The sequence below is a fragment of the Frankia canadensis genome (assembly GCF_900197875.1).
Lineage (GTDB): Bacteria > Actinomycetota > Actinomycetes > Frankiales > Frankiaceae > Frankia > Frankia canadensis.
Map to the genome: position 1 here is coordinate 1 of NZ_FZMO01000525.1, position 57,534 is coordinate 57,534.

The 57,534-nt window shown below is 71.4% G+C and carries 47 protein-coding genes and 3 pseudogenes; 27 read left to right on the top strand and 23 right to left on the bottom strand.

Annotated features, from left to right (window positions below):
- The 3 genes from C1A33_RS27655 to C1A33_RS27665 all read left to right on the top strand — a co-directional run.
- Positions 1–938: AIM24 family protein (locus tag C1A33_RS27655; protein WP_207770539.1), on the top strand; the 938-nt coding region annotated here is incomplete at its 5' end.
- A 10-nt stretch (positions 939–948) separates the two neighbouring features.
- Positions 949–1,626, top strand: a complete 678-nt coding sequence (locus C1A33_RS27660; protein WP_101834674.1) for an AIM24 family protein — start codon at positions 949–951, stop codon at positions 1,624–1,626.
- A gap of 48 nt (positions 1,627–1,674) precedes the next feature.
- The gene (locus C1A33_RS27665) at positions 1,675–2,805 is read left to right on the top strand and encodes an AIM24 family protein (protein WP_101834676.1); all 1,131 of its coding nucleotides are present in this window, start codon (positions 1,675–1,677) and stop codon (positions 2,803–2,805) included.
- 152 nt (positions 2,806–2,957) lie between these two features.
- On the opposite strand, the gene C1A33_RS27670 is transcribed toward C1A33_RS27665, so the two are convergent.
- The gene (locus C1A33_RS27670) at positions 2,958–3,989 is read right to left on the bottom strand and encodes a DMT family transporter (RefSeq protein ID WP_165818615.1); all 1,032 of its coding nucleotides are present in this window, start codon (positions 3,987–3,989) and stop codon (positions 2,958–2,960) included.
- A gap of 412 nt (positions 3,990–4,401) precedes the next feature.
- Here C1A33_RS27670 and C1A33_RS36010 point away from each other — a divergent pair, with 412 nt between their 5' ends.
- Together C1A33_RS36010 and C1A33_RS35365 are read left to right on the top strand one after the other, a co-directional pair.
- On the top strand, positions 4,402–5,343 hold the full coding sequence (locus tag C1A33_RS36010; RefSeq protein WP_207770540.1) for a hypothetical protein: 942 nt from the start codon (positions 4,402–4,404) through the stop codon (positions 5,341–5,343).
- A 14-nt stretch (positions 5,344–5,357) separates the two neighbouring features.
- Positions 5,358–5,510, top strand: a complete 153-nt coding sequence (locus tag C1A33_RS35365; protein WP_165818617.1) for a hypothetical protein — start codon at positions 5,358–5,360, stop codon at positions 5,508–5,510.
- Here the strand turns inward: C1A33_RS35365 and C1A33_RS27685 are convergent.
- Entirely contained in the window at positions 5,460–8,207 is a 2,748-nt protein-coding gene (locus tag C1A33_RS27685) for a DEAD/DEAH box helicase (protein WP_101834765.1), read from the bottom strand. The two genes, C1A33_RS35365 and C1A33_RS27685, sit on opposite strands and share 51 nt — an antisense overlap.
- Before the next feature lie 112 nt (positions 8,208–8,319).
- On the opposite strand from C1A33_RS27685, the gene C1A33_RS27690 reads away from it, so the two are divergent.
- A complete protein-coding gene (locus tag C1A33_RS27690; RefSeq protein WP_243408008.1) occupies positions 8,320–11,760 on the top strand; it encodes a helicase-related protein in 3,441 nt (1,146 codons plus the stop codon).
- Between the two features lie 92 nt (positions 11,761–11,852).
- Here the strand turns inward: C1A33_RS27690 and C1A33_RS27695 are convergent, their stop codons facing one another.
- Entirely contained in the window at positions 11,853–12,521 is a 669-nt protein-coding gene (locus C1A33_RS27695) for an NAD(P)-dependent oxidoreductase (protein WP_101834682.1), read from the bottom strand.
- 179 nt (positions 12,522–12,700) lie between these two features.
- Between C1A33_RS27695 and C1A33_RS27700 the strand changes: the two genes are divergently transcribed.
- A complete protein-coding gene (locus tag C1A33_RS27700) occupies positions 12,701–13,666 on the top strand; it encodes a sigma-70 family RNA polymerase sigma factor (RefSeq protein WP_101834684.1) in 966 nt (321 codons plus the stop codon).
- Between the two features lie 169 nt (positions 13,667–13,835).
- Here the strand turns inward: C1A33_RS27700 and C1A33_RS27705 are convergent, their stop codons facing one another.
- The 5 genes from C1A33_RS27705 to C1A33_RS27730 all read right to left on the bottom strand — a co-directional run bounded on the left by C1A33_RS27705 (position 13,836) and on the right by C1A33_RS27730 (position 18,642).
- Positions 13,836–14,219, bottom strand: coding sequence for a recombinase family protein (locus tag C1A33_RS27705; protein WP_115538026.1), 384 nt, complete (start codon positions 14,217–14,219; stop codon positions 13,836–13,838).
- Between the two features lie 129 nt (positions 14,220–14,348).
- Positions 14,349–14,987, bottom strand: a complete 639-nt coding sequence (gene tmk, locus C1A33_RS27710) for a dTMP kinase (RefSeq protein WP_101834686.1) — start codon at positions 14,985–14,987, stop codon at positions 14,349–14,351.
- Positions 14,965–15,555 carry a 3'-5' exonuclease gene (locus C1A33_RS27715; protein ID WP_101834769.1) on the bottom strand — a complete coding sequence of 197 codons (591 nt, stop codon included), beginning with the start codon at positions 15,553–15,555 and terminating at the stop codon, positions 14,965–14,967. The genes tmk and C1A33_RS27715 overlap by 23 nt, the downstream gene beginning before the upstream one ends.
- Positions 15,552–16,469: a radical SAM protein gene (locus C1A33_RS27720; protein ID WP_207770541.1), complete on the bottom strand. Its 918-nt coding sequence runs from the start codon at positions 16,467–16,469 to the stop codon at positions 15,552–15,554. The genes C1A33_RS27715 and C1A33_RS27720 overlap by 4 nt, the downstream gene beginning before the upstream one ends.
- A 196-nt stretch (positions 16,470–16,665) precedes the next feature.
- Complete coding sequence (locus tag C1A33_RS27730) at positions 16,666–18,642, bottom strand: serine/threonine-protein kinase (RefSeq protein ID WP_101834688.1); 1,977 nt, start codon at positions 18,640–18,642, stop codon at positions 16,666–16,668.
- Between the two features lie 401 nt (positions 18,643–19,043).
- On the opposite strand from C1A33_RS27730, the gene C1A33_RS27735 reads away from it, so the two are divergent.
- The 4 genes from C1A33_RS27735 to C1A33_RS27755 all read left to right on the top strand — a co-directional run bounded on the left by C1A33_RS27735 (position 19,044) and on the right by C1A33_RS27755 (position 24,194).
- Positions 19,044–20,189, top strand: a complete 1,146-nt coding sequence (locus C1A33_RS27735) for a Fic family protein (RefSeq protein WP_101834691.1) — start codon at positions 19,044–19,046, stop codon at positions 20,187–20,189.
- Positions 20,190–20,666: 477 nt separating this feature from the next.
- A complete protein-coding gene (locus C1A33_RS27745; RefSeq protein WP_101834693.1) occupies positions 20,667–21,806 on the top strand; it encodes an NAD(P)/FAD-dependent oxidoreductase in 1,140 nt (379 codons plus the stop codon).
- The gene (locus tag C1A33_RS27750; protein ID WP_101834695.1) at positions 21,803–23,155 is read left to right on the top strand and encodes an amidohydrolase family protein; all 1,353 of its coding nucleotides are present in this window, start codon (positions 21,803–21,805) and stop codon (positions 23,153–23,155) included. Before C1A33_RS27745 ends, C1A33_RS27750 begins: the two co-directional genes overlap by 4 nt.
- A gap of 31 nt (positions 23,156–23,186) precedes the next feature.
- Positions 23,187–24,194 carry a LacI family DNA-binding transcriptional regulator gene (locus tag C1A33_RS27755; protein ID WP_101834697.1) on the top strand — a complete coding sequence of 336 codons (1,008 nt, stop codon included), beginning with the start codon at positions 23,187–23,189 and terminating at the stop codon, positions 24,192–24,194.
- A 167-nt stretch (positions 24,195–24,361) separates the two neighbouring features.
- Here C1A33_RS27755 and C1A33_RS27760 read toward each other — a convergent pair whose 3' ends face one another.
- Positions 24,362–25,987, bottom strand: coding sequence for a chitinase (locus C1A33_RS27760; protein ID WP_101834699.1), 1,626 nt, complete (start codon positions 25,985–25,987; stop codon positions 24,362–24,364).
- A 468-nt stretch (positions 25,988–26,455) separates the two neighbouring features.
- Between C1A33_RS27760 and C1A33_RS27765 the strand changes: the two genes are divergently transcribed.
- Both C1A33_RS27765 and C1A33_RS27770 read left to right on the top strand, forming a co-directional pair.
- Positions 26,456–28,798: an acyltransferase family protein gene (locus C1A33_RS27765; protein WP_243408009.1), complete on the top strand. Its 2,343-nt coding sequence runs from the start codon at positions 26,456–26,458 to the stop codon at positions 28,796–28,798.
- Positions 28,799–28,877: 79 nt separating this feature from the next.
- Positions 28,878–29,873, top strand: a complete 996-nt coding sequence (locus C1A33_RS27770; RefSeq protein WP_101834703.1) for an aldo/keto reductase — start codon at positions 28,878–28,880, stop codon at positions 29,871–29,873.
- Positions 29,874–29,967: 94 nt separating this feature from the next.
- Here C1A33_RS27770 and C1A33_RS27775 read toward each other — a convergent pair whose 3' ends face one another.
- Together C1A33_RS27775 and C1A33_RS27780 are read right to left on the bottom strand one after the other, a co-directional pair.
- Positions 29,968–30,600, bottom strand: a complete 633-nt coding sequence (locus C1A33_RS27775) for a DUF4865 family protein (RefSeq protein WP_101834705.1) — start codon at positions 30,598–30,600, stop codon at positions 29,968–29,970.
- 52 nt (positions 30,601–30,652) lie between these two features.
- Complete coding sequence (locus C1A33_RS27780; RefSeq protein ID WP_101834707.1) at positions 30,653–31,231, bottom strand: TetR/AcrR family transcriptional regulator; 579 nt, start codon at positions 31,229–31,231, stop codon at positions 30,653–30,655.
- Positions 31,232–31,469: 238 nt separating this feature from the next.
- Between C1A33_RS27780 and C1A33_RS27785 the strand changes: the two genes are divergently transcribed.
- Entirely contained in the window at positions 31,470–31,922 is a 453-nt protein-coding gene (locus tag C1A33_RS27785; RefSeq protein ID WP_101834708.1) for a flavodoxin family protein, read from the top strand.
- Between the two features lie 584 nt (positions 31,923–32,506).
- Here C1A33_RS27785 and C1A33_RS27790 read toward each other — a convergent pair.
- Positions 32,507–33,646, bottom strand: a complete 1,140-nt coding sequence (locus tag C1A33_RS27790) for a transporter substrate-binding domain-containing protein (protein WP_101834710.1) — start codon at positions 33,644–33,646, stop codon at positions 32,507–32,509.
- A 668-nt stretch (positions 33,647–34,314) separates the two neighbouring features.
- Between C1A33_RS27790 and C1A33_RS27795 the strand changes: the two genes are divergently transcribed.
- Both C1A33_RS27795 and C1A33_RS37125 read left to right on the top strand, forming a co-directional pair.
- A complete protein-coding gene (locus C1A33_RS27795) occupies positions 34,315–35,502 on the top strand; it encodes an MFS transporter (protein WP_101834712.1) in 1,188 nt (395 codons plus the stop codon).
- Between the two features lie 143 nt (positions 35,503–35,645).
- A pseudogene (locus C1A33_RS37125) lies at positions 35,646–35,886 on the top strand (flavodoxin); the annotation flags it as partial.
- A 456-nt stretch (positions 35,887–36,342) separates the two neighbouring features.
- On the opposite strand, the gene C1A33_RS27805 reads toward C1A33_RS37125, so the two are convergent.
- From C1A33_RS27805 to C1A33_RS27815, 4 genes and pseudogenes are all read right to left on the bottom strand, one after another.
- Positions 36,343–36,696 (bottom strand): VOC family protein, encoded by a 354-nt coding sequence (locus C1A33_RS27805; protein WP_101834714.1) that lies wholly within the window; start codon positions 36,694–36,696, stop codon positions 36,343–36,345.
- A 244-nt stretch (positions 36,697–36,940) separates the two neighbouring features.
- Positions 36,941–39,298 (bottom strand): 2OG-Fe(II) oxygenase, encoded by a 2,358-nt coding sequence (locus C1A33_RS27810; RefSeq protein ID WP_101834771.1) that lies wholly within the window; start codon positions 39,296–39,298, stop codon positions 36,941–36,943.
- A 219-nt stretch (positions 39,299–39,517) separates the two neighbouring features.
- Positions 39,518–39,631, bottom strand: a pseudogene (locus tag C1A33_RS37765) (HepT-like ribonuclease domain-containing protein); the annotation flags it as partial.
- Positions 39,632–39,703: 72 nt separating this feature from the next.
- Positions 39,704–40,699, bottom strand: a complete 996-nt coding sequence (locus C1A33_RS27815; protein WP_101834716.1) for an aldo/keto reductase — start codon at positions 40,697–40,699, stop codon at positions 39,704–39,706.
- A 125-nt stretch (positions 40,700–40,824) separates the two neighbouring features.
- Here C1A33_RS27815 and C1A33_RS27820 point away from each other — a divergent pair, with 125 nt between their 5' ends.
- Positions 40,825–41,685, top strand: a complete 861-nt coding sequence (locus C1A33_RS27820) for a helix-turn-helix transcriptional regulator (protein WP_101834773.1) — start codon at positions 40,825–40,827, stop codon at positions 41,683–41,685.
- 623 nt (positions 41,686–42,308) lie between these two features.
- Here the strand turns inward: C1A33_RS27820 and C1A33_RS27830 are convergent.
- Together C1A33_RS27830 and C1A33_RS27835 are read right to left on the bottom strand one after the other, a co-directional pair.
- The gene (locus tag C1A33_RS27830; protein ID WP_101834717.1) at positions 42,309–42,698 is read right to left on the bottom strand and encodes a YybH family protein; all 390 of its coding nucleotides are present in this window, start codon (positions 42,696–42,698) and stop codon (positions 42,309–42,311) included.
- A 129-nt stretch (positions 42,699–42,827) separates the two neighbouring features.
- On the bottom strand, positions 42,828–43,529 hold the full coding sequence (locus tag C1A33_RS27835; RefSeq protein WP_243408010.1) for a TetR/AcrR family transcriptional regulator: 702 nt from the start codon (positions 43,527–43,529) through the stop codon (positions 42,828–42,830).
- A gap of 196 nt (positions 43,530–43,725) precedes the next feature.
- Between C1A33_RS27835 and C1A33_RS27840 the strand changes: the two genes are divergently transcribed.
- The 3 genes and pseudogenes from C1A33_RS27840 to C1A33_RS27850 all read left to right on the top strand — a co-directional run bounded on the left by C1A33_RS27840 (position 43,726) and on the right by C1A33_RS27850 (position 45,506).
- Positions 43,726–44,109 (top strand): cupin domain-containing protein, encoded by a 384-nt coding sequence (locus C1A33_RS27840; RefSeq protein ID WP_101834721.1) that lies wholly within the window; start codon positions 43,726–43,728, stop codon positions 44,107–44,109.
- Between the two features lie 258 nt (positions 44,110–44,367).
- Positions 44,368–44,574, top strand: a pseudogene (locus C1A33_RS27845) (flavodoxin).
- Positions 44,575–44,720: 146 nt separating this feature from the next.
- Complete coding sequence (locus tag C1A33_RS27850) at positions 44,721–45,506, top strand: class I SAM-dependent methyltransferase (protein WP_101834723.1); 786 nt, start codon at positions 44,721–44,723, stop codon at positions 45,504–45,506.
- On the opposite strand, the gene C1A33_RS37770 is transcribed toward C1A33_RS27850, so the two are convergent.
- Complete coding sequence (locus tag C1A33_RS37770) at positions 45,457–46,077, bottom strand: HepT-like ribonuclease domain-containing protein (RefSeq protein WP_341477271.1); 621 nt, start codon at positions 46,075–46,077, stop codon at positions 45,457–45,459. The two genes, C1A33_RS27850 and C1A33_RS37770, sit on opposite strands and share 50 nt — an antisense overlap.
- Here C1A33_RS37770 and C1A33_RS27865 point away from each other — a divergent pair.
- The gene (locus C1A33_RS27865; RefSeq protein WP_101834775.1) at positions 46,049–46,297 is read left to right on the top strand and encodes a hypothetical protein; all 249 of its coding nucleotides are present in this window, start codon (positions 46,049–46,051) and stop codon (positions 46,295–46,297) included. The genes C1A33_RS37770 and C1A33_RS27865 overlap by 29 nt on opposite strands.
- The gene (locus C1A33_RS27870) at positions 46,294–46,695 is read left to right on the top strand and encodes a type II toxin-antitoxin system VapC family toxin (RefSeq protein WP_101834725.1); all 402 of its coding nucleotides are present in this window, start codon (positions 46,294–46,296) and stop codon (positions 46,693–46,695) included. The genes C1A33_RS27865 and C1A33_RS27870 overlap by 4 nt, the downstream gene beginning before the upstream one ends.
- 302 nt (positions 46,696–46,997) lie before the next feature.
- On the opposite strand, the gene C1A33_RS27875 is transcribed toward C1A33_RS27870, so the two are convergent.
- Complete coding sequence (locus C1A33_RS27875; RefSeq protein WP_243408011.1) at positions 46,998–47,204, bottom strand: type II toxin-antitoxin system RelE family toxin; 207 nt, start codon at positions 47,202–47,204, stop codon at positions 46,998–47,000.
- A 74-nt stretch (positions 47,205–47,278) separates the two neighbouring features.
- Positions 47,279–47,563 (bottom strand): type II toxin-antitoxin system Phd/YefM family antitoxin, encoded by a 285-nt coding sequence (locus C1A33_RS27880; RefSeq protein ID WP_101834777.1) that lies wholly within the window; start codon positions 47,561–47,563, stop codon positions 47,279–47,281.
- A 672-nt stretch (positions 47,564–48,235) separates the two neighbouring features.
- Between C1A33_RS27880 and C1A33_RS27885 the strand changes: the two genes are divergently transcribed.
- From C1A33_RS27885 to C1A33_RS27895, 3 genes are all read left to right on the top strand, one after another.
- Entirely contained in the window at positions 48,236–49,981 is a 1,746-nt protein-coding gene (locus C1A33_RS27885; protein WP_101834729.1) for a methyltransferase, read from the top strand.
- A 51-nt stretch (positions 49,982–50,032) separates the two neighbouring features.
- Complete coding sequence (locus C1A33_RS27890) at positions 50,033–53,134, top strand: thioester reductase domain-containing protein (protein ID WP_101834730.1); 3,102 nt, start codon at positions 50,033–50,035, stop codon at positions 53,132–53,134.
- A 173-nt stretch (positions 53,135–53,307) separates the two neighbouring features.
- Positions 53,308–54,108, top strand: a complete 801-nt coding sequence (locus C1A33_RS27895; protein ID WP_101834779.1) for a methylenetetrahydrofolate reductase — start codon at positions 53,308–53,310, stop codon at positions 54,106–54,108.
- On the opposite strand, the gene C1A33_RS27900 is transcribed toward C1A33_RS27895, so the two are convergent.
- Complete coding sequence (locus C1A33_RS27900) at positions 54,019–55,080, bottom strand: alpha/beta fold hydrolase (protein ID WP_243408012.1); 1,062 nt, start codon at positions 55,078–55,080, stop codon at positions 54,019–54,021. The genes C1A33_RS27895 and C1A33_RS27900 overlap by 90 nt on opposite strands.
- A gap of 96 nt (positions 55,081–55,176) precedes the next feature.
- On the opposite strand from C1A33_RS27900, the gene C1A33_RS27905 reads away from it, so the two are divergent.
- Positions 55,177–55,917, top strand: a complete 741-nt coding sequence (locus C1A33_RS27905) for a helix-turn-helix transcriptional regulator (protein ID WP_101834732.1) — start codon at positions 55,177–55,179, stop codon at positions 55,915–55,917.
- Positions 55,918–56,041: 124 nt separating this feature from the next.
- Here the strand turns inward: C1A33_RS27905 and C1A33_RS27910 are convergent, their stop codons facing one another.
- Positions 56,042–56,473: a winged helix-turn-helix transcriptional regulator gene (locus C1A33_RS27910; protein WP_207770543.1), complete on the bottom strand. Its 432-nt coding sequence runs from the start codon at positions 56,471–56,473 to the stop codon at positions 56,042–56,044.
- A 121-nt stretch (positions 56,474–56,594) separates the two neighbouring features.
- Between C1A33_RS27910 and C1A33_RS27915 the strand changes: the two genes are divergently transcribed.
- Positions 56,595–57,413: an enoyl-CoA hydratase/isomerase family protein gene (locus C1A33_RS27915; protein ID WP_101834736.1), complete on the top strand. Its 819-nt coding sequence runs from the start codon at positions 56,595–56,597 to the stop codon at positions 57,411–57,413.
- Positions 57,414–57,534: the final 121 nt, after the last annotated feature.

Genomic DNA, 57,534 nt, shown 5'->3' on the forward strand with positions numbered 1-57,534 from the left:
CCGTAGCCGGGGGCGCCCCCGCCCCGGGCTACGGCGCCGGTCAGCCGGCCCCCGGCTACGGCGCGCCCGGCGCGGGTCAGCCGGCCCCGGGCTATGGAGCTCCCGCCGCGGGGCAACCGGCGCCCGGTTACGGCGGCCCGCCCGCGGGCCAGCCCGCCTACGCCGGGGCCCCGGGCATGGGTCCGGGCGGCGGTCATCCGGGACGGGGGGCTCCGCCCGGCGCGGGCATGCCGGCGGCGGCCTTCGGCGGCCCCGAACCGCTGCCGTCGCAGGTCCAGCCCACTGCGCCGGGGGCGATGAACAGCCTCGCCCCGTATCGCGAGGTGGCCACGGCCGGCCGCTGGACGCAGCAGAACGGCAAGCTGGTGAAGGTCACCCTCGGTGAGGACGCCCTGGCCCTGCGCGGGTCGATGGTCGCCTACCAGGGCAACGTCGAGTTCGACTACAAGGGCTCCGGGCTGCGCGGCCTCATCGAGGGCAAGCTGACCGGCCAGAGCGTCAAGCTCATGACCTGCAAGGGTTCCGGCGAGGTGTTCCTCGCCCACGACGCCTCGGACCTGCACATCGTGGAGCTCGGGAACTCGTCGATCTGCATCAACGCGAACAACCTGCTGGCGATGGACGCCACCGTGCGCACCGAGGTCCGGCGCATCGAGAGCCCCGGCATCCCCGGCGGCGGGCTGTTCCACTTCGAGGTGTCCGGGCCGGGCTCGGTGGTCGTGATGACCAAGGGCTCGCCGATGACGCTGCCCGTGCAGGGACCGACGTTCGCGGACATGAACGCGCTGGTCGCCTGGACGACGGGGATGCGGGTCAGCGTGTCCACCCAGGTGCGGATCTCCCGGCAGATCTACGCCGGCAGCAGCGGCGAGGCGCTGGCGCTGCAGTTCATGGGGTTCGCCGGCCACTTCGTCGTCGTCCAGCCCTACGAGGTCTGAGGAGGATCGCGTGCAGGGCAGCCTGATCCAGCACTACGGGCCGACGCCCGTCATGGAGCGGATGAGCAGGCACGGCTCCAAGATCGTCAAAGTGGTCATGAACCCCGGGCAGGACCTGTTCGCCCGGACCGGCTCCATGATCGCCTACGAGGGCCTGATCGACTTCAACCCGCAGCCGCCGCAGCTGGGTCGGATGGCCTCCTCCTGGGCCACCGGCGAGGGCGTGCCGCTCATGACCGCCACCGGCCAGGGCCTGCTCTACCTCGCCGACTACGGCAAGGAGGTCATCGTCGCGCAGCTCGCCGGCGAGGGCCTGTCCGTCAACGGCAAGAACATCCTGGCCTTCGACGCCCAGCTCGACTGGAAGATCGAGCGGGTGCGCGGAGTGACGATGCTGTCCGGGATGGGGATGTTCAACGTGGTGCTGCGCGGTCACGGCTGGGTGGCGCTCACGGCGAAGGGCAGTCCGATCGTGCTCGACACCCGCGAGGCGCCGACGTACGTCGACACCGACGCGCTCGTCGCCTACACCGACGGGCTGCGGGTCGAGCCGCGGCGCACGGCCCGCCTGGGCGGGCTGATCGGCCGTGGCTCCGGCGAGGCGTTCCAGCTCGGGTTCTCCGGGCAGGGTTTCGTCGTCGTCCAGCCGAGCGAGGACGAGCGCCCCAACCTGTCGCTGCGGGGCTGAGCCGACGATGACGAACGACGGTCCGGGGGAGTCGGGGAGGATGTGGCCATGACGCACGGCGGAGCGTACGGACATCCGGGTGGTCCCGGCGGCGGCTACCCCGGTGGTCCGGGCGGCCCCGGCTACCCGCCGCCCGGGCCCGGCTACCCGGGTGGTCCTGGCGGCGGCTACCCACCCGCGCCCGGTGGATATCCGGGCGGTGGATACCCGCCGGCTCCCGGCGGCGCGCCGGGCTACCCGGGCGCCGCGCCCGGCTATCCGCCGCCCCCGCCCGGCGGCGGCTATCCGGGTGGCCCGGGTGTGCCGCCGGGGGCTCCGGGCGCTCCCGGGGCCGGCGGGCCGGCCGGCGGGATCCGCAGCAGCCTGCTGGACAACCCCGAGCGCCCCTCCGAGGAGCCGTTCAGCCTGCAGAACGGCAAGATGCTGCGGGCGGCGCTCGGCCGCGGGATGCGCGAGTTCTACGCCCGCAAGGGCGCGATGGTCGCCTACCAGGGCGGCGTCAACTTCGACGGCCACTGGGAGGGCTGGGGCAGCCAGTTCCGCAGCTTCTTCAGCGGCGGCGAGGGCCTCAACCTCATGCAGGTCTCCGGTTCCGGCACGGTCTTCCTCGCCAACCAGGCGCAGGACATCCACCTGCTCGACCTCGACGGCTACGACGGGCTGACCGTCGACGGCAAGAACGTGCTGGCGTTCAACTCCGACCTGAACTGGGACCTGGTCCGCGTCGACAGCCAGGTCGGCATCGCCGGCGTCGGCTCCTACCAGGTCGAGCTGCGCGGCACCGGCCGCGTCGCGGTATGCACCTCCGGCGCGCCGCTGGTCATGCGGGTGACCCACCAGAACTACTACTTCGCCGACGCGGACGCGGTCGTCGGCTGGTCGTCGAGCCTGCAGGTGTCGATGCAGGCGGCGGTGACGTCGTCGTCGGTGTGGCGCCCGCGCGGCAACACCGGGGAGAGCTGGCAGATGCAGTTCTCCGGCGACGGCTACGTGATCGTGCAGCCCTGCGAGCTGCTACCGCCGTACAACGCGCTGGCCGGCGCCGGCCCGGCCGGCCATTTCGGCTTCGGCGACCAGGGTTTCGGCGGCAACCAGCTCGGCGGGCACGGCGGCCAGCAGCAGGGCGGCGGCTTCGGCAACCTCGGCGGCGGCCTCGGCGGCCTGTTCGGCAACCGCTGAACCGACGTCCGAGGCGGACTTCCCACGGGTGGGGAAGCGCGTGCGGGGGACAGCGGCGCCGTGTCGCGAGCTCGGCGTGGCGTGTCTGGTTCGTCCCCCTGGTCGCGACACATGCCTCCGTGGCGCGGCCAGAACGTTGCTCCAGCCCGCCGTCATCGCCTTTTCGGTAGCGCGTCGGCCGGGCGTGCGCGGTTGATGACGTTCCTGGCGACACCGAACGGGTTCGCGAACCTGCCGGCTGTCGGCCCGGAGCGGGTCGGTCGGCTGTCCGGAGAACGCGTCAGGTCGAGGTTCTGGCGGGTGTCCGCGCGGCGGGGGCGCGGGACGGCGCTGGCCCGGGAGAGCAGGATGACGCCGCCGACGACCAGCGTCGCCGCGACGGCGAGGCCGAGCGCCCCGCCCGGGTCGCTTGGCCAGGGCACGCCGAACACGAGGACACCCAGCAGGTAGGCGGCGGTCGGGTTGGTAATGGTCATCGCGGTGACGACAGCGGCGAGCGGACCCACCGCGTAGGCCATCTGGCCCAGGCACAGGCTCGTCAGTGTGACCCCGCACAGGGCATACGGAAACCACTGCGCGACTGTTGCGTGGAACCCGTTCGCGAGGGTCACATCAGTTGTCTGTTTGAGCAGCAGCGCGCTCAGCGCGACGAACAGACCGGCCGCCGTGCCGAACTGCGCCGCCCGCACCGGGGGCCGGCGGCCGAACGACGAGCCCACGAGCAGCGCCGCCAGCACCACGATCACCGCCACCGCCAGTGGCAGTCGATGCTCGTTCAGTGGCGCCTGTGCGGGCAGGCGGGCCTGGACACTGAGCAGCAGCGCGAGTCCGGCGCAGATCGCCAGGACCGCGCACCAGGCCGCCCGGGCCATCCGCAGCCTGGTCCGAACGAGCCCCAGCGGCAGGGCGAACACCAGCTGGGTGACCATGAGCGGCTGCACCTCGGCGAGTGAACCGGCGTGCAGCGCCAGCGCCTGCAGGACGAAACCGGCGGCGTTCACCAGCCATCCCAGCAGCCACAGCGGTTCCCGGGCGAGGTCGAGCAGGTGGCCCGGGCCGGGCACCGCGACATGGTGATCGTCGCGTTCGGCGAAGCGGCTGCGGGCGGCGGCCCGCTGCTGCAGCGCCGCCGAGGACGCCAGCAAGAAGGAGGCGAGCAGGGCGAGCGGGATGAACGACGACACGGTCGGGACGGTCGCTCAGGGGGCGCCGCCGCGGCCGGCGCCTACCGGCGGCGGCTCGTCCTGCGGCGGCTCGTCCCGCGGCGGGATGGGTTCGTCGGAGGATCGCGTCGCGGCGGCGGTCGCGGGCGCCGGCGGTGATTCGTCCGTACCAGGCATGTCGCACACGATGGCGCGGAAGGTACCGGCGCCGCCAGACCCGCGGGGGTGTCTCGGGCCACCCGTTGGCACCTACATCGCCCGATCCGGCTAGCTAGGAGCGTGTGACTACTTCGGGCTCTGGACGGGCGGTTGATCCGTAGCTTGGCACTTGCCCGCGTGATTCCGACGACGCGGGACCGTTCGGACCACAGCGCCCTCCTTTCGAGCCGGCGGGGGCGGGTCCACGGTGACCTGCGCGGGGGGAAGGACGGCGATGCTGACGCCGGCAACGATTCTGCTGGGACTCCTGATCGCCCTCGCGGTGGTCGAGGCGCGCTCGCGCCGCCGGGCCGGTCCGTACCGGGCCCCGGACGACCGTGATCCATCCGAAGGGACGGCCGCGGGGCACACGGCCGATCCCGATCTCGAGCCCACGACCCACGACACGCCGCACGCCTCGATCACCACCATCACCATCCGCTCCGACGCCCACGCCCACGCCCACGCTGACACCCACGCCGACGCCCACGACCAGGCCGACGCCGACGCCGACCGCCAGGCCAGCGCCGAGACCCAGCCAGGCATCGTGATGCAGCCCGGCTTCACGAGTCACGATCACCCGGCCGCCCACGCCGACGCGCCGGCAGTGGCGGGCGGCCCGGCGCTGCCGCGTGCCACGGCCGTCAGCGCACCGACGTCGCCCGGCCCGGCCGCCGACGGTCCCTGCGCGGCCGGCGACGCGGCGGGTGCGCGGATCGTGGAGCACGACGAGAAGGGCGTGACGGCCGAGAGCGCTCCGACCGTGCCCCTGTCCCGGCCGGCGACCCGCGCACAGCCGGCCGCGGCCGCCCCCCAGCCGATGCCACTGGTCCAGTCCCTGCCGCCGGTCCAGCCGGTCCAGCCGGTCCAGCCGGTCCAGGCAGTCCAGCCGGTCCCAGCCCAGCCGGGGCAGGTGGGCGGGCCGGCGCAGCCTCGGCTGCCGCGTCCTCGGGGGCCACTGCCCGCGCCGGTGCCGCGTCCCTCCCGGTCGCACGGGCTGCCGCCGAGCGGGTGGATCCCGCGCCAGCCGGGGGCGCTGCCCGCCGTGCCAGGGGCGGCCTTCATCCCGCGCTCGGCCCGTACCCGGCGGCCGGTCTGCCCGCGGCCGACCCTCGCGCCGCGTTGGCGTCAGGCCGGCCCGCCGGCCGCACCGGTCACCGGCAACGACGGGAGCTGAATCCCCGCGGGGCGGTGCATCGCGCCGCCCCGCGGGAGCGCGGCGCGGCCACCGCCCGGCTGGTGTGCTTCAGCGGCGCCGGCTTCAGCGACCAGCTGACCGCGGCCGCCGCCGCGTCACGGGACGTCCTCCTCGTCGGCGCGGCCGACCTCTACGCCGACGCCTGACGCCGGGCGGCCCGGGCCGTCGGGGCCGTTCGCCGCACTGAACAGGCGCTCGCGTTCGGCGGCGACGATCTCGCGGGCGAGGTCGGCCTCGGAGACGTCGAACGCCTCGGGGGCGCTCGACGCGGTGGCGCTCTCCCGCGCGAAGTCGTCGAACAGGGCCCGCTTGCGCGCCAGGATCTCGCCGATCCGCTGGTCGACGCCCTGGTCGGACAGCAGCCGGTGCACCTGGACGGACTCGACCTGGCCCATCCGGTGCGCCCGGGCGATCGCCTGCCACTCGATGGTCGGCTTGAGCTGCGGTTCGCACAGGATGACGACGGACGCGGCCTGGATGTTGAGCCCGACCCCGCCGGCGACGATCTGCGCGACCAGCACGGCGCCGTGCCCGGCCGCGGCGAACTCGTCCACGACCTGCTGGCGCCGCGCCGCCGGCACGGAACCGGTGAGCGGGCCGAACACCGGCCCCGGCAGCACGCGTGCCACCAGGTCGAGCACGCCACGGAAGTGGGAGAAGACGAGCACCCGCCGACCGTTGGCCTCGGCCTCGGCGACGATCTCGACCAGCCGGGCGACCTTCTGCGAGTGCTCCCCGGCCGTCATCGCGGCCTGCCGCATGGCCATGAACGCGCCGGCGTCGACCGCGGCCCGGTAGGCGGCCCGGTCCGCGCCCGACATCGGCAGCACCTCGTCGACCTCGACGAGCTCGGGCAGCTCGGTGAGTACGTCCTCCTGGTTGCGTCGCAGGTAGGCCGGTGCGACCTGGCGGCGGAACAGCCGGGGGGACAGGCCACTGGTGTCGACGACGAGTCCGGGCTGCACGTAGCGGACGAGCGCGGCGAAGTCGTCGAGCCGGTTCTCCAGCGGGGTGCCGGTGAGCAGCAGCGCCCGCTCGGCCCGGTCGAGGACGGCGGCCGCCGCGCCAGACCGCTTCGTCTGCGGGTTCTTGATGTAGTGCGCCTCGTCGACGACCACACAGCCGAGCTCCACGCCGTCGAGATGGGGGGAGAGCCAGCCGAGCGTCTCGTAGGTGGTGACGGCGACCCCGCCGCCGCGCCGCCAGTCGCCGACCGCGGAGGACCGGCCCGGGCCGTGCAGCCGGTGGGGACGCAGCGTCGACTTCGCGGCGATCTCCCGGACCCAGTTGGTGACCACCGCGGCGGGGCAGACGACCAGGCCGTGATGGTGGCCCTGGGAGCGCAGGTGGGCGAGCACGGCGAGGGCTTCGACGGTCTTGCCCAGCCCCATCTCGTCACCGAGGATGACCCGGCGCTGGACCAGCGCGAACCGGGCGCCGAAGCTCTGGTAGCCGCGCAGCGTGCCGACGGTGAGGTGCTCGGTGTTGAGGGACAGGGCACGGACGGCCTCGACGATCTCCTCGGGCAGGTCGCCGTGCGTCCGCGCCTCGTCCTCGGGTGCGAAGCCGAGCTCGGCGAGCATGCCGAAGTAGTCCGCGGGCCGGTGCAGGAAGTCGTCCCACGGGTCGGCGGAGGGCGCGGTGCTGGTCGGGGCGGTGCTGGTCGGGGCGGTGCTGGTCGGGGCGACGGTGGCGGCGCGGGCCAGGACGGCGTGTACGCCGGCGAGGAGGTCCGCCGCGCTCAGGTGCGCGACCGGGAACACGACCAGCTGGGCGGGGTGGCGTTCGAGGGCGTCCGCGAGTCCGGTGAGTTCCCGGGCGCGGTCCAGGTCCCAGGTGGCGCCCCGCAGCCGGCGGGTCGCGTCCCAGGCGCCGAGCCGGCGCAGGAGCTCGGTGGTCGCCTCGGTGCGGTGGCGGATGTCGATGCGGACGGGCATCTCGTCGTAGGTCGTCTGCCACAGTGTCTGGGCCGCGCCGCGCAGCCGCGTCGCCAGCGTCGGACCGATGCCCGGGACGTGCTCCAGCCGGGCGCCATGCTCGATCACCTGCTGGACGACGGTGATGCCCGCCTCGGTCAGCGGGGTGATGCTCAGCCGGTCGCGGGTCGCCTCGCGCAGCCGGGCGACGGGCATCGCGGTGAGCACGCGGCGCGTCTCGGCCCGCCGGATCCGCTCGCCGGCCCGGGCGGCGGCGGCCCGGTAGCCGGCCTCGTCGCCGAGGGCCCGCGCGATCACGGCGTTCGCCCGGGCCAGCCCGGCCACCTCGATGCCGTCGACGAGCCTGGCGCGCTGACCCGGCGCCACGGCGAGGGCGAGGTGCCGGGCGAGGCCGACGTCGTCGGCGAGGGCGTCCGCGCCACCGATGCCCCGCGTGCCGTCCTGGTCCGGCGTCAGCTCGGCGAGGATGGCCGCCAGTCCGTGCTCGATGCCCCAGGCCTCGTACTGGTCGAGGAACGCGGCGGCCTGCTCGCCCGCGTCGCGTCGCGCCCGGCCGGAGACGAGCCGGCGCGCGCCGAGCACGGCGCGGGCCCGGTGGACGGCGTCGGGGATCTCCCCGGTCAGCTGGTCCAGGTAGTGCGCGGCCCGGTCGGTGAGGTCGGGGACGCGGGCCGCCCGCGCGAGGGCGCCCAGCCGGGCGTCGTCCTCGCCGCGCAGCGGCAGCACCTGCCAGGCCGGTGTGCCGTCCCGCGGGACCTCGACGACGGCGCGGCGCAGCTCGCCAGCGGCGGCCGACACCTGCTCGGTGATGCGCGCGCGCCGGGCCAGCAGGGCGCTCGCCTGCTCCGCCCAGCCGCCGACCCGCGCGATGGTCTGGGCGAGCTGGTGTCTTTCCGTTCTGTTCATCTGGTCCGTACGCCCCCGGCTCGTCGCGGCGAACACTATCTTTTCCGGCCGGCCGAGGTCTTTGCGGCTTCGATGGCGGGCTGGAGGGGTGCGGTCGGCCGTTTCCGATAGCGTGGACGTTTCGCCGATCGGGGAGGACTTCGTGCTGCTGGAGGAGCTCAAGCCGGGGCTGCGCGTCGACGGGCTGATTCCCGCCGAGGTGGTCACGGTGATCTACGCGCAGTGGCACGGGGCCAGCGCGTTGGAGCTCACCTACAAGCGTTCCGACGGTGCTCTCGGCCAGCAGGTGGTCTTCCGCCGGGACGAGGCGGGACTGTCCGTCGCCCGGGTGGGCGGGCGCGCCTTCGACGCGAGCGCGCCGGATTTCAAGCTGGCCGCCGAGGCGCAGCGCATCACCCTGGCGGGCCTGTTCGACCCGATGCTGGCGGTGGCCACCAGTGACGTGCAGCCGTTGCCGCACCAGATCCGCGCCGTGTACGGCGAACTGCTGCCGCGTACGCCGCTGCGATATCTGCTTGCCGACGACCCCGGCGCGGGTAAGACGATCATGGCTGGCCTGTATGTCAAGGAACTGATCCTGCGCGAGGATGTCACGCGCTGCCTGGTCGTCACTCCGGGCGGACTGGTGGAGCAGTGGCAGGACGAGCTGTTCCTGCGGTTCGGCCTGCGTTTCGACCTGCTGACGACGCAGCTGGTGGACGCCGACGCCCACGTCAACGTCTTCACGCGCCACCCGCTGCTGATCGCGCGGATGGATCAGCTCGCCCGCAGCGAGCCGTTGAAAGCCCAGCTCAGGGAGTCGGAATGGGATCTGGTCGTCGTCGACGAGGCCCATCGGATGGGTGCGCACTACTTCGGCGGCAAGCTGACGAAGACGAAGCGTTTCCAGCTCGGTGAGCTCCTCGGCGACATCACCCGGCATCTGCTGCTGATGACCGCCACCCCGCATTCGGGCAAGGAGGAGGATTTCCAGCTCTTTCTGACCCTGCTCGACCGGGACCGTTTCGAGGGCCGCGGGCGCCGGGCGGCCGACACGTCCGGAATCATGCGCCGCATGGTCAAGGAGGATCTGCGCACGTTCGACGGGCGCGCGCTGTTCCCCGAACGGATCGCCGAGACCGTCCCGTACGAGCTGACCGCGCTCGAATACGACCTGTACGAGCAGGTCACCGCCTACGTCCGGGAGGGCATGAACCGGGCGGAGCGGATCGGCGGCACCCGGCGGACCACCGTCGGCTTCGCGCTCACGGTGCTGCAGCGCCGGCTGGCGTCCAGCCCGGACGCGATCCACCGCTCCCTCGTCCGCCGCGCGGAGCGCCTCGAACGCCGCCGCCGAGACATCCTCGCGGGCCGGTACGCCGAGCGGGAGCTCACCGTCGACCTCGACGCCCTGGACGGCGGTGAGTACAGCGCCGAGGAGACCGAGCGGCTGGAGGACGGGCTGCTCGACGCGGCCACCGCCGCCGAGACGGTCGAGGAGCTCGGAGCCGAGCTCACCGAGCTCGGCGTGCTGATCGAGGCCGCCGGGCGGTTGCGGGAGAGCGGCACCGACCGCAAGTGGACGGAGCTGAGCCAGATCCTGCGCGGCCACGTCCTCGCACCCGACGCCCACGGCCGGCCCCGCAAGCTGATCATTTTCACCGAGCATCGCGACACCCTCGACTATCTGACGGCCCGCATCGGCGCGGTGCTGGGCCGGCCTGGCGCGGTCCGCGCGATCCACGGCGGGGTACGCCGCGCGGAGCGCCGCCAGATCACCGAGGAGTTCACCAAGAACCCCGACTGCCAGATCCTCGTCGCCACCGACGCCGCCGGTGAGGGTCTGAACCTGCAGGCCGCGCATCTGATGGTCAACTACGACCTGCCGTGGAACCCGAACCGCATCGAGCAGCGCTTCGGCCGCATCCACCGCATCGGCCAGCACGAGGTGTGCCGGCTGTGGAACCTGCTGGCGACCAACACCCGCGAGGGCGAGGTGTTCACCCGGCTGCTGGCGAAGGTCGACGAGATGCGCCGGGCCTACGGCGGGCGGGTCTTCGACGTGCTCGGCGAGGCCTTCACCGAGACGCCGCTGCGCGACCTGCTCATGGAGGCCATCCAGTACGGCGAACGCGCCGACGTGCGGGCCAGGATGCACCAGGTCATCGACCGCAACGTCGGCGACGGCCTGCGCGAGCTGCTGCGCGAGCGGGCGCTGGCCACCTCGAGCCCCGCCGGCGCCGACCTCGACGCGCTGCGCGCCGCGATGGACGCCGCCCACGCCCGCCGCCTGCAGCCGCACTACATCGAGCTCGCCTTCCGGGCCGCGTTCGGCCGCCTCGGCGGTCGGATCGTCCGACGTGAGTCGGGCCGGTTCGAGATCGGATCGGTCCCGCCACCCGTCCGCGCCGGCCGGCACGGCCCGATCGCGACCAGGTACGACCGGGTCGCCTTCGACGTCGGCAGGGTCGAACCCGACGGGCTGGTCCGCGCCGACCTGCTCGCACCCGGGCACCCGCTGCACGACGCCGTTCTCGCGGAGGCCGTCCGCCAGTTCGGCGGCGCGCTCAACCACGGCACCGTCCTGGCCTCGACGACGCTGCGCGAGCCGCACCTGCTGGTCGGCGTGATCGAGGAGGTCGCCGACGCCACCGGCACCAGCGTCGCCCGCCGCTTCAGCTACGCCCACGTCGACAGCGCCGGCACCGTCACCCCGGCCGGGCCCGCGCCCTACCTGGACTGCGTCGCCGTTCCCGACGGGCCGGCGCGCGCCGCCGTGCGCGCGCTGCCCTGGCTCGCCGACGCCGAGGACCGGGCCGTCAGCTGGATCATCACCCATCAGCTGCCCGGCTACCTCGCCGAGGTCCGCCCGCACCGGGCCGCGGAGCTCGCCCGCACCCGCGAGCTGGTGACGCGCCGGCTGGAGGACGAGCGGGACCGCCTGCTCATGGACGCCCGGCTCGCCGCGGAGCGCGAGCGAGCGGGGGAACGGCCCCGCGAGTCCGCGGAGAGCCTGCACCGCAAGGCCGTCGACCTCGACGGCCGGCTGCGCGCCCGCCTCGAGCGGCTCGACCGGCAGGCCCTGATGTCGACCCGGCCGCCGCTCGTGCTCGCCGCCGCCCTCGTCCTGCCCGCCGCCGGCCTCGCCGCCGAGCTGCCCGCGGCGGCCTCCCTCGACGCCCGAAGCTCCCGCGAGGTCGAACGCCGTGGCGTCGATCTGGTGATGGCCCGCGAGCGGGACCTCGGCCGCGTACCCGTCGAGCAGCCACCCAACAACGTCGGCTTCGACATCCTGTCGACCGACGCCGGCGGCGGGACCGTCCGGATCGAGGTCAAGGGCCGCGTCGCCGGCGCCCGGGACTTCTTCGTCACCCACAACGAGGTGATGACGGGCCGCAATGCCGCGCCGCGCTACCGGCTGGCGCTGGTGAAGGTCGACCCCCGCGGCCCGCGGTATGACGAGGTCCGCTATCTCGACAATCCGTTCGCGGGTGCCGAGCTCGGCGACTTCGACGCCACCGGAATTCGCGGCGACTGGGCGCGAACCTGGGCCAAGGGACGCGCGCCCTTCTGACGAAAGCCCCGCACGGATCTCGCCGAAACCACGTGTGCCGGTTTCTTCCCGGCCCCTGACGGGCGGAATCGGATGGTGGTCCGCGCGGGAGGCTACCGCGCGATGCCGATCGTCTCGCCGACGCTCGCCGGGTCCTCGACGGCGTGCAGCATGTAGTGGGCCACGTCGGCGCGGGAGACCGAGGTGCCGCGGGGCAGGTTGCGCCCGTGGGCCGTGCGGTAGCTCGCGGTCAGCGGGCCGTTGGTCAGGCGCGGCGGGCGGACGATCGTCCACTCCTGGCCGCTCGCGCGCAGCGAGTCCTCCATGCGGGCCAGATCCGCGTAGTGCCCGCGGAGCACGGCCTTGATCGTCGGCCCCATGACGTGGCGCATGGCGAAGCTGTCACCGGGGTCGTGCCGCGGCGGGCGCGGACGCGCCGGGGAGGCGATCGTGCCCAGCGGCGCGGCGCTGACGACGACGATCCGCCGCACGCCGGTCGCCCGCATCGCCGCCAGGATCGTCTCCGTGCCGTGGGCCGCCACGTCGGTGTCCTGCCGACTGTGCCCACCGAGGGCGGACAGGACCGCGTCCGCCCCGGCCACCGCCGGGATGAGCACCTCCGGGTCGTCGCTCGCCAGGTCGGCGGCGACCACCTGGCCGGGCGACGGTGTGACCGCCTCCGGCCGGCGGGCCACGGCCGTCACCTCGTGCCCCGCCGCGAGCGCCTGCCCAAGCAGCAGCCGGCCGATACCACCGGTCGCCGCGACTATCGTCAGCTTCACGTGCCTGCTCCTCTCCTCGGCCAGGCAGGCCGGCCGCGCCGGATCCGCCTGGTCCTGTCCGTCAGCCCGGCCCGCTCCCCGTCGGATGGTCCGGCTCGCCGCCGGGTCGCACCGGTCCGCCGTGTCAGGTCGGACGGTCGCCCGTCGTCATTCGGTATGACGGAAGCGGGAGGACGAACATGACCGACACGGCGCTCGAGGTGTTCGAGGCACAGCGTCCGCGCCTGCGGGCGGTCGCCTACCGCCTGCTCGGCTCGTTCAGCGCGGCCGACGACGCGGTGCAGGATGCCTGGCTGCGCCTGAACCGGACCGACCTCGACGAGGTGACGAACCTGCCGGGCTGGCTGACGACCGTCGTCGCCCGGCTCTGCCTCGACCAGCTGCGCGCGCGTCGCGCCCGCCACGAGGAGCCGGCCGGGGTCCACCTGCCGGAGCCGCGGGTGACCCCGCTGGGCAGCGCCGATCCCGAGCAGGAGGCCCTGCTCGCCGACGCCGTCGGCCTCGCCCTGGTCGCCGTGCTGGGCACGCTGAGCCCGGCCGAGCGGCTTGCCTTCGTCCTGCACGACCTGTTCGACGTGCCGTTCACCGAGGTCGCGACGATCGTCGGGCGCTCGCCCGGGGCCGTGACCCAGCTGGCCAGCCGCGCCCGCCGCCGGCTGCGCGCCCTGGAGCTGGGCGCGGGCGGCGAACCCCGCGCGGCCGGCGATCCGCCGCCCGCGAGCGTGGCGCCCGCGAGCGTGGGCACGTCGAGCGCGGATGACGAGCCGGGCCGCGGGGTGGACCCCGTCGCCCAGCGCCGCCTCGTCGAGGCGTTCCGCGCCGCGGCCCGCGACGGGGACCTGGACCGTCTGCTCGCGGTGCTCGATCCCGACGTCGAGCTGCGTGCCGACACCGGCCCGGTCGCGTCCCGCCGGATGCGGGGCGCCCAGGCTGTCGGCGCGCGGGTGTCGACGTTCGCGCCGATGGCGCCCCACGGGCGGGTGGCGCTGGTCAACGGCCTGCCCGGCATCATCGTCGTCCCGTCGGGCGGGCCCGTCGTCGCCGTTCTGGGCTTCACGGTCCGCGCCGGTCGGATCGCGGCCATCGAGGTCCACACCGACCCCGACCGGCTGCGCCACCTCGACCCGAACACGTCTGTCTGGTGATGCGCCGCGAGCAGGGTCGCCCGGTCCGCGGCCGACGATGGTCGCCCGAGACCGGTCCCGCGGGTGCGGCCGTGCGGCGGATCACCACACCCCCTCGCCGTCCATGGGAACTGGTGGACACCCGCGCGCACGCCCGCAGTGGGACGGGGCGCCTCCGCCGTGGGGAGGTTCATGCCGGCCTCTGGAGCGGGATAGCCGGCGAGGTCGGTGGACTGGTGGCGCCGGCCGCGCCGGGATGCGCCGTGGTGGTCAGCAGCTCGGCGCCAAGGATCTCAATCTGTACTTCGATCGCCCGTCGGACGGCCGGCAAGGAGGATAGGTGATCGAGGTCCGCCACCAGGACACCGGCGGCTTCGGACCGGATGACGGCGTCGAGCAGCACCGTGAGGCCCGGCCGAATGATCCGCCCCGGCGGCATGCGGCGGTCCACAAAGATCTCGGCCAGGGTCAGGCCCTCGGCGCTGGCGTGCTGGGTGAGCTGGTCGTGTAGGCGTTCGATTTCGGCCTCGTCGGCGTGCTCGGAGCTGATGTAGCCGTAGACGGTTCGAGGCATGGGTGTCCCTCCTTCACGGTGCGTTGGGGCAGGCGGGACCGGTGGAGGGTCTCTTCGACGCCCACATGGGGCGCCGCCTGGCACCTCCGGTCCCGCGTCTATGGGAGGCCGAGGACTCGGCCGCAGTGCCTACGCCGACGTCTCGATGGCGGGCGCGGCGAAGAAGGCCGTGAGGCGGTCGCGGATGACTTCGGCCAGGCGCTCCGGCGGGCGGGTGCCGCAGTCGACGCGCAGGACGTCGAAGCGCTCGGTGGCCTGGCGGTAGAAGTGGGCTTCGGCGTGGCTGGAGCCCGGGGCAAGCTGGAAGCGGTTGTGGGCGCCCCGCTCTACCAGGCGGCGGGCGATGATGTCCGGGTCGGCCTCGAGGATGACGCACAGGTCGGGCCGGGTGGCCTCGGCGTTCAGCGCCCAGAGGAAGGCCGGGTCCAGGCCGTCGAAGCGCTGCATGACGAGCCCCGACGGGACGTAGCGGTCGGAGATGACGGCCTTTCCGAGCTCCAGGTGCGGCCGGATTTCGGTTTCGACGTGGTGGTAACGGTCCGCCGCGTACAGGCAGGCCAGCGCGTGTCCGGTGACGGTCTCGGTCAGCTGGCGGGCCAGCACGCCGATGGGGCCGGTTGAGGGTTCGGCGGTGATGTGGACGTCCTCGCCGGCGGCCACGAGTAGCTGGGCGAGGTGGTGCACGAGGGTGGACTTTCCCGCCCCGCTCGGTCCGTCGATGCTGATCAACAGCCCCCGGCGGTGATCAGAAAAGGGTCGCAGAGTCATCGTCGCCTCCAGGCGGAAGGCCCCGGAGTTCGTCCAGGGACAAGGGGCGGCCGTCCGGGCTCTTCGCCGGAAACGCAAACAGACGAGCCGTGACGAGGGCGTCGTAGGTGGCGCGGTGGGGCCGGAGCTGCGAGTCCAGGCCGTTGGCCAGGTTGAATGCCTCCACCAACGAGCCGAGCCGGTAGCTGACGCGCTCGGGCCGCAGTCGCCGGGCGAGCTTCAGCGTGTCGAAGACTTCCTGTGGTTCCCAGCCTGGGAGCGTGCGCCGCAGGACGGCCAGGTCGACGTGTGCGTTGTGGGCCACGACGGCGATCTCTTCGAGGCGGGCGCGGATCTCCTTCTCTACGTCGGCCACAACCGGCGCGGCGGCCACGGCCGCATTGGTGATGCCGTGGATGCGCCGGGCGAAGCTGGTGATCGGGCGCTCCGGGCGCAGGAGCCAAGCGGTCGGCTCCCCGATCATGCCGGCGGTGATGGGCACGACCGCCAGCTCCACCAGGTCCGGCGGCTGCTGACCGTTGCCCTCGACGTCGACGACGGCGTAGTCCAGGTTCGTCCAGTCGGTCATGAGGCGGCGCGCTCCGTCCATCCGATGTCGGCGCGGCCGTGGCGCCGGCTGAGGTGAGGATGGCGCACGTCGTGGATCTGGAAGGCGAGAGCGTGCTGAAGGAAGTAGCGCGGCTGCTCGTGAGGGAGGCCGGCAACCACGGCGGCGCGGTCGGTGATGTCCAGGACCTCCAGCCCGTCGCCGTCCGGGACGGAGCTGGCCAGGGCTGTGAGCTGCTCGGCCGTGGGGACCTGGTGGGCCTCACTGCACCGCCGGATCTGTCCCACCGGGCAGATGTCGCACAGCTCGCGGACGCCGTAGTGCCCGTTGTAGTCGGGTAGTCCGTGGACGTAGGACACCGCGCAGGAGGTCTTGCGAAACAGCTGGGCCCGATCGGCGAGGGCTTCCAGTACCCGCCGCTCCAACGTCTCGGGCACCACCTTGCGCCGGGCGGTGCCGGCGTACGGCTCCGGGAGGCCGGCGGCCTGGTAGTAGGCCGCGATCTCGTCCCGGTAGAAGAGGCCGGTGAAGACGGTGGCGTCGGCGTGCCGGGACAGCTCCGCCGCCCGGGATAGGTGCTCGTCCGTGTCGTTGAGGCCGGGCACCAGCGGGCGCCAGTAGAAGATCGTGCGGTAGCGGCGAGGCCGGACAGCGGTTGCCAGACGCAGCGAGGCCGCCGCGACCTCGGACGGGTAGGGCTCGATGCGCCGGTCCTCGATGCCGGAGTAGGTGAGAAGCAGCGTCATCTTGATGGAGCCCAGCCGGTTCAGGCGCTCGCAGTCCTCGGCCCGCAACTGGTGGCGGGTGATCACCAGGACCCGCGCGTCCAGCAGCACCTTGACGACGCTGTCCGGGCGCTCGACGTCCACCTGGACGACAAGGCGCTCGCCCGGCTGAACGAGATCTTCCCGGGCTACCGGACGGCCCCCGAGCACTTCGCCTGGTAGCGAAGACCGCCCTCTGCGTGCAGCCACCGTGCCCTGCGGTGTCCCACGGTGGCGCCACCAGCGCCGGACGCCGGCAAGGCTAGCTCGCTGTGAAGTCGGACGTGGCGAGCGCCGGCTCCTGTCCGAGTCGCTGCGTCCGCGGGGCGCGCCGATCGACCGTGCTACCCGCGCAGTCGTGGCGGGATCAGCGCAGGGTGGAGGCGGTCCACGGCTCGCAGGTGTCCGCGCTGACCTGTCTGGTGTCCCACTTGCAGCCCCGCCAGCGAAGGGCGACGATCCCCGGCTGGGGGCCGGCGATGGAGTCCGACCGTTCGACCGGGGCGCAGTCGCCGGCGAGCGCGACCCGACCGGCGTGCGCGGCCCCCTGGGCATCCGTGTAGCGGTACTCGGCGTAGGTGCTCCAGTCGTCGTTGCAGAGGAGATCCTTGACCGTGAAGGAGTTGCGGCCCTTCGCGGGGTTCGCGGTTCCCGCGTTGAACCAGACCACACCTGCGTAGTTGCCGGCGGCGTGGTAGACGATCTGGCTGGTCGTGCCGCCATTCGGATCGGGCTGCGGGGCCGGTTGCGGCGCCGGGGCGGGTTGCGGCGCCGGGGCGGTCGTAGGCTTGGTGCGCGGGCGCGGGGGAGAGGTTTGGGCACGCTGGTCCGGCCCGGAGCCCGCGGTGCCGCCCGCCGGGCCGCCGCCGCTACGGGCTGCCCCCGACGGTTCCGCGCTGCCACCGGTCGGCCGGTCACCGGTGCCGGGTTGCGCCGGCGACGCATCGGTGAAGGGCGCAGTCGGTGCACCGGTGGCCGGATTCGTGCTCCCGGTCCGGTCGCCGCTCCCAGTCGGGTCGGCGGAGCCAGCCGGCTGCCGCGAGGTGGCTGCGAGGGTCGCGTGCGGTGCCGGCGCACCGTCGGTGGCCAGGGCTTCTCCGGACCCGCCGCCCAGGCCGACCAGTAACACCGTCACGGCGAAAACGACCAGCAGGACCGCCGCCGCCACTGCGACCAGCACGGCCCGCCGGCGACGGCCCCGCCGGCTGTCAGGCTGGCCGCCCGCTTCCACCGGCGGACCCGCAGGGCCGTCTCCCGGCGCTGGCGGAGTCTCGCCCGGCGCCGCCACACTCGCGGCCGAGGGCTCCGCCGGCGGCTGCGCCTCCTCGACCTGCTCCGCTTTCTCCGCCTTCGCCTGCGGTGCTGCCTGGTCCGGCTTCGCCTGCGGTTCTCCCGGATCGGGCTTCGCCGGCGGTTCCGTCAGGTCTGGGGGTGGCGCCGATGCCACGGGGGCGGTCCGGGCGTCCGACAGGAACCCCGCGTCCTCGGCGAGCTGGCGGACGGCTGCTTCGGCACCGGACAGCCCGGCGATCTTCTCGCCGGCCAGTTCGCCGATCAGGTCGATCGCGCCCGGCCGCGCGTCGGGGTCCCGTGCCAGCGCGCGCCGCAGCAGCGGTTCGAGGTTCCTCGGCAGGTCACCGAGGTCGGGCTCGACGCTTAGCCGGCGCAGCGCCGACGCGATCGGCGTGTCCGTCTGCGGCCCGGCGAACAGCCGACGCCCCGTCGCAGCGAAGGTCACGCAGAGCCCCCAGGCGAACACGTCCGCGGGCGCGCCGACGCGCTCGCCGAGAAGCTGCTCGGGCGCCATCCAGGCCACTGTTCCGAGGATCTCACCGGTGCGGGTGTAGGCCGTCTCGTCCAGCGCCCGGGCGATGCCGAAGTCGATGACCTTCAGACCGTCCCAGGCGAGCAGGATGTTCGCCGGTTTCAGGTCACGGTGGACGAGCTCGACCTCGTGGACGGCGGCGAGCGCACTCGCGAGGCCCGCGGCGAAGGCGACCAGCCGAGGGCCGCTGAGGCAGCCCCGTTCCGCGATGGCCCGGGCGAGGCTGACGCCGTCGACGTACTCGATGGCCATCCACGGCCGGTCGGCGTCGAGGTCGGCCGCGAGCACCTCGGCCACGTACCGGCCGCGCACCCGACGGGCGGCGGCGATCTCCCGACGAAAGCGTTCCCGGAAGTCCGCATCCGCGGCCAGGTCGGGTCGGATGATCTTGATGGCTGCCGGCCGGTCGTCCGTGCCGAAGGCGAGATAGACGGCACCCATGCCGCCGGCGCCGAGCCGCCCGTGTAGCCGGTACGTGCCGACCGCCCGCGGATCGCCCTCTGCCAGCGGCGCCAGCACGTCCCCCGCCTCCCGTCGAACTGTGGTGCCTCAGGTCATGATCCCACGATCCGGTCGTTCACGGTATCGACTCTGCCACCCAGTGCGCAGGACCAGCCCTACCTCGCGGCGCCGGTGCTGGTGCCGGAATGCTGACGGGTCGATCAACCCGTCGCGGGCAGCGGCGACGCGGCGCTTCCAGGCCGGCGTGGGTGGAGACGATCGCCACGGGCCGGATGTGGGGGCGCCTGCCCGAGCCGTGACGTGATCGGCACGCCGGACGCGAAGGATCGGAAGGCCTTGCTGGGAGCTGGGCGCGACCGTGGCCGCGAGGCCCGTGTCTGGCATCGAGTGTCCGACTCCGGCTCCGGCTCCGGCTCTGCGACGAGGCGACGAGGCGACGAGGCGCGTAGCATTGTCGCATGCTGTTTCGAGTGCCGGAGGTCGACACGGCCGACGAGCGGGTGCTGACCGAACTCGACCAATTCCGTGGAGAGCTGCGCCACCAGGTCGCCGAACCGCGGCGGTGGCTGGGGCAGCTGCGGCGCAGCCTGATCGCGGGCGCGATCAGGGGGTCGAACACGATCGAGGGCTACACCGTCGACGTGGCGGATGCCGAGGCGGTCGCGGCCGGCGAGGAGATGCCGACGGCACACGACGCGCATACCCGTGCCGCGGTCACCGGTTATGCGGACGCGTTGACCTATGTACTTCAGGCCGCCCGATTCGAGGTTTTCGGATTTCACCCGATGCTGCTGTCAGCACTGCACTTCATGATGCTTCGCGGGGATCTCGACCGGTCACCGGGCCGGTACCGGCTTGGGTCGATCTGGGTGTCCGGCGCGCCCGACAATCCACCGGTCTACACCGGGCCCGACGCCGAGCGCGTGCCCGAGCTCATGGACGAGTTGTGCGGCTGGCTCCAAGGCGGTGACCTGGATGCCCCCGTCGTCGTCCGGGCCGCCATGGCACATCTGAACCTTGTCAGCATCCATCCCTGGCGTGACGGGAACGGACGGATGGCTCGCTGCCTGCACACCCTGGTGCTCGCCCGGCATCTCATCCTCGCGCCGGAGTTCTCCAGCATCGAGGAGTGGCTCGGATCGTCCCCCCACAACACCGCCATGTACTACGCCGCGCTGGGCGAGGCCCAGGGTGGAAGCTTCCAGCCAGAACGCGACGCGCACGGCTGGCTGCGCTTCTGCCTGCGTGCCCACCACCTGCAGGCCCAGCTGGTCCAGCGCCGCCTCGACATCGCGGCCGAAGTCTGGCAAGCGGTGGCTGACCAGGCCGCGGCAGCCGGGCTCGGCGAGCGCACCATCGCCGCCCTGTACGCGGCGACCCGGCCGGAGGGGGTGCGTCGCACCACGTACATGCGCGACGAGGGCCTGACCCGCGACCAGGCGATCCGCGACCTGCAGGGACTCAAGGCCGCCGGCCTGATCGAGGAGGTCGGCCACGGCCGCACTCAGCGCTACCTCGCCGCGGGCCCCACCGCCCAAGCCGCACGCTCCGTCCGCGCCGCCCTCGCCGCCCAGCCCCTCCGCGACCCTTACGGCACCGCCTGACACGCCCGGAACCGACCGCGCCACAGACGGGTCTCGCCGACAGCGGCACCGAACCCGCCTCGCCGAACGCCGAGTCGCGGACCCCGGGGCCGAAGACGTCGCTGGCCCGAACCGCCGCGGCGCGGACCCGGCCGGACCGGTGGGCGTCGAGCAGCTCGGCCCACATGGTGGCGCGCACCGCGCCCCTCCGGGTGGTCGTCTCAACCGGGCCGGGGCTTTGTTTCCCCTTACCCGTTGACCTACCTGAACGTGCATACCTACAATTTCCTTGGCCAATGTAACTAGTTACATTGGCGGTAAGACTTGGCTGCGTCGCAGGTTGCATCGCTGTCACCGATCCGGGCGAGCCGTGCGTTCGGCCGTCGGCCATGGGTTCCCGTCCTCGCTGGGTGCGTGGACCAGACGTTGCCGGCCCCCGCCCCCGCCGGTTGTCCCTCTCCTCCGCTCACCCGAATGGCCGAGGAAGAAAGGATCAGCATGATCCCGAAAGTGGTCGTCATCGGTGCGGGCGTCTACGGTGCGGCGGTGACGGCCTCGCTGACGCGGCGAGGCGCCAGCGTCGTTCTCGTGGACGCTGGTGCACCGGCGGGTGGTACCTCCGGTTCGACGTTCTCGTGGACCAACTCCTCCACCAAGCACCCGCGCTCCTATCATGATCTCGGCGTCGCGGGGATGGAAGCCCACCGGCGACTGGCGGCGCGGGTGCCCGGCAGCGACTGGTACCACGAGGGCGGCAACCTCCAGTGGGCCGACGACGACGACGAGCGCGCGCGCCTGCGGAGGAAGGTCGGCGGTGTCCTCGACTACGGATACGAGGCGCGCTGGCTGAGCCGGGCCGAGGTACTGCGTCTCGAGCCGGACATCGCCCCCGGAGAACTTCCCGCGGACGGGATCGCCTACTTTCCGCGCGAGGGGTGGATCGAGCCGGCCCGCCTGATCGGCTACCTGCTCTCCAGCGCGGTATCCCGAGGGGCCGAGCTGGTGGCTGGCGATGCGGTCATCGGCATGGTCACCACGGCCGCAACGGTGCGTGCGGTCCGACTCGCCTCGGGACGGCAGCTCTCCGCGGACGCCGTCGTGAACTGCGCGGGGCCGCGAGCCGGCGCGATCGCCGGCCTGGCCGGCCTGGCCCTGCCGATGCGCAACACCCGTGGCGTGCTCGTCCACACGTCCCCGGTCGCGGTTTCGGTGTCCCGGGTCGTGCACGCGCCGCGCGTCCATCTCCGTCCGGATGGGGGCGGACGGCTGCTGCTGCACACCCACGAGATCGACGGCGCCGTGCGTGTGTCGGGCGCTGGAGAGATCAGTGTCGACCCGTCAGCGGTCGAGACCATCCTGGCGGCGGGCCGCGCGCTCTACCCGGGGACCCGGGCCGCGACGGTGGAAAGCATCCGTGTCGGTGAACGGCCCATTCCCGGGGACGGCCTCCCGGTACTGGGACGCGTGGTCGAACTACCCAACTTCCACTTCGCCGTCTCGCACAGCGGTGCGACCCTGAGCGTCCACGCGGGTGACCTGGTCGCCGCCGAGGTGCTTGGGGAGGACCGGGACGATGCCCTGGCCGCGTTCCGGTTCGAGCGGTTCCGCCCGGCGAGCCGACAGGGGGAGCAACGGTGAGCACAGTCGTCCTGCACGGCGGCGATCTGGTGGATGGCCGGGGCGGAGACACACGACGTCGCGTTGACATCATCGTTGAGGGAGACGCCGTCCGCGAGATCATTCCCTCGCGTCCCACCGAGGCTTACGGCACCGCCGACGAGATCGTCGACGGTGCCGGAATGCTGGTGATTCCCGGTCTCATCAACAACCACACCCACGGCACCGCGTACGGACCGCTGTTCCCCAGCGGGCATGTGGCCCTGCCACGCGAGCAGGTGCTGGCCAATCTCGACCGACACCTGCTGGAGGGGACGACGACGGTGCTCTGCGTGGACGGCTTCGTCACCGCGGCGGATCTCGCCAGCACCGACGAAGCGCACCCGGTCAACATCGGGCTGGCCTCCTGCAACACCCCGGCATGTCTGAGGGCGGCGACAGTCGCGGACGGCAGCGGTCTCACTGAGGCGAACCAGAGGTTCACCGCGCGTCGGGCCGTCGGCGCCGGTGCGGTCGCGCTCGGCGAGATCGGGGCAGGGCACACCCTCGGCGGGGGCGGGGCGAGTTACCTGTACATCCCAGCCGAGGTCGAGAGACGCACCGGAGTGACGATCACTGCGCGGCAGGCGAACGGGCTGAAGATCGCGGTGCTGGGTCGGCACATCGCGTCGTCAGCGTTCGACCGGGACGCCGTCGAGCAGGCACTCGCGGCCGCGGGCCTGACCGGCAGGCTGTCGGTGGCGGAGGTGCGCGAACTCGTCTCATCCATTGGGCTGCCCGCGTTCGACGTCGCTCTGCGCGGGCTCGCCGAGGCGGCCGAGCAGGCCCGCGCGCTGGGTGTCCCGGTCCTGGTGCACAACGCGGCCGCCTCGATGACCCAGGTCGCCGCCATCGCGAGGACGGACGTGACCCTGATCGCCGGGCATTCCAACCATTCGAGCTTTGAGCTCCGCGAGGCTCTGGTCCACGCCGAACGACTCAAGGAGGCGGGCGCGATCGTGGATGTCTCCACGCTCGACACGTTCGGCGCCCGCCGCCTCACGACAGGCCCGGAGCTGCTCTACGCGCTGCTCTGCGCAGGACTGGTCGACACGATCTCCACCGACTACGCGGGTGGACACCACGACCCGATCCTGCTGGCGATCGACCAGTCCGTCCGCGCGGGTGCCGTGAGTCTCCCGGCCGCGATCGCGATGGCGACCGCCAACGTCGCCGACGCCATCGAGGGTCTGGCTCCTCGGCGTGGCCGTGTCGTGCCGGGAGCGATCGCCGACCTGGTGGTGACGGATCCCGCGCGGCTGCACTCGGTAGATACGGTCATGATCGGCGGCGAGGTCGTTGTCCGAGCCGGCCGGCGCGTCACGCGCTGACCAGCGGCCCCCCGAAACCGGCGGAGGAACCATGGCGAAGCGGGTCACCATCGGCGACGTCGCCGCGCGCGCCGGCGTGTCCACCGCCACAGTCTCCCGCGTCCTCAACGGCGGAGTCGCCACGGAGGCGACGGCCACCAGAGTGTGGGATGCGGTCACCCGTCTCGAATACACCCCCAACGCGTTGACCAGGGGCATCTTCGCCGGCCGCTCCAACGCACTCGGCGTTGTCATCCGTGACCTGAGCAGCCCCTTCTATCTCGGCCTCCTGCGCGGCATCGACGACGTGGCCGCCGCCAATGACAGCCTCGTCATGGTCGCCAACACCTTCCGGAACGTCGATCACGAGGTCGACCTCGTTCGGATGATGGACGAGCATCGGGTGCGCGGGCTTGTCACGACGACCGACGAGAGGACCGACAGCCGCACCCGACACATGGCCGAGAACGGTACGCCCTGTGTGATCGTGGCGCGCACCGCGCAGGATCCGCCGTCCGGTCTGCACTCGGTCAGTCTGGATCACGTCGGGGCCGGTCGTCTGATGGCCATGCACCTGATCGAGTGCGGGCGGTCGTCCATCGGTGTCGTCACCTCCGGGGGCCGCCCGTCCCAGATCGAGCGCGTCGCGGGGCTGCGGCAGGCTTTCACGCAACGAGGTCGGTCCCTGGCCGAGGAGGCGGTGACCGTCGCGACCACGGAGGAGGAGGTCGACCGGGCCGTCGGCACTCTCCTCGCGCGCGCGGACGATCGACGCAGGCCGCTGGACGCGCTCGCCTGCACGGCCGGCCGCCTGACCGTCGCCGTCCATACGGCCCTGACCGCGCGAGGGATCACTATCCCCGACGACATCGCCTTCCTGACGATGGATGACTTCTCCTGGGCCCCCGCGCTCGGCATCAGCGTGATCACTCAGCCCTCCTACCAGATGGGCCGACGGGCAGCCGAACTCGTCGTGGACCCCCCCGCCGAGCCGGTCAGCATCGTCTTCGAACCCGCACTGGTCGCCCGCAGATCCTGCGGCGAACGAGCCAACGTGTGACCCGCACGAGAAGCCCTGGCCTACACCTGAGGTGGAAACGTCTGGCTGCGTGAACACCTCACGGGGCGGGAACAGACCCCGGCGAACGCGGCGTGTCAGCGCCGCGCTCGCCGGGTGGTGAACGGTCCCGCGGCCCCGGTCGATGCGCGTGCGGTGGCGGGCTCCGGTCAGCGCGTGTCGGCCGGCCGGTAGCCTGCGATGATCTTCGAGAAGTCGAACGAGTTCTGTTCGACATACGTGCACTTCGCCAGGTCGTTGCCGTTGAAATCACTGCACTCCGGCAGGAGACCCTGGTTGCGGTCGCGGGTCGCGTCCCAGCCGGAGAGCGCGCCGAGGTTGTGCTCCCGGGCGAAATCGGCCAGCTGGCGCATGTTCTCCAGCGTGAAGACCTTGCCGTTGATATGCCGGCCGAACATCGGGCAGGCCCCGATGCGCCGCCAGACCTTCTGGTCGTTCCACGCCGGCCAGGCGGCGGCGATCTGGGTGAACATGCCGTTCAGCGCGATGACGCAGCACTGGTAGGCGTCCGGGGGCGAGGTCTGCCCGAACTCCATCAGCATTCCGGTGATCAGCGACGGCTGGACGCCGGCACCGGCGAGCAGGTGCAACAGTCGCACCCCGCCGTCGTTGAAGCCCTCCAGGGAGCCGGGGGCACCGTCGGCGGGCAGCGTGTAGGAGATCTTCAGGCCGGGACGGGACTGCACCACCTGGGAGATCGCGGCGACGTGTCGCTCCAGGCCCGGCGTGTTGTGAATGAAGGCGCCCTCGAAGTCGAAGTCGATGTGGCTGACCTGGTAGTTCGAAAGGATGGCCTCGTAGGTCGCGACGATCCTGGAAATGTTGGTCTCGACCTCCTCCAGGGGTACGTTGGAGGCTCCTCCGAAGGAAAGGACAACGGTTCCCCCCTGCGCCCTGAACGCGGCGAAGTCCTCCTTTCCGAAGGCGCTTGTCGTGGCATCTCCATAGTCCTTGTAGCCGCCCCAGTAGACTTTTCTGTCCCCGCCGGGCTGGGCGACGAGGAAGCCGGTGAAGAAGCTGTCGACTCCGGAGTCGCGGCCGTACTCGGAGACCTTCGGGTTGGGCCACGCGGTGTAGTCGACGAAGGGTGCCCGGGGCGCGTCCCAGGTTCCTCCGTCCGGCAGCGGCTGGGTGGTGGAGGCGCTGACCTCGTCGGACCGTTCGGACACGTTGCCGGAGATGTCGATCGCCCGCACCGACAGCAGATACTCGGTGGAGGCGCTCAGGCCGGACACCCTGCCCTCGGGGCCCGGCACCGTGACGCTGCGGGGTTCGCCCGCCGCGGTCCGGTAGAAGATCTCGTAGCGGGCCACGGCGATGTTGTCGGAGGACGGCTCCCAGACCAGGTGCAGGCTGTGCGGCGCCCAGGCGTCGGCGCGCAGCTTCTCGGGAACGGTCGGCGGTTCGTCGTCCACGGGCGGATTCGCGTCCTGCCCGTTGACGGTGAACCGCTCCGGCAACAGGGCCGGATCGGACCCGGCGCCGGAGCCACCGTTCTGCACGGACAGGACGAATTCCTGGGACATCCGGGCCCGGATGACTTTCCGCTCGGCCACAAGACGTCCGGTGACGCTGGTCACCGGATGGTTGGCGGGGCTCCAGACGAGGCCGTAGTTGTTGAGGATCTGCAGCGGCTGTGGCAGGAAAAGAGCGATCTCCGGATCGACCACGTCCTCGTCGGTGTAGTTGGTGACGACGACCCGAAAGTTTGCCCAGTATTCGTTCCCGCCGAGCCATTCTGCGGCGGCGATGACCAGGTTGGGAGAATCTGTCACGGCATCTCCATGGGGGATCTCTGTCGGCTCTCGACCGTGCGGATGCTAATACGGCGAGTGGAGGTGGCCGCCGTGCCGGTGCGGACCGGCGAGTCCTCCCACCCCACTCCTCGCGCGCCGCGCGGAAGATCTGTCCGTGGGCGCGGATCGTGGATATCCCCATGACGCGGTATGGCATCCGCGATGCCCGGATCAATCGTCTTCCCCCGTAGAGGGATGGTAAGGACAACTGGTGGGAGATTCGGCGCGGTAGGAGCTGGGCGACACGCCGACGCGGCCGAGATCGTGGACGCGGGCGGGGCCCCCACCCCGCCGAGCACACCGGACGGTCATAGCCGGCGGACGTGACGGAGCCGACCGGCCGAATGGCGCGCGGGGGAGCGTCACGCGACTATCGCCAGGTGCCGCTCGACACTGTGACGTGATCGGGAGATGTCGTCCCGGGCCCCGGTCGGGGGGAGCGCCGATGTGTCGGCGGCGGGCTTGGACAGCCGGACCGGCTGGGTGGGGCGGGCAGCCGAACCGACCCTGGATCCACGGGGCGCGGCGGGTCGGGAGCGCCCCTTCCGGCCGGACATCGAGGGCCTGCGCGCGGTCGCGGTGCTGCTCGTCGTCCTCGACCATGCGGCGCTGGGTGTTCGGGGTGGCTTTGTCGGTGTCGACGTCTTCTTCGTGATCTCCGGTTTCCTCATCACCCGGTACCTGCTGCGGGAACGGGCGACAACCGGGCGGATCTCGTGTGCGCGTTTCTACGCCCGCCGGGCGCGCCGCATCATGCCCGCGGCCGCGCTGGTCATCGTCGCGACGACGGCCGCCTCGTGGGCCTGGCTGTCGCCGCTGCGGCTGCGGGAGAGCGCACGCGAGGGGATCTGGGCGGCGCTGTCGCTCATCAACCTTGTGCTCGCCCGGGACGGGACCGACTACCTCCGGGCCAGCGGCCCGCCGTCCGTGTTCCAGCACTACTGGTCGCTGGCGGTGGAGGAACAGCTCTACCTCGTCTGGCCGGTCCTGATCACCCTTGCTGCCGGGCTCGCCGGTGCCCGTTCCCGCGGCGGGCGGCGGGCGGGGGACGAGGCCGGTCGGGTCAGGCCGCGGGGCGCGGACCGCGCGGTGGTCATCGCCCTGCTCGCCGTCGCCGGCGGCTCGTTCGCGCTCAGTGTGATCGTGACGGCCCGGTCGGCGCCCTGGGCGTACTTCGGCGGGCACACCCGGATCTGGGAGCCCGCGGTCGGCGCACTGGTCGCGACCGGGACGGCGAGTTTCGGGCGGCTGCGCCCCGCGGTGGCGTCGCCGCTGAGCTGGCTTGGCCTGGCCGGGATCCTCACCGCCGCGTTCCTGCTGGATCGGGGCGTGCCGTTCCCGGGCGTCGCCGCCGTGCTGCCCGTGCTCGCGACGGCCTGCGTCCTGGCCGGCGGCTGCGCCGCGCCGGCGCTCGGTGCCGAACTGCTGCTGGGCCGGGCACCGCTGCGACTCCTCGGCCGGCTCAGCTACTCCTGGTACCTCTGGCACTGGCCGATGCTGCAGATCTGGGCGCAGGCGACCGGCCGTCCGCTGGCCCTCGGCCAACGGGCGGCGGCCGCCCTGGCCTCGCTGCTGCTGGCCGTGGTCACCTATCGCCTGGTGGAGAGGCCGGCCCGGTCCCGGCCCGTACTGGTCCGCCGCCCCCTGCTCGGGCTCGGGCTCGGCGCGTCGTGCGCGGCGGCGGTCTGCGTGAGCTCGATCCTGGCCGTGGCCCTGGTCTCGGTGCCGGGCGGCACCGCCGCGGGGCCGGCGCGCCCGCTGGGGGACCCGGCGTCCGCCGCGCACGTGCACGATCCGGCGGCGGCCGAGAGCGTGCTGCGGGCCGACCTGGCCAGGGCGTCGGCGGAATCCCGCTTCACTGGCGTCACGGCAAGCCCGCTCACCTCGCTGCTCGCGCGTGCGCTGCGGGTAGACCGTCTGCCGCCTGACCTCACACCCTCCCTGGGCACCGCGCAGGACGACCGCCAGGCGAACCGGTGTCTCGCGATGTTCGCGCAGACCGCGCCGGCCGGCTGCGTCGTCGGGGACCCGGCGGGGCGGACGACCGTCGTGCTGTTCGGCGACTCGCACGCCAGCCAGTGGTCCGCGCCGCTGGACACCATCGGAAGGGAACGGCACTGGCGGGTCCTGCTGTTCGCCAAGGCCGACTGCCCGCCCGCGCCGTACCGGGACTACATCGAGGACGCTCTCGGCCGGCCGTACACCGAGTGCGACACCTGGCGGGCCGACGTCCTGCGGACGATCGCCCGGCTGCGGCCGAACCTGGTCGTGGTCGGCTCGCAGGCCCGCGACCGCCTGGCCGGCCGGGGCCCGGGCGTGCTGGCCGGGCTGGTGCGCGACCTGCGCGCGACGGGCGCCGCGGTCGTCTTCCTCCGGGACACCCCGTTCCCCGGGTTCAACGTGCTCGACTGCCTGGCGCGGCACCCGGCGAGGATCTCGGCGTGCGCGGTGTCGATCGCCGCGTCGAGGCTGGCCTCGTCGGCGCGCCAGATCGACAACCGCGGGGCTCGCGAGGGCGGCGCGCTGCTCGTCGACCCGGCCGGTTGGCTGTGCACCGCCGACGGCTGCCCGCTGGTCGTCGGGAACGTGCTCGTCTACCGCGACTGGAGCCATCTCTCGGACACGTACGCGAGGCTGCTCGCCCCCTACCTCGGCCCGGCGTTGGCCGCCGCGCTGCACGCCGGCCCGAGCGGGCCGGCGCGCGCGCCGGTCGGGTTGTGGCCGGCGGCCGAGCCGGGCCACCGGGAATGGAGGATCCTCGTCGGCGACCTGGCCCGTGGTCCTGCTTGACCTGGAGCGCGCTCGAAGGTGGAGACTCGGGGGTGCCGGTGCTCCACCCGTCTGTCTTATCGAGAGGACCCCGCCGACGATGCAGTTCACCCAGCTCGGCCGTTCCGGTCTGTCCGTCTCGCGGCTGTGCCTCGGCACGATGAACTTCGGTCCGCTGACCAGCGAGGCCGACTCCCACGCGATCATGGACGCGGCGCACGGGTACGGCATCAACTTCTTCGACACGGCCAACGCCTACGGCCTGCGCTCGGCCGGTGCGTCGGGCCAGGGCGAGGGGAAGGGCTACACCGAGTCGATCATCGGCCGCTGGTTCGCGCAGGGCGGCGGGCGCCGGGAGCGCACGGTGCTGGCGACGAAGGTCTACAGCCCGATGGGGGAGTGGCCCAACGAGGGCAGGCTGTCGGCACTCAACATCCGCCGTGCCCTGGACGCGAGCCTGACCCGCCTGCAGACCGACCACATCGATCTCTACCAGTTCCACCACGTCGACCGCGCCACCCCATGGGACGAGATCTGGCAGGCCATCGACGTCGCCGTCACGGCCGGCAAGATCCTCTACGTCGGCAGCAGCAACTTCGCCGGCTGGCACATCGCCGCCGCGCAGGCCGCCGCCGCCCAGCGCGGCACGTTCGGCCTGGTCAGCGAGCAGCCGATCTACAACCTGCTCACCCGCGAGATCGAGCTGGAGGTGCTGCCCGCCGCGCGGCACTACGGCGTGGGCCTGCTGCCGTGGTCTCCGCTGCACAGCGGTCTGCTCGGCGGCGTCCTGCGCAAGGAGCGCGAGGGCAGGCGGCGGGTCGAGGGCCGCGCCGCGCAGGCCCTGGAGGCCCATCGCACCCAGATCGGGGCCTTCGAGGACTTCGCCGCCGAGCTCGGCCAGGAGCCCGGCGACGTCGCGCTCGCCTGGCTGCTGCACCAGCCGGCCGTCACCGCGCCGATCGTCGGCCCGCGCATCTCCCAGCAGCTGGACGACGCCGTCCGGGCCCTCGATGTCACCCTGGACGACAAGGCGCTCGCCCGGCTGGACGAGATCTTCCCCGGCTACCGGACGGCACCCGAGCACTTCGCCTGGTAGCGAAGGCCGCCCCACACGGCGACCGCCGGCCTGACCGTGCGGCGCGGCTGGACCGGCCGGCGGCTCCCCCCTCGGCGGGTGAGCGTCGGCCGGCCTACCAGGCGCGGCCGCGGGGCAGGTCGGGCAGGTGCGGCGCGGACAGATGCAGGACCTCGTAGGTCTCGGTGGCCTCCGCGTCCACTGACGCGCCATCGCGCCACAGGACGAACCGGACGAGCTGCCAGTGCCGGGGATCGAGCGCGAGCACCGCGGTGTGCACGTCCTCGTGGCGGGCCAGGTTCGTGAGGCGCTCGATCTCCGCCGCCACCCGGCTCGTCTGGTCGTCGTCCTCGCCGCCGTCGGTCGGGTGGGTCAGGCGGGCCTGGTTGGCGGGCAGCGCGGCGACCAGGCGGGACGCGGCCCTCGGGGTGGCGGCGCGGGCCGGGCCGGCCACGGCGGCCACGCCCATCCAGTGGTGGACCGCCGGGCGCCCGAAGTCGCGGATGATGTTCTGGAAGCCGGCCCCGCCGACGAGGAACCGTCCCATCGCGCCGATGTCCGTCCACAGGTAGAACGGCGCGTACTGGTTGACGGACGCACCGGCGACGCCACGTTCCTGGATGAGGTACGCCTTGAGCCCCAGGCCGGCGCGGTCGTCGAGGGCGGATCCGGACCCGGCCACCCGCCGCCGGATGATCCCCATGTTGTAGTCGGCGGGCAGGGTGATCTCGTACTGCTTCGCGTACATCGACGGTCGTCCTCTCGGTCGTGCCGTGGGATGGACCTGCTCGCCGGGCGGGCTATCCGGACCGCGGGGTGCGGGAAGCCGTGGACAGCAGGCCGAGCGCGCCGTCGACGGCCTCGGTGAACGCGGCGGGGGAGTTCTGCGCGCGGGCCAGGACGTAGCCGCCCTGCAGGACCGCGACGATGGTGGACGCCGTCGCCGACGGATCGAGCGCCGCGTCCAGCTCGCCGCGATCACGCCCCTCGGTGAGGACCGCGGCGAGGCGGGTGCGCAGCCAGGTGAAGGTCTCCTCGACGGGCCGGCGCAGCGCCGGGTCGGCCATCACGTCCGGATCCTGGGTGAGCCGGCCGATCGGGCAGCCGCGCAGCACGTCGCGCTCGCGGCGCAGGTAGGCGGTGATGCGTTCGACGGCCGTGCCGGGCGCGGCGAACTGCCTTTCGGCCTCGGCGCGCAGCTCGGCCGCGGTGCGGGTGATCGCGGCCAGCGCCAGCTCCGGCTTGCCGCTGAAGTGGTGGTACATGCTGCCCTGCCCGGCCCCCGCACGCTGCTGGATGGCCCGGGGGCTCGTGCCGACATAGCCACGCTCCCACAACAGTTCGCGCGTGCTTTCGACAAGACGATCCACCGTGCTCACCTGAATAGTGTACCTACTGGTATGTACAGCGGCGGCGGGGCGTGGGGTGCGAGCGGATCGTCTACCACCCCGCCACCGACACGGTGCAACGATTCCCGGTCGCCGCCTCGCCCCCCGGGGCGTGTTCTCTCTGGAACGAGCACCTTCTCCCTGGTGGACAACTGATCGCGTGGCCTGATCGGCACTGAAACGTCGGGTGGGCTCACGGCGCCAGGTCGAGGCAATAGCATCAGGCCCGATGCCGACCCTGCTGATCGTCCACCACACCCCGTCACCGTCCATGCAGGCGATGTTGGAGGCCGTGCTCGCTGGTGCCAGGGACGAGGCGATCGAGGGCGTGGAGGTCGTGGTACGCCCGGCCCTGGCGGCCACCGCAGTTGATGTGCTGGCCGCCGACGGCTACCTGCTCGGGACGCCGGCCAACATCGGCTACATGTCAGGGGCTCTGAAGCACTTCTTTGATCAAGCCTATTACCCTTGCTTGGAAGCCACGATCGGTCGGCCGTATGCCCTGTACGTCCACGGCGGCTCTGACACCACGGGCGCGGTCCGAAGCGTGGAGACGATCGCCACGGGCCTGACGTGGAAGCGCTTGCGGGAGCCGGTCACGGTGATCGGCGCGCTGGACGCGAAGGATCGTGAGGCCTGCTGGGAACTGGGTGCCGCTACCGCCGCGAGCCTGATGCCGTAACCGACTGGCAGCCCCACCCCGTAGGTCGAGCGTCCCGCCTTGGCCGGATGGGTGAATCGCGGAGAGTACTGGAACCGCGGGCTGCTGGTCCGCGTTCGGTTGGAAACCCGCCAAACTGACTGATGTGACCGGTAGCGCTCAGCGAGTGGTTGCCGAGAGAGTCTTGGGCACTTCCTACGCGGTCGTCTCTCGCAGACCTCTATGATCCGGCCCTTCTGATGGGCTCTCGAAGGCGATCGGTGCGACGGGGAAGGGGTTTCGGCCAGTACTTGTCGCCCAGCCATACCTGCCCGGCCCTCGGTAGGTTTCGTGCGCCTCCGGGCGCCGTGCACGGTTACTCCCGACCATCGCCGAGATCGCACCGGGCACGTCATCCCCCCGCTCTGCGGACCTCCGCCGGAGCATTGACGCGTCATGCATGAATAGGTCATCAGGTCGTCGTCCAGCGGGTACCGGTTGGTTGGCACGCGAGCCAGTGATCCTTTCGAGACCGGTCTGGCGGGTTTTGAACACGACGGAGGCTGGGGACTTCCCTGCATCGGAACCACCCTTCCCGTCGATGCCGCCGACCGGTGTCAGAGGTGTCAGGAATGGCTGTCAAAATAGCGGTCGCGGAGTTTGTCGTAGGTGTCGTCAGCGTGCATCTGCAGGATGGCGGCATTGACCTTCTTTCGCAGGGTGCTGCCGGTGGGGAAGGCGATGCCGTACTCCTCCGGGTCGAAGACCGCCGCCGCGAGGGTCTCTTTCTGCCCGGCCGCGACGTCAATGTGGTGCTGCAGGACGGGTGAATCGTAGACGATGGCGTCCGCGTCGCTGTTTCGCAGCAACGGGTAGGCGGCGTCGATCGACGCCACGGTGCGGGGCGAGATGTCGTGGCGGCGCAGGTAGCTGTCGGCGGTGGAGCCGCGGACGGTCACCACCCGCTTTCCGGGCAGGTCGGAGACCCCGGTGATGCCCGTCCGGATGGATTTCACGGTGAGCTGGGTCGTGATGGACGCGGTGAACAGGGAGACGAACACGAGCCCGGCGATGAGCCAGGCCAGCGTGACGATTTTTACGACCGGCCGCTGCGGACTGCCCAGGTCGCCGGCGAGGCCGATGGCGGCAGCCCGGAACATCCCGTCACCCATCCGCCGGTGCCAGCGTTGTCTGCTGCTGGTCCTGGTCACGGCTGAGGTGATGGCACCGGCGAGGACCAGCATGAACAGCAGCGCCACGAGATAGCGTCCGGTGGCGGGGGAGAGGAAGTTCGAAAGCTGGTGGGAGACATCGAGCCCGGCGGGTGAGTCGTTGGTGAGGATCTGCAGCCCGGCATCGAACATCGGGTAGGAGAAATCGACTTCCGCCTCCCGGTCGGCAGTGATCGAAATCCCGGAGATCGCCGCGTCGATCTGGTTGTCCCTGGCCGCGTCGACGAGATGCTGCACGCTGTCGTACCAGACGAACTTCGTGTTCCAGCCGTTGCGCCGGGCGATGTCGTTCCACAGGTCGATGCTGAATCCGGAGTTCTGGCCGGCACCGTCCTTGCCGACGAACGGGTCGAGCTCCTTGATGCCGACCGTGATCGTGCTTCCGGACGTGCCGGTGGCCGTCGCGCTGCCGGGCGCCGCAGGCGTGGCCGCCCGGGCCGGCGCCTCGGGCAGCGCCAGCGCCAGGAATGCCGTGAGGAGAAGGAGCCAGATCAGCGCGTGCCGCGCCGGGCGCTGCCCCCTGAACAAAGCCATGTCCAAGCCCCCTACCGCGTGGGTCAAGGTCGAACGGTGCACCGAACTAAGTCCATTGCCGAGCGAGTCTGCATAGGGACGAATTTGTCTGTCCAGCTTCTGTCCGGGTCGCGACACGCGGACATCTTTCGCCGGAGACGTCCGCGAGATTCCGGCATGGTGATCGGCCGCGGCGCATCATTACCGGACTGCCGCCCTCTCCCGGAGATACCTACGGTTGCCCGGGTGATGGGCTATCCTGGGATGCCCCGGGGCCCGCTGCTGTGCAGGCACCGCCATCCGCTACGACGAGTCCCCGTGGTTCTACGTGGTTCTCACCACGACAGATGCTGAGGTCGTCCACGACCACCTCAGGCTTGGCACAGGCCACAGCCGGGGTCGGCCAGGATCCGTGGGACCAGAATGCGGCGTCGGATGTGAGCCAGGGGATGACACGGCCAGGCGCTGAGTATCCGGCGCGCCAGTCGTGGAAACGTAGCGTGACCGCCTGACGTGCGCGCGGGTTCGCGACCCCGGCGGTGTGATCGTGCAGCTCGTCGACTGGAAGGGGAAAGCTGCCCTGCCGATGGTGCAGGCGTAGCTGAATCCGTGCGGGAGGCGAAACGGCGGGATTACGGGAAGCATCACGTGACGACGCCCGGCGGTCGGCCGTACTGCAGGTTGGGCCCATGTGCAGTCAGAGCGCGCTGTCGTCACCGACCGGCGAGGCCAGCCCCCCGGCGACAGGCTGGCTGCCGGTCGCCGCCCTCGCGTCGGGGACGACGGTGCTGGTGACGAGCGAGTTCCTGCCGGCCGGCGTGCTGCCGACGATGGCCGCCGACATTGGCGTCAGCGACGGTGTCGCCGGTCTGGCGATCGCGGTCACCGCGATCGCCGGTGCCCTGACCGCGCCCAGCATCGCGCTGCTGCTGCCGCGGACCGACCGGCGGGTGGCGCTCGTCGCGCTGCTGGCCGTCGGCGCGGTCGCGAACATCGCGGTGGCGGTCGCCCCGGACTTCGCCGTCCTGCTGGTGGGCCGGTTCGTGCTCGGCGTCGCGCTCGCGGGCTTCTGGTCGTTCGCCTTTGGCGTGGGTGTGACCGTGGTTCCCGGCCGGTCGCGCGTCGTGTCGGCCTCGCTCGCGTTCGGGGTGAGCCTCGCGACGGCGCTGGGGGTCCCGGTCGCCGCGCTGCTCGGTAACGGTGTCGGGTGGCGGGCCGCGTTCGCCGGTGCCGCGGCGGTCTGCGTCCTGGCCGCGGCCTGGTTGGCGTGCATGTTGCCGTCCGTGCCGGCTCATCCCTTCGCTGGTCTGCCGATGCTGCGGCAGGCTGTCGGGAACCGGCAACTCATGGCGGGAATCGGATGCGTCGGGTTCACCGCGTTCGGGAACTTCGCCAGCTACCCGTACATCCGGCTCGCGATCGAGCGGGTGAGTGCTCCCCAGACGACATGGCTGCTCGTCGCCTGGGGAGTTGGCGGGATGGTGGGCAACGTCATCGCCGGCGCGCTCGCCGCGAGGCTGCGGCTGCTGGCGGCCGGGGCGCCGGTCTTGTTGGGGGTGAGCCTGCTGGTCACCGCCGGCGCGGGCTCGCCCGCCCCGCTCGCGTTCGGGATCGTGCTGTGGGGTTTCGCGTTCAACATGGTGCCGGTGGCCACCCAGCTGTGGGTGACCAGAGTCGAGCCGGACCGCGTCGAGTCCGCGGTGTCGCTTCAGGTGACGGCGTTCCAGGTCGCGATCACGGCGGGCGCGGCGGCCGGCGGAGCGCTGCTCGACGCCCATGGCGTGCGGGTGCCCCTGCTCGCCGGCGCCGCCGCGGCACTCGCGGCTGGCCTCGGATTCGGCCTGCTACGCCTGCCCCGCGCCGCAGACCGCACATGAGGCTCGGACACTCTCATGGGCGAGGCTCAAGGGGGGATGGGAAGCACCTGAAGCTGATCATGGCCCGGTCGACATGTCGCGTCAGGCGGCCTGATCTTGTGGGCACGCAGCGTGATCGTGCCAGGTATGCAACTTTCTGCAAGTTCTTTGACCAAGCCTATTACCCTTGCTTGGAAGCAGCCATCGGTCGGCCGTATGCCCTGTATGTCCATGGCAACAGCGACACGACCGGCGCGATCCGCAGCGTCGAGACCATCACCACCGGGCTGAGATGGAAGCGCCTTCGGGAGCCGCTGTCGGCCATTGGCGAGGTCGCCCGCCGCTGTACGCGAGGCCTGTTGGGAGCTCGGCGCCACAGTTTCGGCCAGCCTGATGCCCGATTGACTCGGGCGCGTCGGTATGGAACCCAGCGTGACCGCGCGACGTACGCGACCCTCCTTATGTTCTGTGGCTAGATCTACTATCCGCGCCTCGACGTGACTGTCGGCCGGACCTACGCCCTATACGTGAACTGCAAGAGCGACATGGCGGGAGGTGCAGCTCGGGCGGTAAGTATGCTCGACACGGACCGGCTCCGGCTACTCGCAGTAGTGCTCGGGCCGGGACACCGATCGCAGAAATATGTCGTACCAGCGGCGAAACACGACCTCCCCAGGGCCAAGTTCCGCTACATGAAGCGTCCGGTGGTCTCGGCAACCACCCCAAACACGCGAATACCTGTGGCGGCGGGTTCCCGGTGGACGGTCGTTGTGCTGCGTGAGGCTTTCGCTGGCGCGCGGCGCCTCCCGGGTTCCGACGGCGCCTCACCCGACAGCTCGGCGCCGGGGCGCGACAGGTGCGTCAGCGTGCGAGAGGCTTGTAGAAGACCAGGCCGTTGCCCTTGTTGTCGTAGACGACGGCGCGGCGCTCGTGCGCGTCGTCGTAGGGGCCCTTCACGATGCCGCCGCCGTTCTCCTCGACCGCCTTGGCGGCGCCGTCGACGTCGTCGGTCCTGATGCCCACGACGACCTGGCCGTGGATGGGGTGGTCGACCGCCGTCGCGAGGGCGAGTGTGATGGAGCCGCCGTCGAGGGCCGCGTAGTGGGCGCCGTCGCGGAACTTCAGGGTGAAGCCGAGGGTCTCGGTGTAGAACGCGATCGATGCGTCGAGGTCGTCCGTCGACAGGACGACCATGCGTACCTGCTGGTCGCTCACGGGTTCCTCCCTGTGGCTGGGCCAGTACCGGCCTGTGGCTGGGTCAGTACCGGACTCGGACGGGCGGGCACCGCGGCGCGCCGGCACCTTCCCGCCCGTCGTTCGTACATCAATGACGTACATCACGCCAGTAGCGGCGAAGGCGAGTTCCGGTCCGCGGCCTCCTGGCCATGCATCGGGGTCAGGTGCACGGTGGTGGTGGCGATACCCGCGTGACCGGAATCCGGAATCGACGGATGGGAGGTCAGGGGGTCCGCGGGGCGGGCGCCAGGTGCCATTCGGCAACCAGCCAGTCCAGATCCTCCTGATCCCTGGCCCGCTGGGTCAGCTCGTCGGTGAAGAGCGCGTCGGTCTTCTGGAGAACGAGCGTGTAAGGGCGGCCCTGCCGGCGGGTGACATGGCTGACGGGCAGTTCTGCGGCGTCGATCCGGGAATGGACGTGCCGCCTGCGCTGCTCGGCGAGCGGCCAGTCGAGTGTGCGGCGGCTCGGGTCCGCCAAGAACCCGCGCAACGTCTCGCACAGGTCGCACCCGCAGCCGCCCGCGGCCAGCGTGATCGACCAGTCCGTGGCGGCACGCCGCGGGAGGGCCAGCCGAGAGCGCAGTCGCGCCGCGCAGTCCGCTGCGAGGTCGCCGAAGCCGGCCTCATGGCTGGTGTCGTCGCCGGTCGGCGCCGCCGCGGCGCGCAGCGCGGGCATCTCCAGCGCGGTGACCGCGTCCTGCTGCCGCCGGACGTGATCGAGAACCGTGTCCCGGGTGTCCGCCGATCCGGTCGTGGCGGCGGCCGTCAGCACCGAGGCGAGCGGTGCCCCCAGGGCGTGGAGCCCGCCGTCCCGGCTGCGCGGGGATGTCGACCGGGCTGCTCCGTCGATCGCTTCCCGCAGCCACGTCCACGCGAGGCCGACGAGCAGCCGCGCGGCCATCTCGCCAACGCCCGGTGCTGCGCGCAGCCCCGCGCACAGCCCGGGAAGCGAGTTCGCCACCCATCGCCCGCGTTCTGGTCCGCCGACGGTCCAGCGTGGCTGTCCCACACCCGTCCACGTCCTCAGCAGTTGCTCGGTCCACGGGCGGCCGTACCGGCCGGGGAGCTTCACGAAGGGCGCGGCGTCGCTGGGGGTCAGGTACTCGACGCGGAACGGGCGCAGCAGCATCGACGCGGTCGCGGCGTCCGCCACGGCGTCCGCCGTGCGCAGGGCCTTGCCGAAGGTCTCGGAGATCCTTGCGCTGTCCTCCGCCGTCCGTAGGCGCAGGGCGCCGTCCCAGAACGGCTCGAGCGTCGCCGCGGCCGCCTGGGCGTCCGTCGGTGCCATCTCGGCAAGCGCGTCCAGAGCCCAGCCGGGGGAGGTCTCGGCGCGGTTGGCGAAGGACTGCTCGCGAGGCCAGACGACGATCGCCGCGCGGTGGTACCAGCGGTCCAGCGTGTTGCCCCAGTTGCCCATGTAGCCCTCGTAGTCCGACGTGTAGGGCTCGAAGTCGTCCGTCCCGGTGGACGCGCACACCTCGTCCTCGCCGACGTCCAGGGAGGTCGCCTCCAGCCGGTCGCCGTCTGGGCCGGTCCAGTGCGTGAGCATGACCGTGGACTCGATCAGCTCCTGGATCTCGAGGTCGGCCGGGTCGTCAGTGTCCTCATCCTCCTCACCGTCGTCCCGGTAGCCCCGGCCTCGGTTCCCGTAGTAGTCGTCCGCCTCGTACGCGCTGTGCGTGGTCTTGATGTCCGCGAGCGCGAGGACAGCCTCGTATCCAGCGACCTCGGCCGCCGCCCGCACCAGGGAGCCCCGCGCGGCGTCAGCGCCCTTCAGCCTGCGCCAGCCGAGCGCTCGCGGGGTGTACTCGTGGTCCAGGAGGTACACGAGCCGGTTGGGCGGGCCGGACGGCCCTGCGCCGTAGCGGCCGAGAACGGGCGTGCTGAAGTGCTCCCGAAGGAATCCGGCCAGTTCCCCGGCCGCTCCCTCGTCACCCTCCGACGGGGCGGTGTCACCGCTGAGCAGCAGGTTGTAGGTGAGTGCGATCCGGTGCCCCGACCGGACCCTGGCGACCTCGTGCCGGCAGTCGGCGTAGAAGGCGACCAGCGACAGCCCGGCTGTCGAGCCTCGGTAGGCGTTCTTCTCGTCGAGGTGACGAACGACCAGTTCGCCCCCGGTGTGCTCGGACGGCAGCGCCACCACCAGGGTGCCGATCATCAAGTCGTCCTTCTCGCTGTCCTGGTGGGCGCGGAAGAACTGGCCCGGCTCGTACACCAGCAGGGAATGAAGGTCGGCGGTGAGCTCGGCGGTGATCGGCAGGCCCAGCTCGTCCTTCACCGTCGTCAGGATGTCGTTCAGCTCGTCGTCGTCCCAGCTGGCGTGGACGCGCTCCTTCGGGATCTCCCACGTGTCGCGGACGCCCGGGTCGGTCAGCGTCTCCTCGCCACGGCCAAACCGCGCGGGTTCGCCGAGCCCGAGAAGCTCCTGCGCCCGCGCGGAGGAGACCGGGAACGCGACGGGTCCGACGCCGTCGACCGCGAGGCTCAACACGTCGGTGCTCACCGTCAAGGCAACGCTGAACACGTCCGCCACGTCTCCACGAAGCATCCTCGCGAGCCTGTCCCGCGCCACCGTCGTCATCGCCGCATTCCCTCGCATCTGTGCGCGCCGCGCTGTCGGGCATGAAACTAGCCCCTCCCACCCAGGCGACGGCCGCGGCACCCGCGAGCCTGATGCCGTAGCAGACTGGCGCGCCAGACCTCGTAGGTCGAGCGTCCCGTCCTGGTCGGACGAGCGATCGCGGGGAGTAAGGCCAGGCTTGGCTTTCGCAATAAGGGAGTCCGTTCCGGGGCGGTTGGAGAGCTGACTGAGCGCCTCGCCGATGATCCCGAACTGGCGCTCGACTGCGGCGCGGAGCATCGCGTTCGCCTGAAAGTCGGCGAAGGTCTGGCCGTGGGCGAAGCTTCGGGCGAGTTCAGCCGCGTTCGCGGCTCAGGAGGGACCGGCCCTCCCCAGGCTGCCGCCCCGGTCAGTTCCCGACGCCGGTCAGTTCCCGACGCCGAGAGCGGCCATGTGCGCGGGCGGATACCGGTCACCGCGGGCCGCGCCCGGTGGGACCGCCTTCTCGATCTCGGCGAGGTCGCCCGCGGTGAGGTCGAGGTCCATCGCGGGTAGCGCCTCGGCCAGCCGCTCCCGGGTGCGGGCTCCGACGAGCGGCACGATGTCCGCGCCCTGGGCGGCCACCCAGGCGATGGCCAGCTGGGCGACGGTGCACCCCTTCGCCTCGGCGACGCGGCGCAGCGCCGCTACCAGGACGAGGTTGTGCTCGACGTTCTCACCGGAGAACCGGGGGCTGTGGCTGCGACTGTCGCCGGGGTCGGCGCCGCGCGCGGCCGTCCAGTGCCCGGAGATGAGGCCGCGGCTGAGCACGCCGTACGCGGTCAGTCCGACGCCGAGCTCCCGCAGCGTGGACAGAACGTCCCGCTCCACCGCGCGTGAGATCAGCGAGTACTCGATCTGCAGGTCGGTGACCGGGTGCACGGCGTGCGCCCGGCGGACAGTCGCCGCGTCGACCTCCGAGAGGCCGAGGTAGCGCACATGACCAGCGTCGATCATCTCCTTGATCGCGCCCACGGTGTCCTCGATCGGCACCGCGGGGTCCAGGCGGCCAGGACGGTATATGTCGATATGGTCGGTGCCCAGCCGGGTCAGCGAGTAGGCCAGGAAGTTCTTCACCGCGGCGGGACGGGCGTCGACGCCGCCGAAGCCCTGGCCCGGGGTCCGCAGCATGCCGAACTTGACGCTCAACTGGTAGCTGTCGCGTTCCCGGCCACGCAGCGCTTCGGCGAGCAGCAGCTCGTTGTGGCCCATGGCGTAGAAGTCACCCGTGTCGATCAGCGTGACGCCGGCGTCCAGAGCGGCGTGCACGGTGGCGATGCTCTCCGAGCGGTCCGCCTCGCCGTAGACACCCGACATGCCCATCGCGCCGAGGCCCAGGCCGGACACCACCGGGCCGGTGCTCCCCAGGGTTCGTGTCTGCATCTCGTTCTCCCTCGTCGTCGGTTGCCACCCACCCTGTGTCCGGGTCGCGACGTGCGGAAGCGGAGCGTTCATCGTGGGAGTGCCGCTCCCTGGCTTGGCCAACCCGGGCGGGGGACCATGGGGTGGTGCAACGTGAGCAGCTGGCCGACTTCCTGCGCCGCCGCCGGGAGGCGATCCGCCCCGCCGAGGTCGGCATCGCCGACGGCCCCCGCCGCCGCACCATCGGCCTTCGCCGGGAGGAGGTGGCGATGCTTGCCGGCATGTCGGTGGACTATGTCGTCCGCCTGGAGCAGGGCCGCAGCAGCCAGCCCTCGACCCAGCTGCTCGGGGCACTGGCCCGGGCGTTGCGCCTGTCCGAGGACGAGCGCGACCACCTGTTCCACCTGGCCGGTCACCAGCCCCTGCCTGCTGACGGGGTCGCCCGTCTGGCCCGCGCCGGCCTGATCCGCATGCTCGACCTGCTCGGCGACACCCCGGCCCTGGTGATATCCGACCTGGGCGAGGCCCTCGCCCAGAACCGGGCCGCCCTGCTGGTGATGGGCGACCACACCGGCCACCGCGGCGACCGCCGCTACGTCGCCTACCGCTGGTTCACCGACCCCGCTGCCCGCGCCGTCTGCCCGCCCGAGGATCAGGAGAACCACGCCCGCCAGCTCGTCGCGGACCTGCGGGCGGTCGCCGGACGCCGCTGCGGCGACCCCACGGTCACCGGGCTCCTCGACCGGCTGCAGGCAGCCAGCGCCCAGTTCCGCCGCCTCTGGGAGGGGCACGAGGTCGCGGTCCGACGCGCCGACCGCAAGACCTTCCTGCGCCCGGGCGTAGGAAGCCTGCTGATGGACTGCGAAACCCTGGTCACTCCCGACCAACGCCAGCGTCTGCTGGTGCTCACCCCCGCGGACGCCGAAACCCGCGAGCGGCTGGACCTGCTGCGCGTCCTCGGCACCCAGGAGTTCCCCGCCGACGCGGCGACAACGCCCCTGCGGTAACAAGCATGAGCGGCGCGATGTCGTCGTCGCCGGCAACCCAGGCGTCCCCACCGCTTGATCCCGGTGGACGGCTCGCACCGGCCCATCACCCTCGCGTGGTGGACATCGTAAGCGGCCAGGTAGGCCAGGGTGCCTTGCCGGTGGTATTCGCTCTCGGCCCCCGCATGGCCCGGCGGGGGCCAGGCGGGAGCGGCAGATGCAGGCGCATCCGGATCGGCGAGCCAGCGCCGCACGGTAGACGCCGACGGCGCGGGGGTGATGCCGCTGGCTGCCGCGTGGCGGGCCAGCTCAGGGCAGCTCCAGCGGGCCAGCGGCGCCCGCTCACGGCGGGCATCTCGCACGCCAGGGCTTTGACTCCCGGCAACGCAGGTGAGGCCATCCTGCCCAGCGGCCGCCTTGCCGGCACCCCCCAGGAAGCCCTCGACTGCGCCTGCGGCCTCTACCTCGGGGACACCACCGCCTGGCTCAACCCGCCACCCCCCGCCACCCCCGACGAATTAACGGGTGCGACCACGAGGGGGCGAGTTCGTCGCTGGCGATGACGACGGAGAACGGGGCGCCGCCGACGCGCTGGACGATGTTGACTGTAGGTGCGGCGGATGCCGTAGGCCGCAGCGCAATGCCTAGCTTCGAGGCGTCAGCGACTCGTGATAATGCACCCCGCGCCAGCCGGTGGCGTCGCGGCGGAACACCACGGACGCCCGGCCGGCAACCGCCTGGAGCGGCCCGCTGACGAAGTGGGCGCGAAACTGGAACCCGAAGTAGGCGACGACCACGTCGTCGCTCAGGCGTTGGCGGCGAACGGCGAAGACATTCATGTGCTCGACGTCGTGAAACAACTGCGCGACATTGGCGTAGTATGCGCCGAGGTCGGCTTTGGAAGTGATCGGATCCGCCAGCTCGGCCGGGCTGTACAGGATGTCCTCATCGGCCCAGATCGAGCTCAACAGCCCCGGGTCGAGCCGAAGGAATCCGTCTCGGTAGCGGATGATGAGCTCATCAATCTCGTCCATGCGTCACACGCTAAAATCTCAACCACCCTTCAGGTCAACCGGGCGCGTGCGGCCACGGCGGCCGCGTCGTCGTCGCCGACTTCCCGGCGTCGGGGTGGGTGCGGGCTGGGGTCCCAGACCCCGGTCCTGCTACGCACGGTCGGGTTCGCCCTGGTCTGGCAGGTTCCGGAGATACCCGTCGACGAGGTTGCGTAGGCCGAGGGAGTAGGTGTCCCGGCTGGTCAGGGTGGCCCAGCGTTCCGCGAGCGCCGCGAGGTGCGGCAGCTCGGTGGCGTCGGCCGCGCGTAGGAGGGCGTCGCGCCGGGCCGGATGGTCGTTCTCGGCCCGCCGGTGGACACGGCCGGCCCGAATGAGGATCTCGCCGGCGGTGTAGTACCAGATGCTTCGGTACAGGTCCACGGCCTGCTCCGGAGTGCATCCGCACTCGATGGCTCCGTCGAGCAGCTTCTCCACCATCCACAGCGCCGCCCGGCCCGTCTGGTTGTCCTGGATGAGCACCTCGACGACCCAGGGCCAGGCGGCGAGCGTCTCTCGGATGACCGTCGCGGCCGTGATGATGCGTTCGCGTGGATCGGCGGGCATGTCCGGGCGCGGCATCTGCTCGGCATAGTCATCCAGGAGCTGCGAGAGCAGGTCGTCCTTGTCGCGGACGTGGTGGTACAGGGTCGTCGACGCGATGCCGGCCTCCGCGGCGAGTCGGCGGATGGTCAACGTCTCCCAGCCGTCCCGGTCGATCAGGCGACGGGCCGCGGCCATGATCTCCGTGCGAGAGGTGCGCGGCGGGCGGCCCATGCGTCCGCGTGCGGGGGCCGACGGTTCTGCCGCTGTCACGGCTTCATCATGCCCCGCTCCGGCGGGTGGCTCCGGGGAGTGTCCCGGATCACGTCCTGCGGCCGTCGCTGGACCATGAACGCCGCCTCGGCTACTTTTCGAACATGTTCCTAAAGTCGCCGGCCCCACAGTCGACGCATCCCTGTCCCCTCTGCCGTCAGGGCGGGGACGCTCCACATCCACCTGGAGATCAGCGATGGACCTGACTTCTGTCGACCTGTTCACCTCCGTGCTGCGCCTGCGTCCCGGCGGGGCGGTCACCGTCGAGGAGCGGCGGATGGATGCCGATGACGAGGGCTGGACGGTTGCCCTCACGCATGCGGAGACCGACCACGACGTCCACGGGGACCACTGGGAGGTGCATCCCGCAAGCGCGGAGGCCGTCTGTGTCCTGTCCGGGCAGGCCCGCCTCCACCTGCGACCCGACGAGGCGCACGAGGAGCCGGCCGTGGTCACCCTGGTCGCCGGGACCGGATTCGTCGTTCCGCGCGGTCGTTGGCACCGCTTCGAGCTGGACGCCCCGAGCGACCTGGTGAGCATCGCGCTGCGCTCCGGCTCCCGGCTGGAGAAGCGAGCATGACGAGCTCCGAGACGGCGGCCCCCACCGTGCCCGCGGACCTCGCCGGGGTGCTCGGTCTCGCCGCCGTCCTTGCGTTGGTCGCACTACCGGCAGCTCGGCCCTCCGGGCGCGCGATACCGGTGGCGAGCCGACGGTTGCCCATGGCCGGCGATTCGACTCGAGACGGCACGTTGCCAGTAGTGAGAACACCGTGATGTCGGTTGTCGGTGAGGCGGACGCCGCCGCCCGCGAGGCCTGCTGCGAGCTGGGCGCCACCCCGTGCCTGAGGCCGCCGTCGGCCGCCCCTGTGCCTCTACGTCCACGGCGGCAGCGACACGACCGGCGCGATCCGCGGGGTCGAGGCCATCACGACCGCCCTGAAGTGGAAGCGCCTGCGTGAAGCCACTGTCGATCGTCGGCGCGGTGGACGCCGAGGCATGCTGGGAGCTCGGGGCGACGGTCGCTGCCAGCCTGATGCCCGTGTGATCTGAACGGGCCAGGACTCAGGGCTCCGAGCCGCGGCGCCCAGGTCTACCGGCCAGCCACCCGGGCCCCGTCAGAGCACGGCGGATCTGGCGGACCGTCGGCCCGATCTTGTGGTCGTGCCTCCACGGGGCCGATAGATTGCGAGCATGGTCGGCGACCTGTTTACCGGAACCGCCGTGCACTACGCACGCCACCGACCCGGCTACCCGACGGCGTTCCTGACCGAAGTCGCGCGGCGGTTTTCCCTCCCGGGGACGGGTCGGCTTCTCGACCTCGGCTGCGGACCCGGAACTCTCACCATCGCGCTGGCCGGCCAGGTGCACGACGCCGTCGGTGTCGACCCCGAAGCCGACATGCTCGCGGAGGCGGCACGGCAGGCGCGCCTCGCGCGTATCCGCAACATCAGGTGGGTAGAGGCACGAGCGGAGAACCTCCCCCCAGACCTCGGCGGATTCCAGTTCGCGACCATGGGCCGCTCGTTCCACTGGATGGACCGAGACCGGGTGCTGACAATGCTTGCCGATATGATCACCCCGACCGGTGGCCTTGTGATCGTCAACGACAACTGCCTCGTCCGGCCAGCCACCGACTGGCAACGTGCCATCGAAGAAACACAGGCGAAGTTCCTCGGAACCGTCCGCCGCGCAGGCAGTGGCGTCTTCGCGCCGCCCACGGAGCCCCATGAGACTGTCCTGGCCCGATCTCGGTTCCGCCAGGCCGAACGTATCGTCTACGAGTTCGAACGGCAGTGGACGGTCGAACAGATCGTCGGCTACCTGTACTCGACCTCGTTCCCCATCAGGCGACTGCTGGGTGAGCGCCGAGCCTCCTTCGAGGAGGAGATCATCGAAGCGCTGCGTGCTTACTCGCCGGACGGCAGGTTCACCGAACCGGTGCACCTCGAAGCGATCTTTGCGTCCTTGAACATCTGATCGTGGGCGCCGCGTCTGGCTGGTCCCCGTCGACCTCCAAAGCAGGTTCTCGCCGATCTTTCTCTGTGCTCTGCGCGACAGCGCGACCTCGACGTGCGGCGGCCGCGACCAAACGGAACCGCTCCTGGATGAGGATGTTCCGGAAGGCGACTATTCGAGGGAGCCCGGGGATCGCGGCCGCGAGGCCCGGGGCGACCTTGGATAGTTGGTTGAGTGCCTCGCCGATGATTTCGAACTCGCGCTCGGCGGCGGCGCGGAGCATCGCGTTCGCCTGATAGCCGGCAAAGCGCTGTCCATGGGCGAAGCTTCTGGCGAGTCCAGCCGCGTTCGCGGCATCGCAGAGGTATTTTCGCGGGTCAGGCGGCATACGATCGGCGCGGTGCGGGCGGTGGGTGATCGGTACCCCGGACGCGAAGGACGGGGAGGCCTGCTGGGAGCTGGGCGCCAGCACGGTGGCGAGCCTGATGCCGTAGCACTCGGATCTGGTGGGGCATCGAGGAGGATTCATGCGCCATGCATGAATCCGTGGTAGCGTGGATCTTATGAGCGAGTCCGCCGACGGGAGCGGCATCGTCCAGGTGCGCGATGTCGATCCGACGACGCTCGCGGTCCTCCGCGAACGGGCCAGATCGCTCGGTCAGTCGCTGTCCGGGTACTTGCGGGACCTGATGGATGCCGATGCGGCCACGGAGACCAACGCCGAGGTCATCGCCCGTATGGCCCGCGACAGGGAACCGGTGGGGCTCACCATGGACGACATCCTCGCGGCGCGCGACGAGGGGCGGCGTTGACCCTCACGTACGTGGTCGACTGCTCGCTCGTCATTGACGTGCTGTCGGTCCGCGATGGCGACGAGGTGCTCCGGCAGCGCCTGTCCGCCCCGCGGACACTGCACGCCCCGCACCATCTCGACGTCGAGGTCGCGTCAACAGTCCGCGGGCTTGCCGCCGGAAAGAAGATCACTGCTCATCGTGGCGAGCAGATGTTGGCTGACTACGCGCGCCTGCGGATCACCCGTCATCCGGTCTGGCCCTACCACCCCCGGATGTGGCAGCTGCGGCACACCCTCGGTGCTTACGACGCCGCCTACATCGCACTCGCCGAAGCACTCGGCTGCAACCTGCTCACCGGCGACATCAAACTCAAGAACGCTGCCGGACACCGCGCGACGGTCATTGTCACCCGATAGCGGCCGCGGCTGCTACCACGTGCTCGGAGAATCCTGACCGCGCAGCCCGCCAGCAGAGGACGGCGGCGGTGGCAGGGACGGACGACCCCGTACGATGAGGCACCACCGGCGGACAGCGAAGATCAACCATCCGACGATGCGCGACGCGACACCCAGGCCAGGCCGAACCGGTAGGGGTGGTCAGGAACGTGCGGTGCGCGCTCCCGTGGCCTCTCTCGAAGGTGGGATATAGGCCCTGACATCGTCGAACGGATCCACAAGTCCTGAGTTTGCCCGTCAGTATGCAGAGAAGCATCTGGATCTCAGAGGTGGTAGACGTCTCGTCGGTGCCGGATGGAGTGGATTTCTACCAGATGCTTGGCGGCGTCGATGCGGTAGATGATGCGGTAGGTTCCGCGACGCGCCGAGTAGAAGCCGTCGAAGGGTTCGTCCAGCGGCTTGCCCACCCGGTGGGGGTTCGTGGCGATTGCTCGCTGAATCGTTTCCAGCGCGGCGGCCGCGACCTCCAAGGGCAGATCCTCGTGGAGGTTTCTCCGTGCCCTGCGCGACAGTGCGATTTCGTAGGGTGCGCTGTCGGCGGCTGTCACCCTCCGCCGGCCCGTCGTTGCTTCAGTTCGGCCGCGACGTCGCCCAGCGTGAAGGTGTCGCCCGCGGCGAAGTCGTCCCGGGACTGCCGCAGATCCGCGAGGGCCTCGTCGTCCGACAGGAGATCGAGGGTCTCGCGCATCGACTCGTACTCGGCGACGGAGATCAACATCACGTCCGCACGCCCGTTGCGCGTGATCGTGAAATGATCATGCTGGCTGGCCACCCGCTCGGCCAGCTCGGCGATGCGGGCCTTCGCCTCGGTGATAGGAATGGTCTCCACGGAGGTCATTATAGGGACCGGTCGCTTTTCGGGTCGTTCTGGAGGGTGTCTGGCCTCGAGCTGCTCGTCCGGCGGGGCTGTCGTTGACGGGGCAGGTGAGAAGGGCAGCCGCGCGGAGGATGGGCGAGGAGGCCAAGGGTTGGGAGGCGTGCTGGGAGCTGGGAGCTGGGAGCCACCGTGGCCGCGAGCCTGATGCCCTAGTCCGGCCCGGCCGAGCCCCGCCGACCTCGCGATCCTCTGTGGCGCCGTCCTCGACACGCTCCGCGCCGCCGGCTACCGCTACATCCTCGAAGACCGCCGCGGCCACATCACCGCGACCGCGGCCCCCAACCTCCACGACTTTCCCTGACAAGACCGACACACCGGCCACGCGAGCGATGCCACGCCCTCCCGGTCGTGACGCGAGCATGCACGAGCCCTGATGCGACACCACCGACCGACCTGCGTCTTCTTCATCCTTTCTGCTATGGTCCGTACGCGCTGCGGGCGATACGTCATGTGCGAAATACGATCGCCGAGGAGGGCGGCAGTCGAGAGTTTCTCGATAAGCTACCCGCGACCTCGATCTGCGAACTTCGCAACGTTCATCAAAAACTAATACGCAAAGTCGACCTGTCGACGACTCGACGCCGCCGCTCGAGAGATCGACGAGGCCTGAGCCCGGAGACAGACATGATCGACGTGCCCGACCTCACGCGCCTGACGGAGATGCTGTCCAAAATCGACGTTCTGGACACCGGAGAAGCCCTCGAACTGCTCCTCGGCGGGGACGCGGAGACAGCCGCCGACCTGGCCGGTCACTGCACGGTCAAGCACATCGCTCTGGCCGTCTTCCCGGACCGGGTCAGCGAGGTCGTCGACTTCCTCCGGCTGAGCGGCCTGGCGGTGGGCGAGCCGGTTCCGAGCACCCTCGTCCGGGCCCGGCTGGCCGACCGGTACGGCCGGGCCCCGGAGGCTCTTTCGGTGTCCATCGTGACCGGCATGCGACCGAGCCGCCCACACCACGCACTCGAGGTCTTCGTCGTTCCCGGGCTCGAGAACCGGGCGGACGAGAACGGCATCGCCGCCCGCGAACGGCTCGGTGCCTTCGAGACGCACATCGCCTTCGAAACGGCACCGGAATCCCTCGACATCACGCGGGAACTGATCTCGCACCGGACCAGCCTGCGGGCCGACGGCGGTGGTCACAACTCCTTCGAACAGGCCGGCCAGGGCGGCCGCTCGGTGTTCTACTTCGCCATGTCAGACGACGGCAGCACGGGTGGGTGCGGATTCCGTCGACTCGAACTGTTCTGCGGAGGACATCGCCAGAGGGCGCTCGCCGAACATGCGGCCGAGTACACGGCCCAGCGCACCGCCGAGCATGTGACGGTCGCCGAGCATGTGACGGTCCCGGCATCGAGGATCCCGGGGGCGGAGCCGGAGATACGTCTGCTCGAGCTGGTGACCGGGCATATCACGACGAAGGCATTGTCCGTGACCGCGGAACTGGGTATCGCGGACGCTCTGGCCGCCCGTCCGTTGACCGGACCACAGGTTGCCTCGACAGTCGGCGCCGAGCCTTCCGCGGTGACGCGGCTGCTGCGCTACCTCGCCGGTCTCGGTGTCGTGGCCGTTGCGGGCGACCACTACGCGAGCACGCCGATCCTCGAACTGCTACGGCGGGACAGCGACTTCGCCGACCTGGCGCTTCTCTACGGCGGCGAGTTCTTCACCGCCTGGGGCGAGTTCGGACATGCGGTCCGGACCGGAGACAGTGCGTTCGGCCAGGTCTTCGGCCACGAGCACTTCGAGTACTTCGAGTACCATCCCGAACTGAGCGGACGGTTCAACCGGGCGATGGCGGCCTCCACGCAGGCGTTGATCGCCCGTCTGAGTGGCGCCTACGACTTCTCCGCGGCCCGGCGCGTCGTCGACATCGGCGGTGGTGACGGCACGTTGCTGCGCGCCATCCTGGACCGGGCGCCCCTGGCGACCGGCGTGCTGTTCGACCGGAAACACGTGATCACCGCCGGCTCGGTCACCGCGCGGTCGGTCATCACGGGTGCCGCCGCCGCGACCGACCGCGTCGAACTCGTCGAGGGAGACTTCTTCGACGAGGTGCCGGCACGGGGCGACCTCTATCTTCTGAGCCGGGTTCTGCACGACTGGAACGACGAGCGATGCGAGCGGCTGCTCGGCCGGTGCCGGGAGGCGATGCGGCCGGGGACCACCCTGCTCGCGATCGAGCGGGTGCTGTCCGACGAGTCCGTGTCCTCTCCCGCTCTCACCTGGGATCTGCAGATGCTCGCCATCACCGGTGGACGGGAACGGACTCGCCACGAGTACGCACGGATGATGGCGGACACCGGCTTCGTCCTCGAGACCGTCCTCCCCGTCTGGCACGGTCTCTCGTTGTTGGTGACGCGGGCGGCGTAGGGATTGGCCCGGCCTGGGAATCGCCCCTGGGATCTCTCACGGAGGTGCACGATGGCTCTGACCGTCGGCGACTACCACGCGAAGTCCGGCGTGGCCCTGCTCGGTCACACCCTCCCGAACCTGTTTCGCGCTGCGGTCGAATCTGGCCCGGATAACGTGGCTTTCGCAGACGGGCACACTTCGTGGTCCTGGCGGGAATGGTGGGACGCCTCCGAAGCACTGGCCCGAGGCCTGCAGGAACACGGCGTGACCGCGGGCGAGGTAGTGGTCGCCCAGGTCCCCAACAGTCACGATTTCCTGGTCCTGCACGTCGCCGTGGCCGCCGTCGGCGCGGTGCTCCTGCCAGTCCATGGCAACAACGGCCCGCTCGACCTGGTGACGCTGGTGCGGCGGAGCGGGGCGCGCGTGGTGGTGGTGCCCGCCGGGCGGGTGACGCCGGAACTCGCGGAGTCGGCCGCCGTGGTTCTGGTGACGGGCTCGCGCCGGCAGGAACGGCACAGCACGGTCCGCGACCTGATGGCAGAGTTCGCCGGCGTCCGGGCGAGGCCCGTCCAGGTGCGTCCGGATGATCCGTTCCTCCTGCTGCCGTCGTCGGCGACGACCTCGCTGCGGCCGAAGATCTCCATGCACAGCCACGACGGGTTGCTGTCGAACGCCGCCGCGGTCGTGGTCGCCGGGCCTCCGCGCCGGACGGACAGCATCATCAGCGCGAGCCCTTTCAGTCACCTGTTCGGGCTCCTGTCCGTCCACGTCAGCCTGTTCGCCAGGACCACCCAGCTCCTGCTGTCCGCCTGGGACAGCGAGCGGCTGATCAGCCTCACCCGAGCCGCGGTCGACTCCGTCGTGCTGTTCGCGGTGCCGACGCAACTGCGTGATCTGCTCACCCGGCTGGACGAGGTCAGGGCAGGCGATGTCGACGCAGGCGATGGTGACGCGGGCGATGGCGGCCCACGGGAGTCCGTTCGCCTGCGCGAGGTGCGAACAGGCGGGGCGAAGGTGTCGTCCGCGCTGGTGGACGGCCTTCGCCGCCACTGTGCCGCGTCGGTCGTCGTGCAGTGGGGCATGTCCGAGCTGGGCGCCGGGTTGTTCACCAGCGCTCACGACCCGGACGAGGTCGCCACCCGCAGCATTGGCCGCCCGGTTCCCGGCGCCCGCGTGCGGGTGGTGCGCGAGGACGTCGACTGTGCGCCCGGCGACGTCGGCGAGCTGTGGGTGGCCAGTCCCTACGCGTTTCGGGGATATCTGGGCGACGCCGAGCTGTCGGCGCGGACGCTGCCGGCGGACGGCTGGCTGCGGACCGGCGACCTGGCCAGCGTGGACGCGGGCGGCCTCGTCGCGTTTCACGGCCGGATCGCCGAGCTGATCGACGTGGGTGGACAGAAGTTCAGCTCGATCGAGGTCGAGGAACTGCTCGCCGACCTGCCGGGCATCGGGCCCGCGGCGGTGGTGGGCCGACCGGATCCCCGCCTCGGTGAGTATCCGTGCGTCGTCGTCACGGAGGGGTCCACCGTGACCCTGCGCGACGTCACCGAGCACCTCGTCACCAAAGGCGTGGCACGCTACAAGATGCCGGTCGACATCGTCGTGCTGCCGGCGATACCGCGTACCGCGACCGGAAAGATCGCCCGACGCCGGCTGGCTGACCTGGTGGCCGAGTTCCCGGCCCAGCCGCCGGGACGAACGGTCGGACCGGCCGATTCCGCCTCGTTGCTGGATCTGGTCATGGCAAGGGCACGTGCTGTCATCGCGGAACTCTCGGGCGACGCCATCACCACGGAGCTGATGCGGCACACCCCTTTTCGTGACCAGGGCCTGACCTCGCTCGGCGCTGTACGGCTGGCCAACGAGCTTGGGGAGGCGACCGGGCTCGCGCTCGCCAGCACCGCGGTCTTCACCCATCCGACACCGGCCGCGCTCGCCGTCTACCTGGCCGGTGCCCATGACCTCGTCGATGCCGCAACCCTGAAGATCGACTTCGCGGCCGAGGGTCGGCTCGCGGCCGACATCGTCCCCGCGGCCGAGGTGGTGGCCGCCGTGACCGAGCCGCGGCACCTGCTTCTGACCGGCGCCACCGGATTCGTCGGCGCCTTCCTGCTGCGAGACCTCGTGCGGGACACCGGTGCGGTCGTGCACTGCCTGGTCCGTGGCGCCACCGAACGGGACGCGCTGGCGCGGCTGCGCGCGAACCTGTCGTACTACCGGTTGGCGGTGGACCCGCCCCGGATCCAGATCGTGCTGGGCGACCTCGCCCAGCCGAGGCTCGGTCTGACCGAGGAACGCTTCGACGACCTCGCACGGCGTCTCGACGGCGTCTACCACGCCGGTGGCGAGGTGAACTGGTTGCTGCCGTACCAGGAGCTGAGGGCGGCGAACGTGTCGGGCACCGAGGAGATCCTCCGGCTGGCGGCCCGGCACCGTACGGTGCCGGTGCACCACATCTCGACCATCGGCGTGTTCGGGACGGCCGGTGCCGGAGAGGTTCCACTGCGTCCCGCCGATCCGACGGGGCCGCCGGAGGCCCTGGACAGCGGCTACCGCCAGAGCAAGTGGGTCGCCGAGGAAATGATCGATATCGCCCGGTCCCGCGGCCTGCCGGTCTCGATGTACCGGGTGGACGCCGTGTGTGGCGACCAGGTCAACGGCGCCTGCCAGACGCGGGACTTCGTCTGGCTCAGCGTCAAGGGGATGGTGCAGGCCCGGTCCGCGCCGTGTGATCTCGGCGGGGCGTTCCGCATGGTCCCGGCCGACTATGTGAGTGGTGTGGTCACGGTGCTGTCCCGGGGCATGGCCGGCGGCACGTTCCATGTGCAGAACGACACGGCGCTGTCCTTCGCCACCCTGGTGCGGCAGCTGCGATCGTGTGGTTACCAGATTGAGAACCTGGACGCCGTCGACTGGGCTGAGCGGGTACGGGCCGACCTCCACAACGTCCTCAACCCCCTGCTCGACACATTCCAGACGATCACGGCAACGGGCGCGGGCGACCTCCCGCCGCTGGATACCAGCGCCACGCTCGCGGCGGGCGGTATCGCCTGCCCGGCCATCACGCCGGAGCTGGTCGAGACCTATGTGACGTTCTTCGTGACGACGGGGTTCCTCCCCGCGCCGAACACGGCACCGGCGGCGGCAGCGGTGGCGTTGCGGCCAGCCTGATACCCGATCGACGCGGGCTAACCAGCTGGCCCGGGTCCGGTCCGCATCGTCCGGCCGGGAGGTCTGCGGCCAACCGCTCGTCATGGGCCAGCGATACTGGGGCTCGGGTGGGGCGGACTCGCCCTGGGAACGTGGAGGCGGCATTGACTGAGCAGGCGGTAGCCCGGAACGAGATCGGCAGCGCGAGCCGAGGAACCTCGACGAACGGCTTCGAACTGATCTGCGAGATCGAACCGCCGACTCGGCCCGATCTCACCCACGCCCGCCACCAGATCGGCGTTCTTGCCCCCGTCGCCGACGCCTTTCTGATTCCCGACAATCACCTGGGGCGCGCGACGGTGTCCAGCATTGCCGTCGCCCATGAGGTTCAAGCGATGGGCGGGCACAGTATCGCCTGTGTGAACTCCCGCGACCGCAACCTGCTCGGGTTCCGCCGCGACCTGCTCACCGCCGCTGCCTACGGCGTCGGGGAGTTCCTCTTCGTCCAGGGCGACAAACCCACCGCCGGGAACCGGACCGGCGACCTCACCGTACGCGCCATGATCGAGGAAGTTCGCGCGGTCGCCGACGACCCGGTCTACGCCGGCCGGCCCCCCTTCCGCGTCGGCACGGCGGCGGGCCTGCGAGCGCTGCCCGCCTGGAAGCACGCGGCCGACTTCGTCTTCGTCCAGGTCAGCTACTCGGTGGACGCCCTTCTGCGCTGGCGCGATACCCACCCGATCGATCGGCCTGTCTACGCGGGCGTGATGGTCCTTGCCAGCGCCGGGATGGCCCGGCGCCTCGCCACGACCATCCCCGACATCGACATCCCCACTGACCTCGTCGAACGGGTCGAGCGCGACCAGGCCGCAGGAGTCGACGCCGCCTGCGAACAAATCCTCCGCCTACGTGACAGCGCCGCGTTCGCCGGTGTCCATCTCGTCCCCGTCAGCCGCTACCGCCAGGTCGCCGCCCACCTCGAAGGACTCCTCTGACCACGTTGGAAGCCCGGCCCCCCCTTCCCATGCCGTGGAGGTCGTCGCCGAAGACGACGGAGATCTGGGGCTGGCCGCCGAGCGCCTGGACGGAGCGGGCGATGACGTCGACGGTGGAGACTTCGCCGCGGTCGAACCGGGAGATCCAGCTCTTGCCGCGGGACCGTCGAGGAAGTCCAGCAACTCCGGCATGAGTGCGTCGGCCAGATCCTCTCCGGTCCGGACGGCCGGCCCGATCTCGCCCGCCGCCATCGTGGCCGCCGGCATTGCACGCGCGGCCGCCTCGGCGAGTGCGCGTGGGTGGCGCCAGTCGGTGCCGGCGAAGACCAGCGTCGGCACCCGGACCGCGGCCAGGTCGTCGACCTGGCGGAAGCTGCGGTCCCGCGCGATGGACGCGGCCGCGGCAATGCTGGCCGGATCGCTGCGTCGGATCGCGTCCGTGACCATCGCCTCGACGACCGGTGGCAGCCTGGCGACGATCGGCGCCCAGGCGGCCGCCAACCCCTCGTCGCGGACGCGGACGGCGAACGCGTCGAGGTACGCGATCTCGGCCCCCCTGGCCTCGTCGTCCTCGATGTCCTCGACGCCGAGGGCCACCACCGCCGTCACCCGGTCGGGCCGGGCGATGGCCAGACGAAGCGCAATCGTGGAGCCAAGCCCGACCCCGGCCACCACCACACCCACGTTCGCCGCCACCACGCCGGCCTCGGCGAGCCCGTCGAGCACCGTGAGGACGTCGACGGTGTACTGGTCCCAGGTGTGGCGGGCCGGGTCGCGGCAGACGGAGCCGCCGTAGCCCCGGATGTCGGGCTGCACGACCATGTGACGGCCGGCCAGCCGCCGGGCGAACGGATCGAGACTGCGCCGGTCGGGACCGCCCGCGTGCAGCAGCACCACGACCGGGCCATGCCCGCTCACCTCCGCGACGAGAACACAGCCGTCGGGGGCGGAAATCCGATGCGGCACGGTCATGGGGCGGTCTCCCTGGCATCGGTTCTTCGTATCCGGACCGCCAGCATGGGCGCCGAGCTGGGTGGCGGTCCACCCTCAGGCCGTAGAGTTCTGTCGATGAACCGCCATTTCCTCGCCGGGCCGGAACTGCGGCGGTTGACGGACCGGCAACGGATCGACTGGCACGACCACACCGAGCACCAGCTCGTCTATCCGGGCACCGGGGTCCTGCGAGTGGTGACCGAGGTCGGTTCGTGGGTGGTGCCACCGTTGCGGGCCGTGTGGCTGCCGGCCGGTGTGGGCCACGCGCACCAAGCACACGGCCCCACCCACATGCACTCCCTGGCCTTCCGGGACGCGGACGATCCGTTCGGGTCCCTCGACCCGACCGTGGTGGACGTGCCCGCCCTGCTGCGCGAGATCATCCTGGCGCTCACCGCGACGGACCTGGCCGCCGTCGACCGCCGCGACCTGACAGCCGTCCTGCTGCGCTCGCTGCGGCCGGTGACCGAGCCCAGGCTTTGTCTGCCCCAGCCGCACGACGACCGCCTCGCCGCTGTCACAGCGGCCCTGGCGGGTGACCCCGCCGATCCGCGGACGCTGGCGGAGTTCGGTGCCGCCGTCGGGGCGAGCGAACGTACCCTGAGTCGCCTGTTCCGCCGCCAGACCGGGATGACCTTCCCGCAGTGGCGGGCCCAGCTCCGACTGCACCATGGCCTCACGCTGCTCGCCAAGGGGGAGCCGGTCACCGCCGTCGCGTGTGCCTGCGGCTACAGCAACCCGAGCGCCTTCACCGCCGCGTTCCGGGACGCCTTCGGCGTCACGCCCGCCCACTACGCCCGCAAGACGCGGTTGTGAACCGTCCTGGCCCTGTCCTCCCCGGAGGTGGGAGCTGCGGCACAACCTCAGCGTCCACGACGCGGCCGAAGCGGGCATGGTGCCCGGAGGCCGCGACGTCGTCGGAGCGCCGCCGGTTCGAGGGTCAGGGGGTCGTCGCGACCCTGCACGACGCACCCGGCACCACGGTGATGGTCGACGGGGCGCAGGTGGCGGTGTCGTGGGGGACGACGGCGGCGATCACCGGCCTGCCGGTGACGGTGTCGACCAGGTGGACGGGCGGGCCGTCACCGTCGCCGAGGTACCGGTCTCCCCACTGCATGAGCCCGACGACGACCGGATAGAGATCCCAGGCCTTGGTGGTGGGGTGGTACTCGTGGCGCTCACGGGTGCCTTCCTCGCGGTATGGCTCGCGCCGGAGGAGCCCGTCATCGGTCATCTCCCTGAGGCGGTTGCTGAGCACCGACGGTGAGACGCCCAGATGCCGCTGGAAGTCCTCGAAGCGGCGCACGCCGTTGAACGCCTCCCGCAGGACGACGATCGTCCACCGGGAGCCCACGACCTCGAGCGCGCGCACGATGGGGCAGTTCCCAAGATCAACAGACGTCCACTCCACGCGGCTCAGGCTACCCCCTTGGCTTCTGATGGCGAAGTCAGCTAGGGTCTGGCTAGCGAAATCGAAGCCAGAGGAGTTGTGGATGGGGTACGAGGGGTACGCGTCGCTGGAGGTCAGGGTGACGGAGGGCGTCGCGTTCGTGGTCATCGACCATCCGCCCATCAACCTGCTCGACCTGGCCCTGGTCACCGAGCTTGACCGCTTCAACACCGAGGTGCGCGCCGACGACACGGTCCGGGTCATCGTCTTCGCGAGCGCCAACCCGGAGTTCTTCCTGGCGCATGGCGACATGCGACTGATCGTGGACGCGGGTGCGCTGCAGGAGTACATGGCCGGGCCGGGGATGAGCCTTCATCAGCGATACCGGAGCCTGCCGCAGGTCACCATCGCCGCCGTGTCCGGGCGCGTCCGCGGCGGGGGCAACGAGTTCCTGTCCAGCCTGGACATGCGGTTCGCCGCCAGCGAGCGGGCATGGTTCGGGCAGCCCGAGGTCAGCCTCGGGATCCTTCCCGGTGGTGGTGGTACACAGTTTCTGCCGCGTCTGGCCGGTCGTGCCCGTGCCCTGGAACTCATCCTGGGTGCGGACGTCATCGACGCCGAGACCGCGCAACACTACGGGCTGGTCAACCGAGCCCTGCCCGCGCAGGAACTCGACGGTTTCGTCGCGCGGCTGGCCCTGCGTATCGCGTCGTATCCCCGGGCGGCCGTCACCGCGGCGACGAAGGCCGTGGACGCGGCGAGCCTACCGCTGGAGGAAGGGCTCGCGGTCGAAGGCGAGCTGCTCCTGTCGCTGTTCACCAGCCCGACGGCCGTCCAGCGCAGCACCGACCTGCTCGCCGCCGGCGCCCAGACTCGCGACGGCGAACTCGATCTCGAGAACCTGATCGAGCGACACCTGTAAGGCCGGTGCGCCGGCGGTTCCGGCCGCGTCCCGTCCATCACCCCGTCAACGACCGGGACGACGTTTGCCGGCACCACGTGGCAGCGCCTCATCGCCGCCGCGGCCACACCAGAGCGGTGAA

What these genes read in the sequence shown, in the direction of transcription:
- C1A33_RS27915 (WP_101834736.1), top strand. Translation starts at nt 56,595, where the DNA reads ATGGGGTACGAGGGGTACGCGTCGCTGGAGGTCAGGGTGACGGAGGGC.
- C1A33_RS27850 (WP_101834723.1), top strand. Translation starts at nt 44,721, where the DNA reads ATGGTCGGCGACCTGTTTACCGGAACCGCCGTGCACTACGCACGCCAC.
- C1A33_RS27755 (WP_101834697.1), top strand. Translation starts at nt 23,187, where the DNA reads ATGGCGAAGCGGGTCACCATCGGCGACGTCGCCGCGCGCGCCGGCGTG.
- C1A33_RS27885 (WP_101834729.1), top strand. Translation starts at nt 48,236, where the DNA reads ATGATCGACGTGCCCGACCTCACGCGCCTGACGGAGATGCTGTCCAAA.
- C1A33_RS27795 (WP_101834712.1), top strand. Translation starts at nt 34,315, where the DNA reads ATGTGCAGTCAGAGCGCGCTGTCGTCACCGACCGGCGAGGCCAGCCCC.
- C1A33_RS27840 (WP_101834721.1), top strand. Translation starts at nt 43,726, where the DNA reads ATGGACCTGACTTCTGTCGACCTGTTCACCTCCGTGCTGCGCCTGCGT.
- C1A33_RS27685 (WP_101834765.1), bottom strand. Translation starts at nt 8,207, where the DNA reads ATGAACAGAACGGAAAGACACCAGCTCGCCCAGACCATCGCGCGGGTC.
- C1A33_RS27790 (WP_101834710.1), bottom strand. Translation starts at nt 33,646, where the DNA reads ATGGCTTTGTTCAGGGGGCAGCGCCCGGCGCGGCACGCGCTGATCTGG.
- C1A33_RS27905 (WP_101834732.1), top strand. Translation starts at nt 55,177, where the DNA reads ATGAACCGCCATTTCCTCGCCGGGCCGGAACTGCGGCGGTTGACGGAC.
- C1A33_RS27785 (WP_101834708.1), top strand. Translation starts at nt 31,470, where the DNA reads ATGCCGACCCTGCTGATCGTCCACCACACCCCGTCACCGTCCATGCAG.
- C1A33_RS27715 (WP_101834769.1), bottom strand. Translation starts at nt 15,555, where the DNA reads ATGACCGACTGGACGAACCTGGACTACGCCGTCGTCGACGTCGAGGGC.
- C1A33_RS27735 (WP_101834691.1), top strand. Translation starts at nt 19,044, where the DNA reads ATGCTGTTTCGAGTGCCGGAGGTCGACACGGCCGACGAGCGGGTGCTG.
- C1A33_RS27770 (WP_101834703.1), top strand. Translation starts at nt 28,878, where the DNA reads ATGCAGTTCACCCAGCTCGGCCGTTCCGGTCTGTCCGTCTCGCGGCTG.
- C1A33_RS27830 (WP_101834717.1), bottom strand. Translation starts at nt 42,698, where the DNA reads ATGGACGAGATTGATGAGCTCATCATCCGCTACCGAGACGGATTCCTT.
- C1A33_RS27900 (WP_243408012.1), bottom strand. Translation starts at nt 55,080, where the DNA reads ATGACCGTGCCGCATCGGATTTCCGCCCCCGACGGCTGTGTTCTCGTC.
- C1A33_RS37770 (WP_341477271.1), bottom strand. Translation starts at nt 46,077, where the DNA reads ATGCCGCTCCCGTCGGCGGACTCGCTCATAAGATCCACGCTACCACGG.
- C1A33_RS27890 (WP_101834730.1), top strand. Translation starts at nt 50,033, where the DNA reads ATGGCTCTGACCGTCGGCGACTACCACGCGAAGTCCGGCGTGGCCCTG.
- C1A33_RS27815 (WP_101834716.1), bottom strand. Translation starts at nt 40,699, where the DNA reads ATGCAGACACGAACCCTGGGGAGCACCGGCCCGGTGGTGTCCGGCCTG.
- C1A33_RS27705 (WP_115538026.1), bottom strand. Translation starts at nt 14,219, where the DNA reads ATGCCTCGAACCGTCTACGGCTACATCAGCTCCGAGCACGCCGACGAG.
- C1A33_RS27775 (WP_101834705.1), bottom strand. Translation starts at nt 30,600, where the DNA reads ATGTACGCGAAGCAGTACGAGATCACCCTGCCCGCCGACTACAACATG.
- C1A33_RS27865 (WP_101834775.1), top strand. Translation starts at nt 46,049, where the DNA reads ATGAGCGAGTCCGCCGACGGGAGCGGCATCGTCCAGGTGCGCGATGTC.
- C1A33_RS27700 (WP_101834684.1), top strand. Translation starts at nt 12,701, where the DNA reads ATGACCGACACGGCGCTCGAGGTGTTCGAGGCACAGCGTCCGCGCCTG.
- tmk (WP_101834686.1), bottom strand. Translation starts at nt 14,987, where the DNA reads ATGACTCTGCGACCCTTTTCTGATCACCGCCGGGGGCTGTTGATCAGC.
- C1A33_RS27745 (WP_101834693.1), top strand. Translation starts at nt 20,667, where the DNA reads ATGATCCCGAAAGTGGTCGTCATCGGTGCGGGCGTCTACGGTGCGGCG.
- C1A33_RS27810 (WP_101834771.1), bottom strand. Translation starts at nt 39,298, where the DNA reads ATGACGACGGTGGCGCGGGACAGGCTCGCGAGGATGCTTCGTGGAGAC.
- C1A33_RS27665 (WP_101834676.1), top strand. Translation starts at nt 1,675, where the DNA reads ATGACGCACGGCGGAGCGTACGGACATCCGGGTGGTCCCGGCGGCGGC.
- C1A33_RS36010 (WP_207770540.1), top strand. Translation starts at nt 4,402, where the DNA reads ATGCTGACGCCGGCAACGATTCTGCTGGGACTCCTGATCGCCCTCGCG.